Source organism: Kitasatospora sp. NPDC086009 (assembly GCF_044540385.1).
In the GTDB taxonomy this organism is placed as follows: Bacteria; Actinomycetota; Actinomycetes; order Streptomycetales; family Streptomycetaceae; genus Kitasatospora.
In genome coordinates, this window is record NZ_JBITSA010000034.1 from 1 (window position 1) to 44,039 (window position 44,039).

The following is a 44,039-nucleotide window of genomic DNA, read 5'->3' on the forward strand; positions in this document are numbered from 1 at the left end:
CCCGGTGGAGCGGATGATGCGGGACGCGAAGATCACGCAGATCTACGAGGGCACCAACCAGGTCCAGCGGATCGTGATGGCCCGCAACCTGCCGTGACCGGAGCCGGCGACCTGGGCACATGGCCTCGGAGCTCGTGCGCCCCGAGCTGGTGACCCGTGAGCTGGTGACCCCTGAGCCGGTGACCTGAGATCATGGATAAACCCTACAAAGAGCTCGTGGTCGAATCGGTTGCGTTGCACATCTGAATGACCATCAATGCCCTGGCACAGTGGCAGATGAGTCCGCGACTCCCCGTGCTCACCGGCGCGGGGAGTTGTGGTTCTCTCACAATCTCCACAACAAGCAGGGGGTTCGGTCGATGAGTGCTGACGACGACCGCGTGGTGGTCACCGGGCTCGGCGCGACGACGCCGCTCGGCGGGGACGTCGCCTCGACCTGGGCCGGGATGCTGGCCGGGCGGTCGGGCATCCGGGCGATCGAGGACGAGTGGGCGGCCGGGCTGCCGGTGCGGATAGCCGGGCGGCTGGCGGTCGAGCCGTCCGAGGTGCTGGACCGGGTGCAGGCCCGGCGGATGGACCGCTGCGAGCAGGTGGCGCTGATCGCCGCCCGGCAGGCCTGGGCCGACGCGGGCACGCCCGAGGTGGATCCGGAGCGGCTGGCCGTGGTGATCGGCACCGGTACCGGCGGCGCGCTCACCATGCTCGGGCAGGACGACGTGCTGGAGGCCTCCGGGGTCCGCAAGGTCTCCCCGCACACGGTGCCGATGCTGATGGCGAACGGCCCGGCGGCCTGGGTCAGCATCGAACTGGGCGCGCGGGCCGGCGCGCACACACCGGTGAGCGCCTGCGCGTCCGGCGCCGAGGCGATCGCGATGGGCCTGGACCTCATCCGGCTCGGCCGGGCGGACGTGGTGGTCGCGGGTGGCGCCGAGGCCTGCGTCTGCCCGCTCACGCTGGCCGGGTTCGCCCAGGCCAAGGCCCACTCCACCCGCAACGACGAGCCCGAACTGGCCTCCCGCCCGTTCGACGCGGGCCGGGACGGCTTCGTGATCGGTGAGGGGTCGGTGGTGGTCGTCCTGGAGCGGGCCGGGTTCGCCGCGGCCCGCTCGGCCCGGGCGCACGCCACGCTCGCCGGCGCGGCGGTCACCTCGGACGCGTTCCACATCACCGCGGCCGCGGCCGAGGGCCAGGTCCGGGCGATGCGCCGGGCGGTGGCCGAGGCGGGCCTGGCGCCGGCCGACATCGCGCACGTGCACGCCCACGCCACCTCGACCCCGCTGGGCGATCTGGTCGAGGCCGAGTCGGTGGCCGAGGCGATCGGGCTCCACCCGGTCGTCACGGCGACCAAGTCGATGACCGGCCACCTGTTCGGCGCGGCCGGGGCGATCGGCGCCCTCGCCGCCGTCCTCGCCCTGCGCGACGGCGTGGTCCCGGCCACCCGGAACCTCGACACCGTCGACCCGGCCGTGAAGCTGGACGTGGTCACCGGTGCCCCGCGCCGGGGCGCGCTGACCGCCGCGCTCACCAACTCCTTCGGGTTCGGGGGCCACAACGCGACGCTGGTCTTCACCCCGGCGCCGTGAGGTCCGGCGGGGGCTCCGGGAGGCCCGGCTCCGGGCAGTGGGGGGCGGGCCCGGCGAAACCCGGGAGACGGTTCGCCGGGCCCGCCCTAGGGTGGTCGCCATGTCTACGTCATCGCCGACCCTCCGACTGGAGAAGGTCACCCCCGCCACCGTCGACGCCGCGCTCGAACTGAAGGTGCGCCCGGACCAGGAGCAGCTGGTCTCGCCGGTCGCCAAGTCCCTGGCCGAGGCGTACGCGCACGGCGACACCGCCTGGCCCCGGGTGCTCTTCGACGGCGACCGCGCGGTCGGGTTCGTGATGGCGTTCTTCGACATCGCCTTCCGGCCCGACCGGCCCGGAGACCGGCTCCGCTCCGGCCTCTGGCGCCTCAACATCGCCGCCGACGAGCAGGGCCGGGGCTACGGCCGCTTCGCGGTCGAGCAGGTCTGCGCCGAGATCCGCCGCCGCGGCGGCGACCGGGTGACGGTCACCTACGTGCCCGGCGACCACGGCCCGGCCGCGTTCTACCGGCGCCTCGGGTTCCGCCCCACCGGCGAACTCAGCGGCGACCAGGAGGTGGCGGAACTCGACCTCTCCGGCGCCGAGCCCTCGGGCGCCTGAGGCCGGCGGGCGGAAGTCAGGCCCGCCGGTGCCCGCCGAGCCGGGGGGCGGGGGCCGGAGATCGGGCCGTCCGAGGTGTCCCCGTTAAGAAGTGCGGAGCAGGAAGTCGGCCCGGCCGACTTCCTGCTCCGGCGGTGCGCGGCGCCTCAGCCCAGCAGCAGGTACTTGGTGGACGGGACACCCTGGGTGTAGCTGCAGTCGGTGTTCTGGGTGCTCTGGCTGTACGTGAACCCGGACGGGACGGTGCACGCCCAGAGGCCGTTGACCGGCTTGCGGAGGTGGAAGGTGGTGGCCTGGACGCCGGGCTGGAGGCTGCAGGCGCTCGTGTAGGTGATCCGGTCGTAGGTGAACGCCGGGGTGCCCATACAGGCGGTGAGGCCGTCCACCGGCGTCCGCAGGTGGTACGCGTTGGAGGTCACGCCGGGCTGCTGGCTGCAGGCGCTGCCCCAGGTGATGGCGTCGTAGACGAACCCGGGCGAGCTCTTGCAGGCGGTCAGTCCGTCGACGGGCGTCCGCAGGTGGAACTGCGGTGCGTTCCAGCTGCCGGAGCTGCACGCCCGGTTCATGGCCACCTGGTCGTAGACGTACCCGGCCGGGACGTCGCACGCCCAGGCCCCGTCGAGTCCGGTGGTGGCCGCGGCGGCGGTGGTCGCGGTGGCGGCCCCGGTGAGCAGGAGCGCCAGGGCCGCGAAGGCGGCCAGGAGCGGGCGGATCGGGCCGGTGCGGGCGGTGCGTGCGGCGGACATGGGTCTCCCGGGGAAGCGGTCGGTGACATGGGATCGCACGGTGGCGCCGGGCGCGTGCGCGCCCGCTGCCGCCGCCGGTTCTAGCACGGACGGCCGCGCCGCCACCCCGGTACGGCGGCCCGGTCGGTCGCGGCGACCACCGCCGTCCACTCCGGCCCGTGTCGGGGCTCCGACCCGCCTCAGCCGATCAGCGCCGCCGCCTCCTGCCGCGCCTGGCGCAGCCACTGCGCGCGGACGGCGTCGGCCGAGTCCGTCACCGTGCGGAAGACGGTCCGCCGCACGTCCGTCACGCCGACGTAGGGCAGCACGCAGGCGGCCCAGATCCGCTCCAGCGGATCACCGAACTCGGCCCGCTCGCGCTCCTCAGGGGTGTCGGAGGTGTTCAGCACCAGGGCCCGCCCGGCGCGGAGCAGCCCGGCCGGCTCGCCGTCCGCCGCGCCGAGCTTGTACGCCACGCCGGGCACGAGCACCCGCTGCACCCACCCGGTCAGGACGGCCGGCGGCATGCCCCACCAGTTGGGGTGGATCAGGACGAGCGCGTCCAGGGTGGCCACCTCCGCCCGGTGCAGGGCCAGTCGCGGATCGGCCGGCTCCGCCGCGGCGTCGACCGTCTCGGTCTCCCCGGCGGCCAGCGCGGGTTCGAACCCCTCCGCGCAGAGATCGTGCGCGAGCACCTCGTGGCCGCGTCCGCGCAGTTCGTCCACCACGGCGTCGAACAGCGCGTGGTTGAAGCTGCCCGGTCGCGGGTGCGCCAGATAGACGCCGATCCGCCCCGTCTCCGTCGTCACGCTCATGTCCCGTTCCCCCCTTGTCGGTTGACCTGAGGGCGATGTTAGGGGACCGCCCGGCGGGGTGCGGGCCCGGGACCTGGCCGGACTCCCCGCGCGAGCGTGCCGCCGGGGACCGCCACCGCCACCGGGACCACCCCGGTCGCCCTGCCACCCGCCGCCGGCCCCTGTCGAGGCCGGTCCGGAGCCGCGGCACGCCCGGCGACCGGACGATTTACGGGGCCGTCGCGCGTACCGGGGGGCGGCATGCCATGATCCCTGCATGGGTTCCAACGTTTACTTCGACATCACCATCAACGACGAGCCGGCCGGGCGCATCGTCTTCAAGCTCTTCGACGACATCGTCCCGAAGACCGCCAAGAACTTCCGCGAGCTGGCCACGGGCGAGCACGGCTTCGGCTTCAAGGGCTCCTCGTTCCACCGCGTCATCCCGGGCTTCATGCTGCAGGGCGGTGACTTCACCCGCGGTGACGGCACCGGCGGCAAGAGCATCTACGGCGAGAAGTTCGCGGACGAGAACTTCACCCTCAAGCACACCAAGCCGGGCCAGCTCTCGATGGCGAACGCGGGCCGCAACACCAACGGCTCGCAGTTCTTCATCACCACCATCGTGACCGACTGGCTGGACGGCAAGCACGTCGTCTTCGGCGAGGTCGTCGAGAACCTCGACCTCGTGACGAAGATCGAGTCCTACGGTTCGCAGAGCGGCCGTACCTCGGCGAAGATCACCATCGCCGACTCGGGCATCGTGGCCTGAGGTCCGACTCCCTGACGAGCCCAGGAGCAGGAAGTCGGCCGGGCCGACTTCCTGCTCCTCGCACATCCCGGCCCGGTACGACCGGCCGCGCGACCTGAGCCCTACGTCCAACGACCGATGGCCCGGCTCCCCGCCGGCCCGCTGGAATGGACACCGTGGATCACCCCCCGGCCGTCGACGGCCTCACCGGCACCCAGGTGGACGCCTACCTGGCGCGGATCGGCCTGCCGCGCCCCGGCCGGCCCTCGCCCGCCGCCCTCGCCGAGCTGCACCGCGCGCACCTCGGCACCGTGCCCTTCGAGAACCTGGGCATCGGGCTCGGGGAGCCCGTCGTCCTCGACCCCGGCACGCTGTTCGCCAAGCTCGTCACCCGGCGCCGCGGCGGCTTCTGCTACGAACTCAACGGCCTGTTCGCCGCGCTGCTGCGGGCGCTCGGCTACCGGGTGGACCTGCTCGGCGCCCGGGCCTTCGACGGGGACCGGCCCGGCCCGCCGTTCGACCACCTCGCCCTGCGGGTCGACCTGGCCGAGCCCTGGCTGGCCGACGTCGGCTTCGGCCGGTTCAGCCACTTCCCGCTGCGCCTGGACGAGCGCGGCCCGCAGCGCGAACCCGGCGGCGAGTTCACCCTGGTCCCGCACGCCGACGACGAGCTCGACGTGCTGCTGGACGGCCGGCCGGAGTACCGGCTCGGCCTGCGCCCCCATCGGCTGGCCGACTTCGTGCCCACCTGCTGGTGGCAGACCACCTCGCCGGACTCCCACTTCACCCGCTCGTCGACCTGCTCGCGGCTCACCCGGGACGGCGGCCGGATCACCCTCGGCGGCGTCCGGCTGATCCGTACCGGCCCGGACGGCGCGCGCACCGAGGAGGACCTCGACGAGGCCGGCGCCCTGGCCGCCTACCGCGAGCACTTCGGCATCACCCTCGACCGCCTGCCGGTGCCCCCGGCGCCCGCCGCCCGACCGCGGCCGGAGGATACCTAGGCGGTGCGGCCCGGCCGGGCGGCGGCCGGCCGCCAGGCGTCCTCCCGCAGCCCCAGGCGGTGACGGCGGCGGTGGATCAGCGCGGTGACGAGAGACGTCCACGCATGGTGGCCGGCCCGTCGCAGCGCCTCACGGAGGCCGGCGGTGTCACTTCACGTCCGGTACGGCGGTGTCGTTCTTGAAGGCGTCGAAGACCTGCTTGGCTTTGGCGCTGTCCCACTTGACCGCCGACTCGCCGGTGTTGGTCCGGAAGTCCGGGTTGGCGATCGGGACGGTGATGCTCTTGCCGTCGCCGCCGTTGACGTCCTTCATGGCGAGGAAGAGCGAGCCGAGGTCGGTCAGGCCGGCGTCGTCGTCGACGATCAGGGTGCCGAGGCCGGAGTCCACCAGCGGGTAGAAGGTGAACGGGTTCAGCACGGTGGCGGGGGAGGCGGCCTGCTTGGCCAGCGCGCCGAGGAACTTCTGCTGGTTGCGCATCCGGCCGAGGTCCTGGTCGGCCATCTGGTGGCGCTGGCGCACGAAGGCGAGGGCCTGGGTGCCGGTCAGGCTCTGGCAGCCGGCCTTCAGGTCGAGGCCGGAGTCCTTGTCCTTGACGTCCTGGTCGATGCACATGTCGACACCGCCGACCGAGTCCACGATGCCCACGAAGCCGGCGAAGCCGATCTCGGCGTAGTGGTCGATGCGCAGGCCGGTGTTGAGCTCGACGGTCTGCGCGAGCAGCTTGCCGCCGCCCGACGCGAAGGCCGAATTGATCTTCGAGGTGGTCGCCTTGACCGGCTTCCCGTTGTCGCCGGTGTGCTCGGGGATCGGCACCCAGGAGTCGCGCGGGATGCTCATCAGGGTGTTCCCGCCGTCCCCGATGTGCAGGATCATCATCGAGTCGCTGCGCTTGCCGCCGGCGTGGCCGGTGTGCAGGTCCTCCTCCTGGGAGTCGGAGAGCCCGTTGCGGCTGTCGGAGCCGACGATCAGCCAGTTGGTGCCCTTCCCGGCGGCGGGGCGGCCGGGGTAGTCGGCGAGCACGTTCTCGTGGTTCAGCTTGGAGTCGGCCCAGAACCAGGTCGAGACGGCGGTGACCATGACGGCGATCAGGACGCCGAACACCGACCACTTGACGATCCGGCGCCGCGGCCAGCGCGAGGGCCGGGCAGCGGGCGGCTGGGTACCGCCCGGGGTTATCGGCCCGCCGGGCGCGCCGGGGCCGCCGGGCGCCCGGCGGCCCTGCGCGGGCACGCCGGGACGGCCGCCCGGCTGCCCGTACGACTGCGGCTGCCCGTAGCCCTGCGCGGACCCGTAGCCGGGTGCCTGGGCCGGCGGCTGCGCCTGGCCGTACTCCTGCGGCTGTCGCGGCGCCGGGGCCCCCGGGCCGCGGGGGTTCAGCCCAGCCGGCAGCGGCGGCTCGGCCGCGTTGCCACCGCCGCGCCCGTACGCGCCGCCGCCGTTGCCACCGCCGCCCGGGCGGCCCTCCTGCCACGTGTTCATGTGGGAGAGAATGCCCGACGCCGGGTGCGGTGACTCCCCCCGGGGCCCCCACCGGGGCCCTTGTAGCAGTTTTGATGCACGCGCCGGATCGTTCCGCCGCACGTTCCCGCGCGGGTGCGCGGCGGGCTCACGGCGGGCTCACGGCCGCCCTACGGAGGGTGGCGGACGGCGCCGCGCCGGCTGCCGCCGCCGCCCCCGTCCGCCCGCCGCCCGTCTCACCATCCGTCTCACCCTGTGTTCACCAGCCGGAACGATCCTTGACCGGTTCGAACAGCGCGTGTTTGCATGACTGCCATGGATCAGCGATGGACCCTCACGCGTCGGCGGCACGTCGACCTTCAGCGTGTGTCCTGTTCGCTCTGTCGTGGCTGACGCGCGCCCGTCGAACCCTCTCCTCCCCGCACACCCCTCTCCAGCGTTTCCCGCCGCCCGCGTGGCGTGCTCTCCGCTGTCGTAGCGCCGTCCCCGCTTCCTGCCCCGAGGTGAACCCATGGCCACCGTCCTGTCCGTTTCCGGCTCGCCGTCCGCGACCTCCCGCACCACCCGCCTGCTGCGCCACGTCGACGCGCAGCTCGAAGCCCGAGGTCACCGGGTCGTCCCGTTCGAGGTGCGCAGTCTGCCCGCGCACGCCCTGCTCTCGGCGGACTTCTCCCATCCCGAGATAGTCGCCGCGCTGGAGCTCTTCGCCCGGGCGGACGGCGTGGTGATCGGCACGCCGGTCTACAAGGCGGCCTACTCGGGTCTGCTGAAGACCCTGCTCGACGTGCTGCCGCAGTACGCGCTGACCGGCAAGGCCGTCCTGCCGCTGGCCACCGGCGGCTCCACCGCGCACGTGCTGGCCGTCGACTACGCGCTGCGTCCGGTGCTCAGCTCGATGGGCGCCGGCCACATCACCCAGGGCTGGTTCGTGCTCGACCGTCACATCACCGTCCGGGAGGACGGCGCGACCGTGATCGAGCGCGAGACGGACGTGCTGCTCACGCCCGTGGTGGAGGCCTTCGCGACGGCGCTGGAGCGGCTCGCCACTCCGGCCTTCGCCGGCTGACGGGGCCTGCGGCACGGTCCCGTACGGGCCGACCCCGAGAAGGGTGGCGGCGACCCCTAGGGGGAGGGGCGCCGCGCCCCGTACAACTACGGTTGGGCCGCTTCATACCGGCGGATGACGAGCGGTTCGCTCGCCGCTCCTAACGTGGATCACATCCCCGCTCGTGCGGATCAGGACCGAGGTTCCGGTGAACCGGAGGGTCCTGGACACACCGGGTGGGTGGGGCTGACTACCGGTCAAGAACTCTCTCCTGCACCATTTCGCGGGCAGGTGGGAGCGACGAGGCTGGAGTCAACGGGTGGGCCCACTTCTGAGGAGAATCCAGTGACGACGGCAGCAGCAGCCGTGTACAACCCCCAGCTTCCCGGCGGCGCCGCCGCCGTGGCCGCCTCGGCCCGTCAGGTGACCAAGGCCTACGGCACGGCCGAGACCAGGGTCACCGCACTGAACGCGGTGGACGTCGACATCCAGCGCGGCCGCTTCACCGCGATCATGGGCCCCTCGGGCTCCGGCAAGTCGACCCTGATGCACTGCCTGGCCGGCCTGGACACCGTCACCGACGGCCGGATCTGGATCGGCGACACCGAGATCACCGGCCTGAAGGACAAGCAGCTCACCAGGTTGCGCCGGGACAAGATCGGCTTCATCTTCCAGGCGTTCAACCTCCTCCCCACGCTGAACGCGCTGGAGAACATCACGCTCCCGATGGACATCGCCGGCCGCAAGCCGGACACCGCCTGGCTGGACCAGGTCGTCGAGACCGTCGGCCTGGCCGGGCGCCTCAAGCACCGCCCGGCGCAGCTCTCCGGCGGCCAGCAGCAGCGCGTCGCGGTCGCCCGGGCCCTGGCCGCCCGCCCCGAGATCATCTTCGGCGACGAGCCCACCGGCAACCTCGACTCCCGGGCCGGCGCCGAGGTGCTGACCTTCCTGCGGCGCTCGGTGGACGAACTGGGCCAGACCATCGTCATGGTCACCCACGACCCGGTGGCCGCCGGCTACGCGGACCGCGTGCTCTTCCTCGCGGACGGCGTCATCGTCGACGAGATGCACGCCCCCACCGCCGACTCCGTCCTCGAACGCATGCGCCGTTTCGACGGCAAGCGCACGAGCTGAGCGGGGACCGGGACATGCTGCTCAAGACCTCACTGAGAACCTTCCTCGCCCACAAGGGGCGGATGGTGCTCTCGCTGCTCGCGATCGTCCTCTCGGTCGCGTTCGTGTCCGGCACGCTGGTGTTCTCCAACACCGCCACCAGCACCTTCGACCGGCTCTTCGCCTCGACCGCCTCCGACATCTCCGTCCAGCCCGCCAAGGCCGGGATCGACGGCGACGACGACGCCCCCGGCGGCAAGGTGGCGACCCTCCCGGTCGACACCGTGCAGCGGATCGCCGCCACCCCGGGGGTGCGGACCGCGGTCGGGCAGGTGTTCACCCAGGACGCCGTCCTGGTCGACCCGGCCACCAACAAGGCGATCGGCCCGACCAGCGGCGCGCCCACCCTGACGGGCAACTGGACGGAGACGCCGCGCAATTCGGTGGAGATCACCTCGGGGCACACCCCGCAGGGCGCCGACCAGGCCGTGCTGGACGCGGACACCGCCAAGAAGGCCGGCCTCGGCCTCGGCGGCAAGCTGCGGGTGATCGCCGGCAGCGGCAAGCACGACTTCACCATCGCCGGCATCGCGACCTTCAAGACCACCAACCCGGGCGCGGCGCTCGCCTTCCTGGACACCGCGACCGCCCAGCAGGTGCTGCTCGGCACCACCGCGTACACCTCGGTCGAGGCCTTCGGCGACGGCACCCGCACCGACGAGCAGCTGAAGGCGGACGCCCTCGGCGCGCTCGGCGGCGGCTACCAGGTGAAGACCGCGGCGGAGCAGAAGGCGGAGAACAACAAGGACGTCGGCTCCTTCCTCGGCTTCATGAAGAACGCGATGCTCGGCTTCGCGCTGATCTCCGCCCTGGTCGGCGGCTTCCTGATCATCAACACCTTCTCCATGCTGGTCGCCCAGCGCACCCGGGAGATCGGGCTGCTGCGCGCCATCGGCGGCAGCCGCAAGCAGGTGAACCGCTCGGTGCTGATCGAGGCGCTGATCCTCGCGGTGCTCGGTTCGACCATCGGCCTCGGCGCCGGCCTGGGCCTGGCGGCCGGTCTGATCCAGCTGATGAAGGCCATCGGCATGAACCTCAGCGCCGCGGACCTCCAGATCACCGCGGACGTGCCGATCGCCGGTTACGCCCTCGGCATCGTGGTCACGCTGGTCGCGGCCTGGTTCCCGGCCCGCCGGGCCGCCCGGATCGCCCCGATGGCGGCCCTGCGCGACCACGGCACTCCGGCCGAGGGCCGCTCCAACCTCGTGCGCACGGTGATCGGCCTGGTGCTGACCGCCGGCGGCGGCGGCCTGCTCGTCCTGGCCGCCAAGGCCGACAAGGCGGCCACCGGCGGGCAGTACCTGGGCCTGGGCGTGCTGCTCACCCTGATCGGCTTCGTCGTCCTCGGTCCGCTGCTGGCCACCAGCGTGGTCCGGGTGCTCGGCGCGCTGCTGCCGGCGCTGTTCGGCCCGTCCGGCAAGCTCGCCCAGCGCAACGCGATGCGCAACCCGCGTCGGACGGGCGCCACCGCCGGCGCCCTGATGATCGGCCTCGCGCTCGTCATCGGTGCCTCGGTCTTCACCTCTTCGGTGATCAAGTCCACCAACGAGCAGATCGACACGTCGGTCGGCGCGGACTACATCATCTCCGCCGGCCGCACCGGTCTCACCCCCGAGATGGTGAAGGCGGCCGAGAACACGCCGGGCATCGAGCACATCACCCGTCAGCAGTTCGTACCGGCGCTCTTCACCACCCCGGACGGCAAGACGGCCAAGGAGGGCGTGTCCGCGGTCTCGCCGAGCTTCACCGCGGACTTCAAGCTCCCGGTCAAGTCCGGCAGCGCGGACGCGCTCGGCCAGGGCGCGATCGTGGTCGGGGAGACCTTCGCCGCGGACCACGGTCTCAAGGTCGGCGACCGGATCGGCATCGACTACGGCAAGGGCCGCGCCCAGACCCTGCCGGTCGGCGTGATCCTGACCAAGGGCAACTCGCTCTTCGACGGCAACTACTTCATCGGCCTGGACACCCTCGGCAAGGCCGTCCCGGTCGCCGACCAGGGCAATGACGCGGTCGTCTTCGGCAAGGCCCGGCACGGTTCGGACGTCGCCGGGACGCTCACCGCGCTGGAGTCCTCCTTCAAGGAGTACCCGCAGGTCACCGTGCGGGACCAGGCCGGCTACAAGGACCTCGTCCAGGAGCAGGTCAACTCCCTGCTCTACATCATCTACGGCATGCTCGGCCTCGCGATCGTGGTCGCGGTGCTCGGCGTCGTCAACACCCTGGCGCTCTCGGTGGTGGAGCGGACCCGGGAGATCGGCCTGCTGCGGGCGATCGGGCTCTCCCGGCGTCAGCTGCGCCGGATGATCCGGCTGGAGTCCGTGGTGATCGCCCTGTTCGGCGCGATCCTCGGGACCGGTCTCGGCCTGGCCTGGGGCATCACCGGTCAGCGGGTCCTCAAGGACCAGGGGCTGGAGACGCTGGCCGTCCCGACCGGCACGATCGTGGTCACGCTGGTCGCCTCGGTGGTCATCGGCCTGGTCGCGGCTCTCGTACCGGCCTTCCGGGCCGGTCGGATGAACGTCCTCGCGGCCATCGCGACGGACTGACCCCCGGATCGGGGGATCGGGGGAGGGCAGGGGCCGGGTGCGTCACAGCACCCGGCCCCTGCCGGCGTTCCCGGCGCCGCGGCCCGGCAGCACGAGACCCGGGCCTGCGGGCCTACGGGCAGACGATGTCGGACGCCTTCTCGGCCGCCACGGTGGCCGACGGGGTCGCGGCGGGCGCCGGGGCCGGGGGCGGCGGCAGCGGTGCGACGGTGGCCGCGGCCGGGCTCGCGCCCGGGGCGGCCGGGTAGTCCCCGCCCGCGTACACCTGGAGGGTGGGCCCGAGGCCGGGGACGGCGGTCGACTCGGCGCCCGGGAGCGCGGCGGCCAGCGTCCGGGCGGACTCGGTCCAGCGCGGGTCGTAGCGGACCACCGTCCGGCCGGGCGCCGTCCCCGCCGGGGCGTTCGACGGCGCGCCGGTGGTGGCGAAGCCCGCCCGCCGCAGGTCGCCGTCGACCCGGGCGCCCAGCCCGGGCACCCCGGCCGCGTTGAACACCTGGACGTGCACCTGCTCGGGGGGTACCGCGGCCGGGGCGACCGGGGTCGCCGCAGCGCTCGGCCCGGTGGTCGCGGCGCCGGGGGAGGCGGCCGCCGCGGGGGAGGCGGCCCCGCCCGGGTCGGGCTCGCCGGCCGGTGCGGAGCCCGGTGCGGAGCCCGGGGCCGGGCCCGCCGCGCCCGCCGCGGCGTTCAGCGGCCGCCCGGCCCGCATGGCGTCGAACAGGGCCTTCGCCCCCGCCTGGTCCCAGAGCACGGTCGAGCCCCAGCCGGCGACCTGGTGGTCCAGCTTCGCCAGCGGCACGGTCGCGAAGTCCGCGCGCCCCGCCGAGAGCTCCCTCAGCCTGGACGCCAGGGTGATCAGGTCGTCGGTGGTGAGGTCCTTGTCCGCCTTCACCGAGCCGAGCAGGCTGTCCGTCAGCCGGGCCAGCCGGACGGGGTTGAACAGCGTGCCGCTGTCGGTCACCTGGTGCAGCAGCTGGGCGACGAACTTCTGCTGGCGGTGCATCCGGCCGAGGTCGGCGCTGCCGTCCACGTGCCGGGCGCGGACGTACCTGAGCGCGCCGGCGCCGTCCAGGGTGCTGGTGCCGGCCGGCAGGTCGAGGCCGGAGTAGTCGTCCTTGAGCGGCTTGTTGGTGCAGACCCGCACGCCGCCGACGGCGTCCACGGCGGAGACGAACCCGGCGAAGTTCACCTGGAGGTAGTGGTCGATCCGCAGCCCGGTGTTCTGCTCCACGGTGGCGACGGTGAGCTGCGGCCCGCCCATCCCGAACGCCGCGTTGACCTTCCCCTTGCCGGCCGGGACGTCCTTGCGGGTGACCTGGTCCCGGTGGGCGGGGATGTCCACGTAGGAGTCCCGGGGGATGCTGATCACGCTGGCCCGGGAGCCGTCCCCGGCGACCTGGACGATCATCATGGTGTCGGTGCAGTGGCAGGACTCGCCCCCGGCGTGCAGCACCTCCTTGAGCGTCTTCTCCGGGATGCCCTCCCGCTCGTCGGTGCCGACCAGCAGGAAGGTGGTGGAGCCGTCGTCGGCGGGCCGGGCCGCGTCGCCGCTGAAGGCGTCCACCCGGTCGATCGAACCGAGGCCGTGCAGGACCGCCCAGCCGCCGCCGGAGGTGGTGAGGACGCCGAAGGCGATGCCGGCGGCCAGTCGGCGGGGCCAGGCACGGCGCCGTCCAGGCAGGGCGGAACGGGGGGAAACGGGCATCTCTCGGATGGTAGGGGCGGCCCGCTCCGGGGCCGGTGAGGGCGCGCCGGGGGCGGAGAGTACGGTGGGCCCGAGCGGCGAATCGTTCCTTCGGCGCCGGGGGCGTCAGGTCGCCCAGACCGGGACAAGACGGAGACCGGTCCGCACCGGTACGGTTGGCCCCGATGAACACCAAGGCTGCTGAGGAGCTGCCGGCGGTCTCCGTGATCATGCCGGTGCTCAACGAGGAACGACACCTGCGCACGGCCGTCCGGCACATCCTGGAACAGGACTACGCCGGGCCGATGGAGGTGGTGATCGCCCTCGGTCCGTCCTCCGACCGGACCGCGCAGATCGCCGCCGAACTGACCGCCGAGGACGCGCGGGTCAGGACGGTGGAGAACCCCACCGGCCGCACCCCCGCCGGGCTGAACGCCGCGATCCGCGGCTCCAGCCATCCGATAGTGGTCCGCGTCGACGGGCACGGCCTGCTGACCCCCGGCTACATCACCACGGCGGTCCGGCTGCTCGGCGAGATGGAGGCCGCCAACGTCGGCGGCATCATGCACGCCGAGGGCGAGACCGAGTGGGAGAACGCCGTCGCCGCCGCGATGACCTCCAAGATCGGGGTCGGCAACGCGGCCTTCCACACCGGCGGCCTGGCGGGCCCGGCGGACACCGTCTACCTCGGGGTGTTCCGGCGCGAGGTGCTGGAGCGGCTCGGCGGGTACAACGAGGAGTTCGTCCGCGCCCAGGACTGGGAGCTCAACTACCGCATCCGGCAGGCGGGCGGGCTGGTCTGGTTCACCCCGCAGCTGCGCGTCACCTACCGTCCCCGGCCCACCGTGCGGGCGCTGGCCAAGCAGTACAAGGACTACGGCCGCTGGCGCCGGGTCGTCACCCGCTACCACAAGGGCTCGGTCAACTTCCGCTACCTCGCCCCGCCGGCGGCCTTCCTCGGCGTGACCCTCGGGCTGGTGCTCGGCGCGGCCGTCCACCCGGCTTTCCTCGCGGTGCCCGGCGCCTATCTGCTCGGCATCGTCGGCGGTGCGCTGGTCGAGGGCCGCGGCCTCTCGGCGAAGGCCAAGGCGCTGCTCCCGGTGGCCTTCGCGACCATGCACCTCAGCTGGGGCTTCGGCTTCCTCACCTCGCCGCGTTCGCTGGCCCGCCGGGTGATCGCCAGCCGGTCCCCGGCGACCGCCGACGTGGTCGCCGAGGCCCGCTGACCCGATCCGGCCAATCCCCCCGACCCGCTCTCACCGCCCCCGCCCCGACGCTATCGTCGGGCGCCATGGGGACAGTTGAGGGCGGGTCCGTCGTCGGTGCCCGGGTCGAGGCGACCGCGGACGTGGACGGCCGGGCGGTGCTCGGCGCCGGGACGACCGTCTGGCACCTGGCCCAGGTGCGCGAGGACGCGGTGATCGGCGCCGACTGCGTCATCGGGCGCGGCGCCTACGTCGGCCCGGGCGTGCGGATCGGGGACCGGGTCAAGCTGCAGAACCACGCGCTGGTGTACGAGCCCGCGGTGGTCGAGGACGGCGTGTTCATCGGCCCGGCGGCCGTGCTCACCAACGACCTCTACCCGCGCTCCGTCGACGTCGACGGCCGGCTCAAGCGCGGCGACGACTGGCACGCCCGCGGGGTGACCCTCCGGGAGGGCTGTTCGATCGGCGGCCGCGCGGTGCTGGTCGCGGGGGTGACGGTCGGCCGCTGGGCGCTGGTCGCGGCCGGCGCCGTGGTGCACCGGGACGTCCCGGACTTCGCCCTGGTGGCTGGTGTCCCGGCCCGCCGGATCAAGTGGGTCGGCCGGGCCGGCGAGCCGCTGGAGCCGGACGGCGGGGACGGCTGGCGCTGCCCGCGCACCGGTGAGCGCTACCGTGAGACGGACGGCCTGCTCGCCCCGCGCTGAGGGTCACTTGGCGCAGACGTCGGTGTCGTCCGCCTGGACGCGCTGGAGGTCCTTGGGCGCCTCGGTCGGCGCGACGGACGGGACGGCGTTCGCGGCGGCCAGGACGTCCTTGCCGAGGACCACGGCCAGCCCGTCCCTGCTGCCGGCCTTCGGGTCCTCCCGGACCGCGTCGGCCGGCAGTCCGAGGGAGGCGGCCAGCGCGGCCGCCTCGGCAGCCTTGCCGGCCGGGTAGGACACCGAACTGCTGGGCGTGGCAGTCGCGTTGGGGGCGGTGGCGGCCTTGGCGAAGCCCTGGGCCCGGAGCTTGTCGACGGCCTGCTGGGCCTGCCCGGGCGTCCCGCTGCCGTTGTGCACCGCGACCCGGACGTCCTTGGCGTCCACCGCGGCGGCGGTGGCCGTCGGCGAGGGCGCGGCCGCCGTCGGCGCGGCGGCGGCCTCGGTGGCGCCGGCCCCGGGCGCGGCCGGGGCGGCGGCGTTCCCGGTCAGCGAGCGGTCCTGGGCGACCAGCGAGAATACCTGCCCGGCGTCCGGCTGCTTGAGCACCAGCCGGTCCTTGTCCTTCGGGTCGTCCAGCACCGGCGCGGTGGTGAAGGTGATGTTCTTGGTGTCGACCTTGCTGATGTCCAGCGCCAGGTCCTTCAGCTTGTCGACGCTGCCGATCCCGTCGTCCACGGTGAGCGCCTTGGTGGCGGCGTCGGCGAGCTTCCACAGCTTGGTCGGGCTGGTCAGGGTGTCACTGCTCTTGATCGAGCGGATCATCGAGCTGATGAACTGCTGCTGCAGCGGGATCCGGGTGAGGTCGCCGCCGAAGCCGACGGCGTGCCGGGTGCGGACGAAGGCCAGCGCCTCGTCGCCCTGGACGACGTGCCGGCCCTTGCTCATCCGCAGGTGCGAGTCCGCGTCGTTGATGTCCTTGGCCGCGCACACCTCGACCCCGCCGACGGCGGTGGAGAGCGTTTTCACGGCGTCGAAGTTGACCATCACGAAGTGGTCGACCCGGATTCCCGTCGCCTTCTCGACGGTCTTCCAGGTGCAGCCCGGATCGCGGCCCTCCTGGCCGAGGCTCTCGTTGAACATGGCCCGCGCGGAACCGGGGATCTTCTTGCCGCCGGTGTTCTCGCAGTCGGGGATCGGCACCATCAGATCGCGCGGAATGCTGATCACGGTGGCGTTGCTGCGGTCCTTGGCGACGTGGAACAGCAGGGTGGTGTCCGCGTGTCCGGTGCTGCCCTCGTCGCCGTACTCGCGTCCCAGGCCCTCGCGGCTGTCGGTGCCGATGACCAGGATGTTGAGCGCGTCGCCGGCCGCCTTGGGCCGCTCCGCCTCGCTGCCCAGCTGCACCTTGACGGCGGTGATGTTGTTGTTGAAGTGCTGGTACGCGTAGTAGGCCCCGCCGCAGCCGGCCACCAGGACCAGCGCGCCGACGCCGGCGGTCCACTTCAGCACCCGCCGGCGCGGGCGCTCGGCGGCGGCCTGGCGGCGGCGGGCGGCCCGGCCGCCGGTGCGCGCGGCGGGGGCGGCCTCGGCGGCGGTGCCGGGCGTCCGGCGGCGCTGGACCGGGATGCCCGCGGCCTGCTCGGACCGGGCCTGCTCGGACCGGTACGGCGCGCCGTGGGCCGGCGGGATCCACGGGTCGGCGGGGTCGGTCTCCTGGCTGTCCTGCTGCACGGGGTTCCCTCCCTCCGACCGGTCCTCGGGTGGCGCACGGGCTGCGCGCCGACCCGGACACACTAGACGAGTCGAGTACGGGAATTGTTCCTGGTGTGATCTCCGCCATGTTCGGGAACCGCAATTCACCAGGCACATCGTGTTCCGGTGAATTTCCCTCAAAGCCATTCCGGGTCATGATCTGTACACAAAAGGGTGACCCTGACCAGGCGGTCAATGGATCGCGCAGCCGTCCATGTCCGCGGTGCGTCCCTCGAACGAGGGCGCCGTGGTCGCGGTGGGTGACGCACCGGCGGCCCGGTCCGATCCGGCCGCCGCCGTCGCCGCCCCCGAGGGCCCCGGGCTCGCGCCCGCCATCGCCGACGGGTCGGGGGAGCCCGGCGGGCGGACGGTGATCGAGCGGTCGTCGCGCAGCGCCGTGAACAGCTGGGTGGTCAGCGGCTGTACGAACTCGTCCCGGTCCGAGTCGAAGCGGTACGGGCGGCGCGGCGCGGTCAGGAAGACCGCGTCGGCGGACGGGATGCCGCGCAGGTCCTGGGTCAGGTCGTAGAGCGCGCCGAGCGAGGAGAGGCCGCCGTCGGCCCGGACCGAGGAGGTCGCCGCGTCGAGCACCGGCCAGAGCCGGGCCGGGTTCAGCAGCACCCCCTGCGACTGGACCTTGCGGATCAGGGCGGCCAGGAACTGCTGCTGACGGCCCATCCGCTGGGTGTCGCTGCCGTCGCCGAGGGTCTCCCGGGCGCGGACGTAGCCGAGCGCCTGTTCGCCGCGCAGGGTCTGCCGCCCGGCCGGCAGGTCCAGCTTGGCGTCCTTGTCGTGGATCGCCTGCGGGACGCACACCTCGACGCCGTCCACGGCGTCCACCATCGTCTTGAAGCCGTGGAAGTCGAGGATCACGTAGTGGTCCATCCGGATGCCGCTCAGCTGTTCGACGGCCCGGATCGAGCAGGCCGGGCCGCCGGTCTCGAAGGCCGAGTTGAACTGCGCCAGCACCTGCCTGCTCCGGGTGCCGTCCGGCTTCTCGCAGACCGGCACGGTGACCATGACGTCGCGCGGGATGGAGACGGCGGTCGCGTGCTTCCGGTCCGCCGCCAGGTGCAGCAGGATCGTGGTGTCCGAGCGCTGGCCGCCGGCCTCGCCGTACGTGGCATTGGCACCGGTGCGGTCGTCACTGCCGATCAGCAGGATGTTCTCGGCGCCTTTGGCCCCCGCGGTGCGGCTGGGCCGTTCGGCCTCCAGTCGGGCCAGCAGCTGGTCGGTGGCGGAGTCGGTCCGGATGTTGCCGTCCAGCTTGCGGTAGGCGATCCAGAGCACGGTGCCGCAGGCGACCAGCAGGAGGGCGAGGACGCCGGCGGTGATCATCAGCCACCGCCTGCGCCTGCGCCTGCGCCGGGGCCTGGTCGGGGAGTCCGGGGCCGCGGGCTCCGGGTCGGGGGAGTCCCGGTCCGGGGAGCCCGCGGTCGCGCGGGCGTCCCCGGTCGGGCGGTTCTCGGTCGGGGGGTGCTCGGTGTCGTCCTCGGCCATGGCAGGGATGTCTACCCGCCGGGCCGGAGCCGGGGGTTAGCCGAGGCGCAGTGTCACCCGTTCGGACTCGGTCCGCTTCTCCCACTGCTCGGCGCTCAGGCCCTCCGAGTTGCGGCAGAGCACCACCGAGGCGCCGGCTGCCAGCGGCGCCAGCAGACCGGCCTCCAGGCCCGCCCAGTCCTGGTAGGAGAGGGTGGAGAGCACCCGGTCGCCGGCCGTGATGCCGAGCCGGGCCGCGCCCTCCCGGGCCAGCTGGACGGTCTGGTCGCCGGTCAGCTTCAGCGGCAGGCCGTCGATGCCGGTCTCCAGCGCGGGCGCGTCCGGGGTGACGGGGGAGTACGGCGCGAAGCGGTCGCCCTGGCCGGGCACCTCGGCGGCGTAGTCGAGGAAGCCGTCCGGGCGCTGGGGGAACCGGCCGCCCAGCGGACGCAGGGCGAGGGCCACCCGTTCGCCCTCGCAGGCCTGGGCGGCCTCCAGGCCGTCCGGTCCGCTGACCACCAGGTCGGCGTCGGCCGGGTCGCCGGCCGGCACCGCCGTCACACCGACCGACCAGCAGGCGAGCAGCCAGACGGCGCTCTGCCAGTGGGCGGGCAGCAGGAGGGCGGCGCGGTCACCCGGACCGGCGTTCAGCTCGTCCTGGAGCAGGTTGGCGGTCTTGGCCACCCAGTTGTCGAAGGTCCGGGCGGAGAGTTCCACCCGTTCGCCGGTGGCGTCGTCGTAGAAGGTGACCAGCGGAGCCGCGGGGTCGACTGAGGGAGTGCCACCTCGCAGGAATGCGTGCAGCAGCTCGACAGGGGTTCGGGCATCGGCAGCGAAAGGCGCAGTCATGGTGCGCCCCAGCCTACGGCCTTCGGGTGGGCGACCGGGAGGGGTGGCGGACCCTGCGCAAGGTGGCATGGCGGGTGCGGTGTTTTGCCCTGAACATCCCTTCTATGGGTATCTCTTTGCCGGCCGCCGCACTCGCCGGCTGCACCGCCGTCCTGCTCCTCCAGCCCGTTCCGGCCGCGGCCGCCGCCGATCCCGCCCAGCAGCGCCGCACCTCGGCCGGCGGCGGCTCGGTCACCTCGCTGCCGTTGGGCGCCGACCGCGCCCTGGCGCCGCGCGCCACCCGCCCGTTCGAACTGCTCGGCGTCGGCTGGAACGGCCCCGCCCGCTCGCTCGACGGCGGCTCCGTCCGGGTCCGCACCAGGGACGCCGCCACCCACGTCTGGGGCGACTGGCAGGTGCTGGAGGCGGACGGCGAGGACGGACCGGACGCCCCGGGCGGCGGAGCGACGGCGCCGCTCTGGACCGGTCCGAGCGACGGCGTGGCGGTCCAGGTCACCGCCGGCCCCCGCGGCCTGCCGGACGGCCTGCGGCTCGACCTGGTCGACCCCGGGCAGGGCGCCGCCGGGGCCGCCGGGGCCGCCGGCCGGACGCTGCCCGCCGAACCGCCGGACGGGCGCCGGGCCGCCCGGCCCGACATCGTCACCCGGGCCGGCTGGGGCGCCGACGAGTCCCTCCGGGACCCGCAGGTCGAGTACACCGGCCCGGTCCGGGTGGTCTTCGTCCACCACACCGCGACCGCCACCGAGTACGACTGTGCCGACGCGCCCCGGATGATCAGGGCGATCTACCAGTACCACGTGCGGAGCAACGGCTGGCGGGACATCGGCTACAACTTCCTGGTCGACCGCTGCGGCACCCTCTACGAGGGCCGGGCCGGCGGCGCCGAGCTCGCGGTGCACGGCGCGCACACCCTGGGCTTCAACACCGACTCGGCGGGCGTCGCGGTGCTCGGTACCTTCGTCACCGACACCCCGCCGCCGGCCGTACCGGACGGGCTCGCCCGGCTCGCCGCCTGGAAGCTCGGGCTGGCCGGCCAGGACGCCGGCGGCCGCACCCAGCTGGTCTCCGGCGCCGACGGCACCCGCTACCCCAAGGGCACCGCCGCGACCTTCGACGCCGTCTCCGGCCACCGCGACGCGGTCGCCACCGAGTGCCCCGGCGCCACCCTCTACCCGCTGCTCCCCGCCGTCCGCACCCAGGCGGCCGCGCTGCAGAGCGCCGCCCGCCCGGCGGCCCCCTGGGCCCGCTGAACCCGCGAGCCCGGGGCCTACACCGGGCCGGGGCCCCGGGGCACCAGCGCCCGCAGCTCGGCGGTCAGCGCCCGCGCGACGTCCGGCCGCAGGTCGTACCGGGCCGGAGTGTTCTGCAGCAGCGCGATCCGCCAGCCCGCGCCCGCGTTGACGGCGATCACCGTCTGCAGGGCGTTCAGGCCGGGATCGAGGTCCTCGGCGTCGTCCGGCACCAGACCGGCGACGGCGTCCAGCTCGGCCACCCCCGGGCCGAGCGCCCGGATCCGCCGCACCTTGGCGACGTACTCGGGGGTGGCGTGGTCCGCGAAGATCCGCCCCAGTTCGGCGGCGATCACCGACCGCCCCGCGTACCTCGTTCCGTCGAATCCGACCATCTCCCCGTCCTCGGCGAACGGTCCGGCGCACGCCGCGCCGTCCCGCAGGTTCCACCCGTCCAGGGTCCGGTGGTAGAGCGCCCGCACCGCGCCCTCGTCGGCGTGGGACAGCTCCGGCAGCCGCGTATCGTTCATATCCCCATGGTCGGCGAAGGCGGTGGAGCCGGACAGCGGAGGAGGCGCGGGGCGGTGTCGGACGAGGCGGCGACCGGTGCGCGGGTACGCCTCTGGCGCCCGGGCTTCCCGCTGGACGTGGCCCGCACCCTGCTGCCGCTGCGGCGCGGCCCGGCCGACCCGGCCTACCGGACCACCGGTGACGGCGCGGTCTGGCGGGCCTCCCGCACCCCGGCCGGCATCGGCACGCTGCGGGTACTGGCCAGGCCGGCCGCCGGCGAGGTCGAGGCGCGGGCCTGGGGCCCGGGGGCGGAGTGGCTGCTGGACCGGCTGCCCGTGCTGCTCGGCGCCGAGGACGACCCGGCCGCCCTGGTGCTGCCGCCCGGCCCGCTGCGGGAGGCCCAGCGGCGTGCGGCCGGCGTGCGGCTCACCCGGACCGGGCTGGTGCTGGAGTCGCTGGTGCCCGCGATCCTGGAGCAGAAGGTGACCACCGACGAGGCGTACCGGGGCTGGCGGACGCTGCTGCGCGACTTCGGCACCCCGGCGCCCGGCCCGGCCGAGGGCATGCGGGTGGCGCCGTCGGCCCGCGAGTGGGCGCTCGTCCCCAGCTGGGAGTGGCACCGCGCGGGGGTGGACCCGAAGCGCTCCGCCACCGTGGTGCGCGCCGTCCGGCTGGCCGCCCGGCTGGAGGAGGCCTCGGCGATGGACCACGCCGAGGCGTTCGCCCGGCTGACCTCCGTGCCCGGCATCGGGATCTGGACGGCCGCCGAGACCCTGCAGCGCAGCAACGGCGACCCGGACGCCGTCTCGGTCGGCGACTACCACCTCCCCAACCTGGTCGGCTGGGCCCTGGCCGGCCGACCCCGCAGCGACGACACCCAGATGCTGGCCCTGCTGGAGCCCTACCGCCCGCACCGCCACCGCCTCTGCCGCCTGCTGCTGAGCACCGGCACCCACGCCCCGCGGTACGGCCCCCGGCTGACCCCCAACGACCACCGGCGGCGGTGAACTCCGGCGCCGACCCGTTCGCCGACGGTCCGAGCGTGAATAAGCTGACCGGCCATGACGGGCTCTACCGGCTGTGGGTCGGCGACCACCGCGTGGTCTACGAAGTCCAGGGCGACGTGATGGTCGTCCTCGTGGTCAATGTCGGCAACCGCCGTGACGTGTACCGCCGGTACTGACCCCTACCGAACCTCGACGAAGGCGTCGGCGCCGCGGGCCGGGCGGTCGCGGGGCGGTTCGGCGGGGCGGCCGACCGCGACGGCGCCCATCGGGTCCCAGCCGGCCGGCAGGTCGAGGGCCGCGCGCACGGTGTCGCGGCAGAACATGGTGGACGAGACCCAGGCCGTGCCGTAGCCCTCGCCGGCCAGGGTGACCAGCAGGTTCTGCACGGCGGCGCCGATGGCGACGGTGAACATCTCGCGTTCGGCGGCGGCGCGGCGCGCGTCGGGGTAGTCGTGCGAGCCGTCCATCACCAGGCAGGGGACGACCAGGTAGGGCGCGTCGCGCAGGACGTCGCCGCGGGCGGTGCGCCGGGCGATCAGCGCGTCGTCCCAGCCGTCCAGCTCGCGCAGGTCGCGCTGCCAGGCGGCGAGCATCGCGTCCAGCAGCCGGGTGCGGACCGCGGCCGACTCCAGCAGGACGAACCGCCAGGGCGTGGTGTGGTGCGGGGCGGGCGCGGTGACGGCGGCGGCGACGGCGCGGCGGACGGCGCCCGGGTCGACCGGTTCGGGGGTGAACGCGCGGATGGTGCGGCGCAGGGTGACGGCCTGCCGGACCGCCTCGGAGGTGCCGAGCCGGAACATGTCGTCCGCGGCGGCGCGCACCAGTGGGCGGGTGCCCGCGCCGTCCTCGGCGGTGACCAGGTGGCCGAGGCCCCGGACCACGGCGACCGGGGTGCCGGTGGACTTGCCCTTGACCAGGTCGGCGGCGGCGGCGAGTTCGTCGGCGGTGGCGGTGACGGTCATCGCGAGTTCGTTGCCGTGGCTGTCGGTGCGGCCGCGGTGGTCCTCCAGGACGGGCAGTCCGGCGGCGCCGATCGCGACGTCGGTGAGGCCGTTGCGCCAGGGCCGGCCGAAGGTGTCGGTGACGACGACGGCCAGCCGCAGCCCGGTCAGCTGCTGGAGGCGGGCGCGCAGCGCGCGGGCGGAGGCGTCCGGGTCCTCGGGCAGCAGCAGCACGGTGCCGGCGGCGGTGTTGGAGGCGTCCACCCCGGCGGCGGCCATCACCAGGCCGTTGCGGTTCTCGACGATCCGGACCGGGCCGCGCCGGGCGACCACCCGGACGGTCTCGGCGTCGATCGCGGCCTCGCGGTCGGCGGCCCGCAGCACCCGGCCCTCGGCCTTGCTGACGATCTTCGAGGTGACGAGCAGGATGTCGCCGTCCTGGTACGTCCCGGCCTTGGCGATCAGCGCGGCGAGGTCGGCGCCGGCGTCGATCTCGGGCAGGCCCGGGACGGGCAGGACGTGCAGGGTCACGCCCGCACCAGCTCGGCGAGCGCCAGCGCGGCCCGGGCCATCTCGGCGGTCGCCGCGACGTCAGTCATCAGCAGCGGCACGGCCCGGCAGGTGATCCCGCCGGCCTCGACCGCGCCGACCGAGGCCTCGTCGGCGGTGTCCACCAGCCAGCCGTCCAGCAGGTCGGCGCCGTAGTCCAGGGCGACCGCCGCCGCGGTCGCCTCGACGCCGACGGCGGCCAGCACCTTGTCGGCCATGCCGCGGACCGGGGCCCCGCCGATGATCGGGGAGAGCCCGACCACCGGCGCCGCGGCGGCGGCCACCGCGGCCCGGATGCCGGGCACGGCGAGGATGGTGCCGATCGAGACCACCGGGTTGGACGGCGGGAACAGGATGACGTCGGCGGCGGCGATGGCCTCCAGCACACCGGGCGCGGGCTTGGCGGTGTCCGCGCCGACCGGGATGATCGCCTCGGCGTCGACGGCGGCGTGCAGCCGGACCCAGTACTCCTGGAAGTGGATGGCCCGGGTGCCGTCCGCGTCGGTGATCCGCACGTGGGTCTCGACCCGGTCGTCGCTCATCGGCAGCAGCCGCACGCCCGGCTGCCAGCGCACGCAGAGCGCCTCGGTGACCTGGCTGAGGGTGTACCCGGCGGTGAGCATCTGGCTGCGGACGAGGTGGGTGGCGAAGTCGCGGTCGCCGAGCCCGAACCACTCGGGCCCGACGCCGTACTCCTTCATCTCGGCCTTGATCGACCAGGTCTCGTCGGTGCGGCCCCAGCCCTGCTCCTCGTTGATGCCGCCGCCGAGGGTGTACATCACGGTGTCGAGGTCGGGGCAGACCTTCAGGCCGTAGAGGTGGATGTCGTCGCCGGTGTTGCCGATGACGGTGATCTCGTCCTGCGGGCTGAGGGCCTCCTTGAGTCCGCGCAGGAAGCGCGCCCCACCGATTCCGCCTGCCAGTGCCACGATGCGCATGCGCCCATCCTGCCATGGCCCGACTGGCCGTCAGCCCGGTCCGCGGGCCGCCGCCCGCCCGTCGTCAGCGGGCCTCGGCCTGCTCCTGCGGGTGCTGCTCGGGGACGGTGGCGCCGCCGCCGTACTGGTTCATCTCGGTCAGCCCGGGCGTGTAGAGGTGGATGGAGACGGCGGGCTCCAGCGCGCCGTTGACCACCTCGTGCAGGTACCCGGAGGAGAACACCCGCTGCCCGCCCGGGCGCAGGGTGCGGGCACCCTCGCCCGCGTGCGTGAGGGAGCGCTCGATCAGCTCGCCCCGGACGACGCTCATCACCCCGGAGGAGACGCCGTGGTCGTGGAAGCCGCTGCTCTGGCCGGGCAGCCAGCTGAGCAGCCAGACCTCGTAGCCGGGGCCGGTCTCCAGCCGGGCGTACCAGCGTGTGAGCGCGTCGTAGCGGACCAGCGGCTCCCAGCGGGCGCGGTCGGCGGCGATCTCGCGGACCAGCCGGGCGTAGCCGGCGACGGTGGTGGGGTGGCCGGGCAGGTCGGTGCGGGCCAGGTGCGGGAAGGCCAGCGGGTCGCCGGCGATGGAGACGTCGCTCAGTCCGTCGGCCCAGCCACGGGCGGGCCGGGCGGCCGCCGGGGGAGGCGTGGTGGGCGCGAGGCCACGGCGGGTGAGCTTGTTGCGGTCGCGGTTCCGCTTGCGGATGCGGTTCATGCGCACGGGAGTCGTCCTCGGAGTACGGCTGGTTCGACAGGGATCAGCCGGATCCGGGATGTCCTGGGGCGGGAATCGCGGGCGGCCTCTGTGCTTCCTGGGCGGCGCGCGGTGGGACAGCGGGCGCCTAGATACAGGAACAGAGGCGACAACAGGGGTTCACGGCACGGCGGAGCGCGGAACCGCTCCGGGGGCGAGTGAACTCTGACATGTGGGAAAGGAGACCGCATCGAGCGCTCCGGTGTCAACTCATGAGCCGGGGCAATCGGGCGGGATAGGCCATGAACTACCCGATGGGGTGATAAATCACCCTCTAGGTTTCGATGAGAAGATCGCCGGGAAGGCAGGCCGATGACCGACCTGTGACGATGACTGCGCGTCACGTGGTGGAGGGTTGCAAGGGTTCGACGGGATCCGGGCTGTTAGTCCGATGTGTCCAGATATGTACACTATTCGTAACGGCTTGGTGCCGGGGAGTGAATCCTGGCCCCAATACCAGAGCTCGGCTTGACTGGGCCAGAGTGACGCAACTGTAATTTCTCTCGTGTCGTCCGCCGCACGAGGCAACGGCAACCACGGGGACGCCAAATAGGGGCAGAGGAGGCGCGCCACATGAGCGAGCTCTTTGAGCTGTTGATCGGTGACGGCATCGAGGAGGAGGAAGAAGAACTCGGTTGGCAGGAGCGCGCGCTGTGCGCCCAGACCGACCCCGAGTCCTTCTTCCCGGAGAAGGGCGGCTCCACCCGCGAGGCCAAGAAGGTCTGCCTCGCCTGCGAGGTCCGCTCCGAGTGCCTGGAGTACGCCCTCGCCAACGACGAGCGGTTCGGCATCTGGGGCGGCCTCTCCGAGCGCGAGCGCCGTCGGCTCAAGAAGAGCGCGGTCTGACCGGGGCGGCCCCTGGCCCTGCTGACCCTCCGACAACCGCACAGCTCGACGGGCGCCTCACCGCGACGGTGGGGCGCTTCCGTGTTTCCGGGCCCTTGCGCGACCCGGTGCGCACAGCTCCTCCACGGCCCGCGGACGGCGGCGCCATCCGGAGCCGTTAGTGTGGTGCGCCATCCGGTTGCCGTTCACCGGCTGTGTCCACCGAGAACTGGGGCCCGCGCACTCGATGACCGTCTACAGCCACCAGAGCGGCTTCACCGCTGCCAGGCCGCCCGCCTATCCGCGCCACCTGGTCACCGCGGTGATCGTCTCGCACGACGGGGCCCGCTGGCTGCCACAGGCCCTCGCCGGCCTGCTCGGCCAGGACCGTCAGGTCCAGCGGGTGCTCGCCGTCGACACCGGCTCCACCGACAGCTCCCCGCAGTTGCTCGCCGACACCCTCGCCGACTGGCTCCCGGAGAGCGGCCCGATCGTCCTCGGCCGCCGGGCCGGCTTCGGCACCGCCGTCGGCGAGGCCGTCTTCAACAGCCCGCCGCTGCGCCCCGAGGACCTCCCCTACCGGCTCGACCCGTCCGGCTACGACCCGGTCACCGGCGGCTGGGACGACTTCGGCGACCCGCTCGGCCACGAGGACGACCTCGGCCGCGGCGGCCCCAGGGAGACCCAGCCGGTCGAGTGGCTCTGGCTGCTGCACGACGACTGCGAGCCGCAGACCGACGCGCTGCGCCGCCTCCTCCAGGTCGCCGACTCCACCCCCAGCGCCGCCGTCGTCGGCCCCAAGCTGCGCAGCTGGTACGACCGCCGCCAGCTGCTGGAGGTGGGAGTCACCATCGCCCGCTCCGGCCGCCGCTGGACCGGCCTCGACCGCCGCGAGCAGGACCAGGGCCAGCACGACCAGGTCCGCCCGGTGCTCGCCGTCTCCACCGCCGGCATGCTGGTCCGCCGCGACGTCTTCGAGGAGCTCGGCGGCTTCGACCGGGCGCTGCCGCTGATGCGCGACGACACCGACTTCTGCTGGCGGGTCAACGCCGCCGGCCACCGCGTCGTGGTCGCCCCCGACGCCGTGCTGCGGCACGCCGAGGCGGCCAGCCGCGAGCGCCGCGCGATCGACTGCGGCCCCTCCCACCCGCACCGGCTGGACAAGGCCGGCGCCGTCTACACCCTGCTCGCCAACTCCAAGGGCGCGCTCTTCCCGTACGTCCTGCTGCGGCTGGTGCTCGGCACCCTGCTGCGGGTGGTCACCAACCTGCTCGGCAAGGACCCGAAGCAGGCCTTCGACGAACTCGCCGGTCTCGGCCACGAACTGCTCCGGCTGCCCCGGCTGCTGGCGGCCCGCAAACGCCGGGCCCGGCTGCGGGCCGCCGACGCCCTGGACGACCGCTCGCTCTTCCCGGCGCCCGGAGCCACCGCCCGGCTCGCCGTCGAGGGCGTGATCGGCTCGCTCGGCATAGGGGGCGGCGACGACTCCGGGGCCGGCCGGCACGGCTCGGTCGAGGCCGGCCCGGGCGACGAGGACTCCGAGGACCTGGTCGTCGAGCAGTTCACGCTGATCAAGAAGCTGGCCCGTCGCCCGGCGCCGGTCCTGTTCGCCGCGCTGCTGGTCTTCGCGCTGGTCGCCTGCCGCGCCCTGTTCGGCGCCGGCGCCCTGTTCGGCGGCGCGCTGCTGCCCGCCACCGGCGGCGCCGGCGGCCTCTGGTCGATGTACGCGGACGCCTGGCACCCCGTCGGCACCGGCTCCACCGCGGCGGCGCCGCCGTACCTCGCGGTGCTGTCGGTGCTCTCCTGGGCGCTGTTCGACCACGCCGACCTCGCGGTCACCCTGCTGGTCGTCCTCGCCGTGCCGCTCGCCGCCGTCAGCGCCTACCTGGTCTCCCGGCCGCTGCTCGACTCCAAGCTGGTCCGTGCCTGGGCCAGCGCCACCTACGCCCTGCTGCCCGCGGCCACCGGCGCGCTCGCCCAGGGCCGGATCGGCACCGCCGTCCTCGCCGTCCTGCTGCCGCCGCTGGCCCGCGCGGCCGCGATCTCCGCCGGCCTCGGCATCCGCGCCGAGAGCGCCGCCAAGGGCGCCCGGCCCGGCTGGCGCCCGGTCTGGATGACGGTCCTGCTGCTCACCCTCGCCACCGCCTTCGTGCCGCTGGCGTGGGCGCTGGCCGTGCCGCTGTGCCTGGCCATGCTCGCCGCCGCCGTGGTGCGCGGCGGGGCGTTCGGCTCCGGCGGGGCCGCGCTGCGGCTGCTCGGGCTGCGCGTGCTGGTGATCCTCGGCGCGCCGGTGCTGGTGCTCGCGCCCTGGTCGCTGCAGGTGCTCTCGCACCCCCAGCTGCTGCTGCTGGAGGCCGGTCTGCCCGGTCTGCACGGCGGCGGCGCGAACGCCGTCGGCCTGCTGCTGGTCAACCCGGGCGGCGCCGGAGTGCCGCCGGTCTGGCTGTCGGCGGGCGTGGTGCTCGCCGCGCTGGCCGCGCTGCTGCGCGCCGACCGCCGCCGCGCGGTGCTCGCCGCCTGGGGCGCCGCCGGCGCCGGCCTGGTCTTCGCGGTCGCGGTGGCGGGCACCTCGGTGACCCCCGCCTCCGGCGGCCCGGCCGTGCCCGCGTGGGCCGGCCCGGCCTCGCTGCTCGCCGGCATCGCCCTGCTGGCCGCCGCCGCGATCGGCGCCGACGGCGCCAACGCCCGGGTGGCCGGCATCGCCTTCGGCTGGCGCCAGCCGGTCGCCGCCCTGGTGGTGGCCGCCGCGGTGCTCGCCCCGCTCGGCACCGGCGTCTGGTGGGCCGTCACCGGGGCCGACGGCCCGCTGCACCGGGCCCCGGCCGCCCAGGTGCCCGCGTTCATCGCCGAGGAGGCCGGTACCAGCGACCGGGCCCGCACCCTGGTCGTCACCGGCGACCCGAAGGGCGGCTCGGTCCGCTACACCCTGGTGCGCGGCGCCGGGGTGACGCTCGGCCAGGCCGAGTCCACCGTGGACCCGGCCACCGGCACCACCGAGCGCCTCGACAAGGTGGTCGGCAGCCTGCTGGCCGGCTCCGGAGCCGACCAGGCCGAGGCGCTGTCCGACTACGGCGTCGCCTACGTGCTGGTCGACCAGCCGGTGATCGGCGCCTTCAAGGACGTCCTGGACACCACCCCGGGCCTGGTCAAGGCCAACCAGGACGGCGGCACCGCGCTCTGGCAGGTCAACGGCACGCCCGCGACCCGCGCCCTGATCACCGCCCCCGGCACCACCCCCGTGGCGGTGCCGTCCGGCGAGCGCGACCTCGACACCGCCGTTCCGGCCGGTCCCGAGGGCCGGGTGCTGCGCCTCGCCGAGGCAGCCGGCCCCGAGTGGAAGGCGACCCTCGACGGCACCGCGCTGGAGGCCACCACCGTCGACGGCTGGGCGCAGGGCTTCAAGCTCCCGGCCGCCGCCGGCAAGCTGGTGGTCACTCGTGAGGGCGGCCTGCTGCACACCGGCTGGATCTGGGCCCAGCTGCTGCTCGGCCTGACCGTCCTGGTGCTGGCGCTGCCCGGCCGCCGCAACCACAAGGACGACGACCTGCCCGAGGAGGTCGTCGCCGCCGCCGCGCTGGCGGCCGCCGCCCAGGCGCAGGCGCCCGCCCCCGGCAGCCGCCGGGCCCGCCGGATGGCCGAACGCGGCGAGGGCGGCGAAGGCGGCGACGGGGACGGCGAGGGCGGCGTGTACGAGGGCCGGCCGGGCGCGATCCCGCCGCAGCCCGCGGGCGAACCGCCGGTCGAGGCGGTCCAGGCGGCCGCGGCCGTCCAGGAGGCCGAGCAGTACGCCGACCCGTACCAGACGTACCAGCAGGCCGACCCGTACAGCTACGGCTCCTACCCGGCCCAGCCGACCGCCGCGCCGTACGGCGGCGGCCAGGAGTACGGCGGCGACGGGTACCAGCAGCAGGCCTACCCGCAGGGCGGCCAGCAGGGCTACGACCCGTACCAGCAGGACCAGCAGGACCAGCAGTACGGCGGCTACGACCCCTACCAGCAGGAGGGGCAGCAGCCGTGGGTGCCGGGGCAGCCGCAGGGCGAGCCCTATTACGACCCGAACGATCCGAATGACCCCAACAACCCCAACAACCCCAACGGGCCGGGCCGGTACCCGCACCACCACGGATCGGGGAGCTGACCCGCGATGAAGAAGCCCGCCTTCCCGAAGAAGTCCAAGGGCCGGACCGGCTCCGGGGCACCGGACGAGGCCGCGTTCGCCGCGGCCGGCCCCGCGGGGTCGTCCGGAGGGACGAAGACGACCCAGTCGCTGCTGGCCGCCGCCGCGGTGCTCGCCGTGGTGTTCGGGGTCGCCCAGGTGCGCCCGCCGGCCACCGCGGCCGGCCCGGACCAGGGCGGCGCCGCGACCTCGGCGCAGGTCGAGCGGACCGCCCTGGTCTGCCCGCAGCCGCTCCAGGGCCTGACCGGCTCGACCACCCTCACCGCCTACACCCCGCCCGGCACCGGCACCGGTGGCGACGCGGCCGCCGGAGTCGGCTGGGTCGCCGACGCGGCGGCGCCCGCCACCGCGCCCTCGGCCCCCGCCGCCCCGGCGCCCTCCGCTCCGGCACCGTCCGCGCCGACGGCCGCCGCCTCCACCGCGCCGGTCGCGGCCAAGGACACCGCGCCCGGCGACGCCCGGCTGAACCTGACCAAGCCGGGCGCCCCCGTGGTCGCCCCCGCCGCCAACAGCGACAACGCCCCCGGGACCGGCGCGGTCGCCACCGGCGCCCTCGCGCCCGGCTTCACCGTGACCCAGACCACCACCGTCACCGAGCAGCGCGGCCAGGGCCTCTCCGGCCTCACCTGCACCCCGGCCGGTACCAGCTTCTGGTTCGCCGGCGCCAGCACCGCGGGCGACCGGGTCGACTACGTCAGCCTGGTCAACACCGAGGCCACCGCGGCCGTGGTCGACATCAAGCTGTACGGCGACAAGGGCCTGATCGAGAACGACGCCGCCAACGGCATCACCGTCGCCCCCGGCAGCTCGCAGTCAGTCCTGCTGCCCACCATCAGCAAGGGCCAGGTCGCCGACCTCGCGGTGCACGTCGTCGCCCGCAGCGGCCGGGTCGGCGCCGCCGTGCACGCCGCCGACGGCAGCAAGGGCGCCGACTGGGTGCCCGCCTCTGCCGCCCCGGCGCCCGTCCAGGTGCTCCCGGGCCTGCCCGCCGACACCGCCAACGCCCACCTGGTGGTCTGGGCGCCGCCGGAGGACGACGCGGACCTGAAGATCCAGCTCTCCGGCAAGAACGGCCTGTTCACCCCGGCCGGCAACGAGTCGATCCACGTCAAGGCGGGCATGGTGGCCGCCGTCGACCTCGGCAAGGTCACCCGGGACGAGGTGGCCGGCCTGCGCCTGTCACCCACGGACGACAAGCACCCCACCCCGGTGGTGGCCGGCCTGCGGATCGACCGGGTGGGCCAGAACGGCAAGTCCGACGCCGCCTGGCTGACCGGGACCGCCCCGGTCGGCGCCCGCGCCACGGTGGCCGACAACCGCGGCGGCGGCCCGACCACGCTCTTCCTCACCTCCACCGGTGAGGCCGCCAAGGTCAAGGTCACCGCCTCGGCCGGCAGCGGCGGGGGCACCCCGGTCAGCAAGGACGTCGAGCTGCCCGCCGGCGGCACGGTCGCCGTCCCGGCGCCCGAGCCCACCGGTCTGAACGGCGCCTTCGCGCTGACCGTGGAGACCGTCTCCGGCGGCCCCGTCGTCGCCGCCCGGATGCTGGCGATCCCGACCAAGGACGTCCCGATGTTCACCGTCCAGGCGCTCCGCGACGACCGCAGCAGCGTCAAGGTCCCGCGGGCCGCCCAGGACCCGGCGGTCGTGCTCCGCTGACGCCATGACGGAGGGGCGGTACCCGGCACCGGGTACCGCCCCTCCGTCGTCGGGTCATTCCTCGTCGTAGCGCGGGTCGATGGCGTCCGGCGACAGCCCCAGCAGCTCCGCCACCTGCTCGATCAGGATCTCGTGCACCAGGGCGGCGCGGTCCTCCCGCGACTTCGCCCGGATCTCCACCGGCCGGCGGTACACCACGATCTGGCTCTTGCGCCCCTGCCGGCCCGGCGACACCTGCCCCAGCGGCACCCCGCCGTCCGTGTCCGGCCCCTGCGCCTCGCGCAGCGGGACCTCCTGGACGGCGAACTCCACTTCGATCAGCTGAGGCCAACGCCGTTCGAGACGCTCCACCGACTCGCGCACGTAGTCGTCGAACAACTCGGAGCGGGTGAGCGAGATCGGCACCTGCGGAGGCGCCAGCGGGCCGCGCAGACCCCTGCCGTGCCGGTCGCGGTGGCGCGGGCGGCGCGAAGGTCCCGTCGATGACTGCGGTGCAGAGCTGTCCATATCACTGCCGAGGGTAGTCCTTGGACGGTCGGAAGTGGACCACCTCGACAGCGAACGGCCAGGGCGGCGGGTGCACGGACGGGCGCGCGGAGCGCGACACGGCACGCCCTCCGGACAGGCGGTCTTCGCTCCCCGGCGAGGAGTGCGGTACCGTCCACCCTCGTGAGCTCTGTACGTCGTTGTTCGCGGACCGCGTGCGGCCGACCGGCCGTCGCGACGCTGACGTACGTCTACGCGGACTCCACCGCCGTCCTCGGCCCGCTCGCCACCTACGCCGAGCCGCACTGCTACGACCTGTGCGCCGAGCACGCCGAGCGCCTCACCGCCCCGCGCGGCTGGGAGGTCGTCCGGCTCGCCGCCGAGGCCGGCCCGCTGCGCCGCAGCAGCGACGACCTCGAAGCGCTCGCCAACGCCGTCCGCGAGGCCGCCCGCCCGCAGACCCCCCGTCAGGGCCGAGGCCCCGACGGCGAGTCCACCGAGGCCGGCCGCCGCGGCCACCTGCGCGTGCTGCGCTCGCCCGACAACTGACGGCCCGCCCCGCCCGCACCGGGCGAGGAGCGGCCACCCGGCCCCGGTACGCTGCCCGTCTACCGCCCGCCCGACGGCGCGGTGCCCCGACGTATCGTGACCCGGGGGCGGCCGGCCGCCCCGGGAAGCACACCGATCAGACAGAGACCAGGGTGGAGCCGCAGTGCGCGACCTCAAGCAGCTCGTGAAGGCGTACGACGTTCGAGGCGTCGTCCCGGACCAGTGGGACGAGAGCCTCGCGCGGGCCTTCGGCGCCGCGTTCGTGCAGGTCACCGGAGCGTCCTCGATCGTCACCGGCCACGACATGCGGCCGTCCTCCCCGTCGCTGAGCCGGGCCTTCGCCGAGGGCGCCGCCGCCTACGGCGCCGACGTGGTCGAGATCGGCCTCTGCTCGACCGACCAGCTGTACTACGCCAGCGGCAAGCTCGACCTGCCCGGCGCGATGTTCACCGCCAGCCACAACCCGGCGCAGTACAACGGCATCAAGCTCTGCCGGGCCGGCGCCGCCCCGGTCGGCCAGGACACCGGCCTCGCCGACATCCGCGAGCTGGTCGAGTCCTGGACCGGCGAGGACGACACGGTCACCGTGCCCGTGCGGGACGTCAAGCCCGGCGCGCTGTCCGCCCAGGACACCCTGCGCGGCTACGCCGACCACCTGCTCGGCCTGGTCGACCTGACCGCGATCCGTCCGCTCAAGGTCGCCGTCGACGCCGGCAACGGGATGGGCGGCCACACCGTGCCGACCGTCTTCGACGGCCTGCCGATCGAGCTCGTCCCCATGTACTTCGAGCTGGACGGCACCTTCCCCAACCACGAGGCCAACCCGCTCGACCCGAAGAACCTCGTCGACCTGCAGGCCAAGGTCCGCGAGGTCGGCGCCGACCTCGGGCTCGCCTTCGACGGCGACGCCGACCGCTGCTTCGTGGTCGACGAGCGCGGCGAGCCGGTCTCCCCGTCCGCCATCACCGCCCTGGTCGCGGTCCGCGAGATCGCCCGGGCCAAGGCGGCCGGCGAGGACGAGCCGACCGTCATCCACAACCTGATCACCTCCTGGACCGTCCCCGAGGTGGTCCGCGAGCTCGGCGGCAAGCCGGTCCGCACCCGGGTCGGCCACTCCTTCATCAAGCAGGAGATGGCCGTCACCGACGCGGTCTTCGGCGGCGAGCACTCCGCGCACTACTACTTCCGCGACTTCTGGCGCGCCGACACCGGCATGCTGGCCGCGCTCCACGTGCTGGCCGCCCTCGGCGGGCAGGACGGCACGCTCTCCGCGCTCACCGCCGAGTACGACCGCTACGCCGCCTCCGGCGAGATCAACAGCACCGTCGCCGACCAGGCCGACCGCTCCGCCGCCGTCCGCGCCGCGTACGCCGGCCTGGAGGGCACCACCGTGGACGAGCTGGACGGCCTCACCGTCGCCGGGCCGGACTGGTGGTTCAACCTGCGCGCCTCCAACACCGAGCCGCTGCTGCGCCTCAACGTCGAGGCCAAGGACCCGGCGCGGATGGCGGAGCTGCGCGACGGCGTGCTCGCCATCGTCCGCGGCTGACACCCGCCCGACGCACGCCCCCGGCGGGCGTCCCGAGGCGTGCGCCCGACGCACGCGCCTGACGCACGCCGCCTGTGCCCCGGCCGGTAGGGTTTCCTCCTGGCCGGGGCACCGCCGTGCCACCCCCGAGATCTGGAGCCCGACACCCCATGAAGCTCGAATCCTTCCTGCTGGAGATCCTGGTCTGCCCGCAGTGCCGGGCCGCGCTCACCGAAGGCGGCAGCGAGGAGCACCCCGAGCTGCTCTGCACCGGTGAGGGCTGCGGCCTGGCCTACCCCGTCCGGGACGGCATTCCGGTCCTGCTGGTGGACGAGGCCCGCCGCCCGGCCTGATCCTTGGGGCCAAGACCCGCAGGGGGCACGGACCCGTACCCGCCCCCGCCACCCCCAGCGCCCTGCCAGCAGCCGGAGGCCCGCCGCATGCTCGACGACACCCTGCTCGACGACCCGGCCGCCCTCCAGCGCGCCGACCGCGACCGCGCGCTGCTGGCCCTGGCCGGCGCCGGCGCACGGGTCCGCACCGCCCTGCGGCTCGCCGACGCGGCCGGGCTGGACCGGCTGCGCCCCGACGGCCGACCGCGCGCCGTGCTGGTGGCAGGCCATGGCAGCGCGCTGACGGCGGGCGAGATCCTCGCCGCGCTGGCCGGCACCGCCAGCCTGATCGCGCCGCTGCCGCCCACCGACGCGGCGGCGCCGCCGCGCACCGACCGGGCCAGCGCGCCGCCGGTGTTCGCCGACGGGCTGGCCTGGCAGCTCCCGGGCTGGGCCGGACCGCTCGACCTGCTGGTGATCAGCTCCGCCGACGGCGGCGAGCAGGGCCTGGTCGCCCTCGCCGAACAGGCCTACGCGCGCGGCTGCGCCATCGTCGTCACCGCCCCCGCCGGCAGCCGGCTGGCCGAGGCCGCCCTTCAGGTCCGCGCGCTGCCGCTGCCCTACGTGCCGTCCAACCTGCCCGACGACGGCACGCCCCCGGCCGGGCCGGGGGCCGAGCCCGACCTCCCGGCCGAGGACCCGGCCGCGCTCTGGGCCCACCTCGCCCCGCTGCTGGCGCTGGCCCAGAAGCTCGGCGTCACCCAGCTGCCCTACGACGCGCCGGCCGCCACCGCGGACCTGCTGGACGAGGCCGCCGTGCGCTGCCGGCCGGACGCGGCCGCGTACACCAACCCCGCCAAGAGCCTGGCCGCCCGGCTGGCCGGTACCGTGCCGTTGCTCTGGGCCGAGGGGCCGGTGGCCGGCGCGGCCGCCGCCCGGTTCACCACCCAGCTCGCCGAGCGGGCCGGCCGCCCGGCGCCGGCCGGCCTGCTGCCGCAGGTGCTGACCGCGCACCGCGGCATGTTCGCCGGCCAGCTCGGCGCGGGGGCCGACCCCGACGACTTCTTCCGCGACCGGGTCGACGAGCCCGACCCGCTGCACCTTCAGGTGCTGGTGCTGCGGCACCTCCCGGGCACGCCGGCCACCGGCGAGGAGGACCGGGGCCCGGCCGAGGTGCCGGCCGACGACGAGCGTCCGCGCAGCTACCCGGTCACCCGGGGGCAGCGGCTGGCCGCCGCCCACGACGTCCGGCTCACCGAGTACGCCACCACCCGGCCCGACCCGCTGCACGCGCTGGCCGACCTGATCGCGCTGACCGACTTCGCCGCCGTCTACCTGGGGCTCGCGGCGCAGTCCTGAGCCCGCGGCGCGGCGCCCTCCCGGGCCGGGGCCGGGGCGCCGTCCCGACCCCGCGGCGCGGCGGCCCGGTACCGTATGCGCTCGACGGACTCGGCCGGGGCGCGACCCGGCCGAGGCAGCACCCGACAGAGCAGAGCGCGGGCCGCCCGAGCGGCCCCCGGCGGAGGGATCCACACCGGCATGAGCACCGAAGGCGGTACCAAGGCCCTGGTCGCGGCCCTGGCGGCGAACCTGGGCATCGCGGTCAGCAAGTTCGTGGCCTTCGCGTTCTCCGGCTCCTCCTCGATGCTGGCCGAGGGCGTCCACTCGCTGGCCGACTCGGGCAACCAGGTTCTGCTGCTGGTCGGCGGCAAGCGCTCGCAGCGGGCGGCCACCCAGGAGCACCCGTTCGGCTACGGGCGCGAGCGCTACATCTACGCGTTCCTGGTCTCCATCGTGCTGTTCAGCGTCGGTGGCATGTTCGCCGTCTACGAGGGCTACGAGAAGATCGCCCACCCGCACGAGCTGGACAACTGGTACTGGCCGATCGGCGTGCTGGTGCTGGCGATCGGGCTGGAGGCGTGGTCCTTCTTCACCGCCTACCGCGAAGCCGTCAAGGACAAGGGCGCGCACGGCTGGCCCGCCTACATCCGCCGGGCCAAGGCGCCGGAGCTGCCGGTCGTCCTGCTGGAGGACACCGGCGCGCTGATCGGTCTGGTGCTGGCGCTCTTCGGCGTCGGCCTGACCGTGATCACCGGGGACGGCGTCTGGGACGGTATCGGCACCCTGGCGATCGGCCTGCTGCTGATCGTGATCGCCCTCGTGCTGGCGTCGGAGACCAGGTCGCTGCTGATCGGCGAGTCCGCCCACCCGGAGGTGGTGGCCGAGATCCGCGACGCGCTGGTCGACCACGACTCCGTCACCCGCGTGATCCACATGCGGACCCTGCACCTCGGCCCGGAGGAACTGCTGGTCGCCGCCAAGATCGCGGTCAACGCGGAGGACTCCGCCGCGCAGGTGGCGCAGGCCATCGACGCCGCCGAGATCCGCGTCCGCCGGGCCGTCCCGATCGCCCGGGCGATCTACCTGGAGCCCGACGTGTACAGCGCCGAGAAGGAGGCGCAGGGCGACGACCCGTACGCCACGCCCGGTGGACCGGTGCCCGGCGCGCACTGAGCACCCGCACCCCCGGGGCGGCGGTGCGCGGGCCGAAAAACGGTCATAGCGAGCCGCCGTCCGGGCCCGCCGGTGTAGATTCGTCACCAGAGCCAGAACGTCGCTGCTGATGGCGGTCGATCGGTGGTCCGTCCCCTGGGGGCGCGTACCGGTCGAGGGAGAGAGGTCCTCCGACGGTTTGTGCTGAGCAGCAGGGAACCGGTCCCGCCGCGGATCCGGTGGCCCCGGCGTTGCCGCGCACCCGTGCGTCCCCGCCGTGCCGCGACGCACACCCAGGACCTTTGGCCTTGCCCCATCCCCATCAGCGAGGAGCAGACGCATGTCGACCGACATCACCGGTGACTTCAAGGTCGCCGACCTTTCCCTGGCGCCGTTCGGCCGCAAGGAGATCCAGCTGGCCGAGCACGAGATGCCCGGCCTGATGACGATCCGCGCCGAGTACGCCGCCTCGCAGCCGCTCGCCGGCGCCCGCATCACCGGCTCGCTGCACATGACCGTGCAGACCGCCGTGCTGATCGAGACCCTCACCGCCCTCGGTGCCGAGGTCCGCTGGTGCTCCTGCAACATCTTCTCCACCCAGGACCACGCCGCCGCCGCCATCGCGGTCGGCCCGGAGGGCACCCCCGAGAACCCGCAGGGTGTGCCGGTCTTCGCCTGGAAGGGCGAGACGCTGGACGAGTACTGGTGGTGCACCGAGCAGGCGCTGACCTGGCCGAACGGCCAGACCCCGAACATGATCCTGGACGACGGCGGCGACGCCACCCTGCTGATCCACAAGGGTGTCGAGTTCGAGAAGGCCGGCTCCGCGCCGGACCCGTCGACCGCGGACAACGACGAGTTCCGGATCATCCTGGAGCTGCTCAACCGCACCCTGGTCGAGACCCCGAACAAGTGGACCGAGGTCGCCGCCACCATCAAGGGCGTGACCGAGGAGACCACCACCGGTGTCCACCGCCTGTACGAGATGCACCGCGACGGCAAGCTGCTGTTCCCGGCGATCAACGTCAACGACTCGGTCACCAAGTCGAAGTTCGACAACAAGTACGGCTGCCGCCACTCGCTGATCGACGGCATCAACCGTGCCACCGACGTGCTGATCGGCGGCAAGGTCGCCGTCGTCGCCGGCTACGGCGACGTGGGCAAGGGCTGCGCCGAGTCGCTGCGCGGCCAGGGCGCCCGCGTCATCGTCACCGAGATCGACCCGATCTGCGCGCTCCAGGCGGCGATGGACGGCTACCAGGTCGCGACCCTGGACGACGTCGTGGAGACGGCCGACATCTTCATCACGACGACCGGCAACAAGGACATCATCATGGCCTCGCACATGGCCCGGATGAAGCACCAGGCCATCGTCGGCAACATCGGCCACTTCGACAACGAGATCGACATGGCCGGCCTGGCCCAGCTGCCGGGTGTCGTGAAGACCGAGGTCAAGCCGCAGGTCCACGAGTGGCGCAAGGAGGACGGCCGCACCATCATCGTCCTCTCCGAGGGCCGCCTGCTGAACCTGGGCAACGCGACCGGCCACCCGTCGTTCGTGATGTCCAACTCCTTCGCCAACCAGACGATCGCGCAGATCGAGCTGTTCACGAAGACCGAGCAGTACCCGATCGGCGTCTACGTGCTGCCGAAGCACCTGGACGAGAAGGTCGCCCGTCTGCACCTCGACGCGCTGGGCGTGAAGCTGACCACCCTGACCAAGGACCAGGCCGACTACATCGGCGTCCCGGTCGAGGGCCCGTACAAGGCGGACCAGTACCGCTACTGATCAGGTGACACGGCCGTGGCCGGCGCCCCTTCGCGGGGTGTCGGCCACGGCCGCGTCCGGGCCCGGTCAGCGCAGGACGTCGACCGTCCAGGCGCCCTCGTCGGCACCCACGGACCTGATCTTCGCCAGCAGCCCGGGGAGCCCGCCGATCGCCTCCAGCGCCGGGTTCGCCCCGGAGCGGGTCGACACGCAGATCCGCACGCCCTTGTCCACCTCGCACTCGCGCGGGTCGGCGCCCGGCGGAGCCACCGCGGGCTCGGCGGTCTCCGGCTGGACCATGACGTCGACCGAGAGCTTCTCGGCGGTGAGCGCCAGGCTGACCCGCCAGGGCTCGTCGATGACGGCCGAGGGCCGCAGCAACGACACCGCCGACACCTTGAACGCCGCCGGAAGCCCCGTCAGGTAGACCGGCAGCGGGAGGTCGGTCCGCCCGAAGCGGGCCCCGGCCGCGATCCGCAGCAGCGTCTCCTCCGGCCTGGCCTCCTTCGGCGCGTAGGCGTCCAGCTGCGCCCACCGGCCCGAGGCCGTCTCCCAGGACAGGGTCACCGGGTCGACCGGCAGCGGGTTGTCGGAGACCAGCCAGTGGGCCGAACGCCCGTCGACCGGGGGAGCCGGCACCGTGTGCCGGCCGACGTGCGCGGGCTCGGCGTTCCCCGGCGCGAGCGACAGCGAGAGGTTCGGCGTGGACTGCCCCTTCGTCCACACCTTGGCGGACGTGTGCTCGGCGCCCAGCGCGTCGGCGTAGCCGTAGCCGATGCCGCCCGCCGCGTTCAGCGAGTCCGGCAGCCAGCCGAACCGCGCCTCGGTGAAGAAGGGGTCGGTGCCCGTGCGCGCGGCGGACGAGACCTGGGGGGAGCTCGCGGCGACGAGCGTGCCCGGCGCCTCCGGCGTGGCGGTCCCGCCGGCCGGCCGGGTCAGCAGCGAACCGCCCAGGACCGCCGCCGCCGTCACCGCCGCCGCCGCGCCCCACGCGGCCCCGCGCCGGCGGCGCAGCCGCGACCGGCCGCGGACGACGGCCCAGGCGGTGTCGACGGCGGACGGCGGGGCGGGCTCGTCGGCCAGCGAGCTCAACCGCCCCGTGAGGTTCTGGTACTCGTTGTTCGTCATGACGTCCTCTCTGCGGTGGCGGGGCGGGCGGCGAGGGAGACGCGGAGCGCCTCCAGACCGCGCGAGGTCTGGCTCTTGACGTTGCCGGACGAGCAGCCCAGCGCCTCGGCGGCCTGGTCGATCGTCAGGTCGCAGTAGTACCGGAGCACCACGGTGGCCCGCTGCCGCGGCGGCAGCGCGGCCAGCGCCTTGCGCAGGTCGAGGGAGGCGTCGAGGTCGACGCCCACGCTCGCCGTGTCGGGCGCCGTGCCGTTGCGCGTCGTCCGCCGCCACCAGGGTGACCGCTGCTCGGCGAGGAACGTGTTGACCAGCACCTTGCGGGCGTAGCCGTCGACGTTCTCGACCCGTCCGGCCCGTGGCCAGTTCACGTAGAGCTTGGTGATGCTCTCCTGGACCAGGTCGTCCGCGCGGTGCCAGTCCCCGCACAGCAAGTAGGCGACCTTGCGCAGCCAGCCGCTCCTGGACGCCACGTACTCGGTGAACTCCGCTTCGCGTGCCGTCTTCGCCATCCCTGCCCCCCTTCCGTAGTACCGACGGCGCCGAACCGCGCCGTCCACCCCCTAATGCGGGCACCGCTGCCGAACGTTGCATGCCCGACGGCCGTGATCGTCCACGTAGGCTCTCGGGCATGCCCAATGGCCGGTACTCGCTCCACGACACCCATGACCACGTCCTGCTCGGCGAGGAGCGGTTCAGCTGCGCGCCCGGTCCGGCCGGCTGGCGGTACGTCTCCAAGACGTACGGGCCGGAGGGCCGGGTTCTCGGCACCCTCGACCTCACGCTGGACTCCCGGGCCCGGCCGCTGCGGACGGAGCTGAAGGCGGGCGGCTGGCAGGTCCGCGGCGGGGCGGTCGACGGGGTGGCCTGGGTGCGCACGGACCCGGCCGACCCGGCCGGGGGGCACGCGGTGGAGGGGCACGACCGGGCCCACGGCTTTGCCGGGCGCTCGCCGGCCTTCCTGGTCGCCACCGCCCGGCTGCTGCGGCTGCGGGAGGGGGCGAGCGCCAAGGTGCGGCTGGTCGCGTTCACCGAGCCGGTGCTGGCGCCGCGCACCTTCGACCAGGGCTGGCTGCTGGAGGCGGTGGAGACGCACGCGACGGACTCGGGGCCGCTGCTGGTCGAGCGCTACCAGGTGGCGGACCTGGAGACGGGCGAGCAGCAGGTGGTGCACCTGGCGGGGGACGTGGTGCTGGCCGCGGCGGGGGTGGAGCTGGAGGAGTTGGAGTCGCCGCCGAACGCCTGGCCGGTCGAGTTCGACGGCCGGTAGCGGGCGGTCGCCCGGGTTGTCCCGCGGGTCAGGCGGGCGGGGCGAATCCGGTGCCGGGGGCCGGCTGCGGGGCGGGGGCGGGCTGGGGCTGGGGTCGGGCCTGGGGCTGGGCTTGTACCGGGGGTGTCGTGGGCATCGCGGGTGCGGAGGCGGGTGCCGGTGCGGCCGGTGCCGTGGGCGGCTGGACGTGGGGCCGCGGCTGGTGCTGAAGTCCGTAGCCCTGGGCCCTGGTCCACTCCCGCCGCTGGCGCTCGGTCAGCACCGCGCCGAGGTACGCCGCCGGGTGCAGCCCGTACGGGACGGGGTGGCCGGTGCGCGCGGCGAGGTCGTCGGCGAGCCGGGCGGACATCCGGTGCGCCACCGCCGGGTCCAGCTCGCCGATCCGGCCGAGCAGCTGGCGGATCGCCAGCCAGAGCGGCTCCGGCACGGCGGAGAGGTCCAGGGCGACCAGCTCGCCGCCGATCGTCTGCAGCAGCTGCGGGTGCACCGGCGGCAGCGCGTTCGCCGCACCGCCGCCCCCGGGCACCCGCTCGCGGACCACCAGGGTCCCCGCGAAGACGTCGCCCAGCCGCTTGCCGTCGGCCGAGACCGCCGAACAGATCGCCGCCGGCACCCCGCTCAGCACGATGATCTCGAAGAAGCCGACCAGCCCGCGCACCAGCGAGTGCCGGAACCGCACCGGTCCGCCGTCGCTGCGCACCACCCGCAGGCCCAGCGCGGCCTTTCCGAGAGAGCGCCCCCGGGTGAGGGTCTCGACCATGACGGGCAGGCCGACCAGGAAGAACACCATCAGCCCGAGCAGGATGGCGGCGAGGGCCGCACCGTCGAGGTCGACCAGGGCGAAGCTCAGTACCAGGGACGTCACCACCAGTGCGGCGCCCTGTACGAGCAGGTCCAGCCCGGTCGCCAGCGCCCGGCTCGGAAGCTTCGCCGTGCGCAGGCCGAGGACGACCGCCTCGCCCGTCACCAGGTCGCTCAAGACACCCGTCCGTTCCCGTCGGTGGTTCATGGTCCGCGGTCCGCGGGGAGGGAAGGCCGTCGGACCGGCCCCCACGACCCCGTGATCTGCAGTCGTCAACATACGGGGCCGCGGACCCGCTCGGGAAGGGAGGTCCCGGCGGCCCGGGTGGCCGCCGCCCCTGGCATGCTGGGCCCACTTGTCCGCACCCCGCCTGCCCGCGCGCCCCGCGCCGACCATGGAGCTGCCGCATGGACCTGGACGTCTTCGTCGCCACCCACCAGGGGGAGTGGGCACGGCTGGACGCCCTCGCCAAGAACCGCCGGCTCACCGGCGAGGAGGCGGACGAGCTGGTCACCCTCTACCAGCGCGTCACCGGTCACCTGGCCAAGGTGCAGGCCGCCGCGCCCGACCCCACCCTGGAGGGCCGGCTCACCAGCCTGGTCTCGCGGGCCCGCGACGCCGTCACGGGCACCCGCACCAGCGGCTGGCGGGACGTCGCGCGCTACTACAGCGTGAGCTTCCCGGCCGCGCTCTACCGTTCGCGCCGCTGGTGGCTGCCGGTGGCCGTGCTCTCGCTGCTCGCCACCGCCGTGATCGCGTGGTGGGTCGCGACCCACCCGGAGGTCCGGAACAGTCTGGCCACGCCGGACACGCTCCGGGAGATGACCAGGCCCGGCGGCGAGTACGAGGCGTACTACTCGGACCGCCCGGCGAGCTCGTTCGCGGCCCAGGTCTGGACGAACAACGCCTGGATCGCCGTGCAGTGCCTGCTGTTCGGGATCGCGCTGGGCATTCCGGTGCTCTTCGTGCTGTGGAGCAACGTCCTCAACCTCGGCCTCGGGGTCGGGCTGATGGCCTCGGCCGGCCGGCTCGATGTCTTCCTCGGTCTGCTCATTCCGCACGGTCTGCTGGAGCTCACCGCCGTCTTCGTGGCCGGCGGGCTGGGCCTGCGCCTGGGCTGGACCATCATCGACCCCGGCCCGCGGACCCGGGGGACGGCCCTGGCGGAACAGGGCCGGTCCATCATCGGCATGGCCATCGGCCTCGCGACGGTGCTGGGGGTCTCCGGTGTCCTGGAAGCCTTCGTCACTCCCTCCGGCCTGCCCACCTGGGCCCGCATCACGATCGGCGCGCTGGCCGAGGTCGCATTCCTGTTCTACGCCCTCGTCCTGGGCCGGAAGGCCGCGGCAAACGGCGAGACCGGTGATCTGGACGCGGCCGATCGGGCGGACCTTCAGCCCGTCGCGGCCTGAGCCGATGTGATCGACATGCCGCTGACCTGCTACTCTTCTCGCATCCCGGTCAAACCATTGACGTGGCACGAGCGGGCTAGTAGGTTTCAACGGTTGGGACTGGTTGGACAACATCCGGTCCGAGGCGTTAGTGTCTACGACACCGCCGAATCAGGGCGATCGCATTTCACGAAGTGCGCGCCCTTTGACGAGGTAAACCCCGGAACTGAGCACACCGAAAGCTTTGATAAACTTCGGAGCGAAGTCGAAGGAAATCCCCCCAGCGGGAATTCAGAGAAACAAGCGCCGGTAAGAACGGCCGCGAGGATCTGATAAGCTGGGAACACGAAAGAACGAAGCGCCCGGAGGGCCCGCTGGAAGGCGGTCCGAAGGAAGTGTCCGTTCCTTGAGAACTCAACAGCGTGCCAAAAGTCAAC

General features: G+C 74.1%; 40 protein-coding genes. 25 read left to right on the top strand and 15 right to left on the bottom strand.

Translation table 11 applies throughout. From position 1 onward, the window contains the following. The 3 genes from ACIF6L_RS37500 to ACIF6L_RS37510 all read left to right on the top strand — a co-directional run. Nucleotides 1-97: acyl-CoA dehydrogenase family protein (locus tag ACIF6L_RS37500; RefSeq protein ID WP_157849844.1), on the top strand; the 97-nt coding region annotated here is incomplete at its 5' end. Between the two features lie 262 nt (nucleotides 98-359). Further along, nucleotides 360-1,583 carry a beta-ketoacyl-[acyl-carrier-protein] synthase family protein gene (locus ACIF6L_RS37505; protein WP_396491813.1) on the top strand — a complete coding sequence of 408 codons (1,224 nt, stop codon included), beginning with the start codon at nucleotides 360-362 and terminating at the stop codon, nucleotides 1,581-1,583. A gap of 100 nt (nucleotides 1,584-1,683) precedes the next feature. Next, on the top strand, nucleotides 1,684-2,184 hold the full coding sequence (locus ACIF6L_RS37510) for a GNAT family N-acetyltransferase (RefSeq protein ID WP_396491812.1): 501 nt from the start codon (nucleotides 1,684-1,686) through the stop codon (nucleotides 2,182-2,184). A 146-nt stretch (nucleotides 2,185-2,330) separates the two neighbouring features. Here the strand turns inward: ACIF6L_RS37510 and ACIF6L_RS37515 are convergent, their stop codons facing one another. Together ACIF6L_RS37515 and ACIF6L_RS37520 are read right to left on the bottom strand one after the other, a co-directional pair. After that, nucleotides 2,331-2,930 carry a hypothetical protein gene (locus tag ACIF6L_RS37515; RefSeq protein WP_396491811.1) on the bottom strand — a complete coding sequence of 200 codons (600 nt, stop codon included), beginning with the start codon at nucleotides 2,928-2,930 and terminating at the stop codon, nucleotides 2,331-2,333. A gap of 179 nt (nucleotides 2,931-3,109) precedes the next feature. After that, nucleotides 3,110-3,724 (bottom strand): NAD(P)H-dependent oxidoreductase, encoded by a 615-nt coding sequence (locus tag ACIF6L_RS37520; RefSeq protein ID WP_396491810.1) that lies wholly within the window; start codon nucleotides 3,722-3,724, stop codon nucleotides 3,110-3,112. A 256-nt stretch (nucleotides 3,725-3,980) separates the two neighbouring features. Here ACIF6L_RS37520 and ACIF6L_RS37525 point away from each other — a divergent pair, with 256 nt between their 5' ends. Then, entirely contained in the window at nucleotides 3,981-4,475 is a 495-nt protein-coding gene (locus tag ACIF6L_RS37525; protein ID WP_329487941.1) for a peptidylprolyl isomerase, read from the top strand. A gap of 146 nt (nucleotides 4,476-4,621) precedes the next feature. Next, nucleotides 4,622-5,458, top strand: a complete 837-nt coding sequence (locus ACIF6L_RS37530; protein ID WP_396491809.1) for an arylamine N-acetyltransferase — start codon at nucleotides 4,622-4,624, stop codon at nucleotides 5,456-5,458. A 147-nt stretch (nucleotides 5,459-5,605) separates the two neighbouring features. Here the strand turns inward: ACIF6L_RS37530 and ACIF6L_RS37535 are convergent, their stop codons facing one another. Further along, nucleotides 5,606-6,937 carry an LCP family protein gene (locus ACIF6L_RS37535; protein WP_396491808.1) on the bottom strand — a complete coding sequence of 444 codons (1,332 nt, stop codon included), beginning with the start codon at nucleotides 6,935-6,937 and terminating at the stop codon, nucleotides 5,606-5,608. Nucleotides 6,938-7,231: 294 nt separating this feature from the next. On the opposite strand from ACIF6L_RS37535, the gene ACIF6L_RS37540 reads away from it, so the two are divergent. The 4 genes from ACIF6L_RS37540 to ACIF6L_RS37555 all read left to right on the top strand — a co-directional run bounded on the left by ACIF6L_RS37540 (nucleotide 7,232) and on the right by ACIF6L_RS37555 (nucleotide 11,680). Continuing rightward, a complete protein-coding gene (locus tag ACIF6L_RS37540; protein ID WP_359810240.1) occupies nucleotides 7,232-7,309 on the top strand; it encodes a putative leader peptide in 78 nt (25 codons plus the stop codon). Between the two features lie 118 nt (nucleotides 7,310-7,427). Beyond that, a complete protein-coding gene (gene ssuE, locus ACIF6L_RS37545; protein ID WP_329487938.1) occupies nucleotides 7,428-7,982 on the top strand; it encodes an NADPH-dependent FMN reductase in 555 nt (184 codons plus the stop codon). 324 nt (nucleotides 7,983-8,306) lie between these two features. Then, nucleotides 8,307-9,095 (top strand): ABC transporter ATP-binding protein, encoded by a 789-nt coding sequence (locus ACIF6L_RS37550; protein ID WP_396491807.1) that lies wholly within the window; start codon nucleotides 8,307-8,309, stop codon nucleotides 9,093-9,095. A 14-nt stretch (nucleotides 9,096-9,109) separates the two neighbouring features. Further along, a complete protein-coding gene (locus ACIF6L_RS37555) occupies nucleotides 9,110-11,680 on the top strand; it encodes an ABC transporter permease (protein ID WP_396491806.1) in 2,571 nt (856 codons plus the stop codon). Between the two features lie 112 nt (nucleotides 11,681-11,792). On the opposite strand, the gene ACIF6L_RS37560 is transcribed toward ACIF6L_RS37555, so the two are convergent. Further along, nucleotides 11,793-13,382 carry an LCP family protein gene (locus tag ACIF6L_RS37560; protein WP_396491805.1) on the bottom strand — a complete coding sequence of 530 codons (1,590 nt, stop codon included), beginning with the start codon at nucleotides 13,380-13,382 and terminating at the stop codon, nucleotides 11,793-11,795. 164 nt (nucleotides 13,383-13,546) lie between these two features. Between ACIF6L_RS37560 and ACIF6L_RS37565 the strand changes: the two genes are divergently transcribed. Together ACIF6L_RS37565 and ACIF6L_RS37570 are read left to right on the top strand one after the other, a co-directional pair. Continuing rightward, a complete protein-coding gene (locus ACIF6L_RS37565; RefSeq protein WP_329487935.1) occupies nucleotides 13,547-14,587 on the top strand; it encodes a glycosyltransferase in 1,041 nt (346 codons plus the stop codon). 65 nt (nucleotides 14,588-14,652) lie between these two features. Then, complete coding sequence (locus tag ACIF6L_RS37570; RefSeq protein ID WP_329487934.1) at nucleotides 14,653-15,270, top strand: acyltransferase; 618 nt, start codon at nucleotides 14,653-14,655, stop codon at nucleotides 15,268-15,270. Nucleotides 15,271-15,273: 3 nt separating this feature from the next. Here ACIF6L_RS37570 and ACIF6L_RS37575 read toward each other — a convergent pair whose 3' ends face one another. From ACIF6L_RS37575 to ACIF6L_RS37585, 3 genes are all read right to left on the bottom strand, one after another. Then, the gene (locus ACIF6L_RS37575; RefSeq protein ID WP_396491804.1) at nucleotides 15,274-16,938 is read right to left on the bottom strand and encodes an LCP family protein; all 1,665 of its coding nucleotides are present in this window, start codon (nucleotides 16,936-16,938) and stop codon (nucleotides 15,274-15,276) included. Nucleotides 16,939-17,151: 213 nt separating this feature from the next. Beyond that, complete coding sequence (locus ACIF6L_RS37580) at nucleotides 17,152-18,459, bottom strand: LCP family protein (RefSeq protein WP_396491803.1); 1,308 nt, start codon at nucleotides 18,457-18,459, stop codon at nucleotides 17,152-17,154. Between the two features lie 36 nt (nucleotides 18,460-18,495). After that, nucleotides 18,496-19,287, bottom strand: a complete 792-nt coding sequence (locus tag ACIF6L_RS37585; RefSeq protein WP_352289068.1) for a TIGR03089 family protein — start codon at nucleotides 19,285-19,287, stop codon at nucleotides 18,496-18,498. A gap of 104 nt (nucleotides 19,288-19,391) precedes the next feature. Between ACIF6L_RS37585 and ACIF6L_RS37590 the strand changes: the two genes are divergently transcribed. Continuing rightward, nucleotides 19,392-20,537, top strand: coding sequence for a peptidoglycan recognition protein (locus tag ACIF6L_RS37590; RefSeq protein ID WP_396491802.1), 1,146 nt, complete (start codon nucleotides 19,392-19,394; stop codon nucleotides 20,535-20,537). 17 nt (nucleotides 20,538-20,554) lie between these two features. Here the strand turns inward: ACIF6L_RS37590 and ACIF6L_RS37595 are convergent, their stop codons facing one another. After that, complete coding sequence (locus ACIF6L_RS37595) at nucleotides 20,555-21,046, bottom strand: SgcJ/EcaC family oxidoreductase (RefSeq protein ID WP_329487929.1); 492 nt, start codon at nucleotides 21,044-21,046, stop codon at nucleotides 20,555-20,557. A gap of 6 nt (nucleotides 21,047-21,052) precedes the next feature. On the opposite strand from ACIF6L_RS37595, the gene ACIF6L_RS37600 reads away from it, so the two are divergent. Together ACIF6L_RS37600 and ACIF6L_RS37605 are read left to right on the top strand one after the other, a co-directional pair. Then, nucleotides 21,053-22,033 (top strand): DNA-3-methyladenine glycosylase family protein, encoded by a 981-nt coding sequence (locus ACIF6L_RS37600; RefSeq protein WP_396491801.1) that lies wholly within the window; start codon nucleotides 21,053-21,055, stop codon nucleotides 22,031-22,033. A gap of 35 nt (nucleotides 22,034-22,068) precedes the next feature. Further along, nucleotides 22,069-22,209, top strand: a complete 141-nt coding sequence (locus ACIF6L_RS37605; RefSeq protein ID WP_396491800.1) for a type II toxin-antitoxin system RelE/ParE family toxin — start codon at nucleotides 22,069-22,071, stop codon at nucleotides 22,207-22,209. A gap of 3 nt (nucleotides 22,210-22,212) precedes the next feature. Here the strand turns inward: ACIF6L_RS37605 and ACIF6L_RS37610 are convergent, their stop codons facing one another. From ACIF6L_RS37610 to ACIF6L_RS37620, 3 genes are all read right to left on the bottom strand, one after another. Further along, on the bottom strand, nucleotides 22,213-23,505 hold the full coding sequence (locus ACIF6L_RS37610) for a coenzyme F420-0:L-glutamate ligase (RefSeq protein WP_352289050.1): 1,293 nt from the start codon (nucleotides 23,503-23,505) through the stop codon (nucleotides 22,213-22,215). Beyond that, the gene (gene cofD, locus ACIF6L_RS37615) at nucleotides 23,502-24,461 is read right to left on the bottom strand and encodes a 2-phospho-L-lactate transferase (RefSeq protein WP_396491799.1); all 960 of its coding nucleotides are present in this window, start codon (nucleotides 24,459-24,461) and stop codon (nucleotides 23,502-23,504) included. The genes ACIF6L_RS37610 and cofD overlap by 4 nt, the downstream gene beginning before the upstream one ends. Nucleotides 24,462-24,525: 64 nt before the next feature. Continuing rightward, nucleotides 24,526-25,164 carry a cysteine dioxygenase family protein gene (locus ACIF6L_RS37620; protein WP_352289044.1) on the bottom strand — a complete coding sequence of 213 codons (639 nt, stop codon included), beginning with the start codon at nucleotides 25,162-25,164 and terminating at the stop codon, nucleotides 24,526-24,528. Nucleotides 25,165-25,770: 606 nt separating this feature from the next. On the opposite strand from ACIF6L_RS37620, the gene ACIF6L_RS37625 reads away from it, so the two are divergent. From ACIF6L_RS37625 to ACIF6L_RS37635, 3 genes are all read left to right on the top strand, one after another. Next, nucleotides 25,771-26,043, top strand: a complete 273-nt coding sequence (locus ACIF6L_RS37625; protein WP_148644569.1) for a WhiB family transcriptional regulator — start codon at nucleotides 25,771-25,773, stop codon at nucleotides 26,041-26,043. Nucleotides 26,044-26,269: 226 nt separating this feature from the next. Then, a complete protein-coding gene (locus ACIF6L_RS37630; RefSeq protein WP_396491798.1) occupies nucleotides 26,270-30,160 on the top strand; it encodes a glycosyltransferase in 3,891 nt (1,296 codons plus the stop codon). A gap of 6 nt (nucleotides 30,161-30,166) precedes the next feature. Next, on the top strand, nucleotides 30,167-31,858 hold the full coding sequence (locus ACIF6L_RS37635; RefSeq protein WP_396491797.1) for a DUF5719 family protein: 1,692 nt from the start codon (nucleotides 30,167-30,169) through the stop codon (nucleotides 31,856-31,858). Nucleotides 31,859-31,912: 54 nt separating this feature from the next. Here ACIF6L_RS37635 and ACIF6L_RS37640 read toward each other — a convergent pair whose 3' ends face one another. After that, nucleotides 31,913-32,365: a metallopeptidase family protein gene (locus ACIF6L_RS37640; RefSeq protein ID WP_329487921.1), complete on the bottom strand. Its 453-nt coding sequence runs from the start codon at nucleotides 32,363-32,365 to the stop codon at nucleotides 31,913-31,915. Between the two features lie 162 nt (nucleotides 32,366-32,527). Here ACIF6L_RS37640 and ACIF6L_RS37645 point away from each other — a divergent pair, with 162 nt between their 5' ends. The 6 genes from ACIF6L_RS37645 (at nucleotide 32,528) to ahcY (ending at nucleotide 39,035) form a co-directional block, all read left to right on the top strand. After that, nucleotides 32,528-32,893 (top strand): DUF3499 domain-containing protein, encoded by a 366-nt coding sequence (locus ACIF6L_RS37645; protein WP_329487920.1) that lies wholly within the window; start codon nucleotides 32,528-32,530, stop codon nucleotides 32,891-32,893. A gap of 163 nt (nucleotides 32,894-33,056) precedes the next feature. Further along, nucleotides 33,057-34,442 carry a phosphomannomutase/phosphoglucomutase gene (locus ACIF6L_RS37650; RefSeq protein ID WP_352289032.1) on the top strand — a complete coding sequence of 462 codons (1,386 nt, stop codon included), beginning with the start codon at nucleotides 33,057-33,059 and terminating at the stop codon, nucleotides 34,440-34,442. A gap of 149 nt (nucleotides 34,443-34,591) precedes the next feature. After that, nucleotides 34,592-34,774: a Trm112 family protein gene (locus tag ACIF6L_RS37655; RefSeq protein WP_329487918.1), complete on the top strand. Its 183-nt coding sequence runs from the start codon at nucleotides 34,592-34,594 to the stop codon at nucleotides 34,772-34,774. Between the two features lie 87 nt (nucleotides 34,775-34,861). Then, nucleotides 34,862-36,112: an SIS domain-containing protein gene (locus tag ACIF6L_RS37660; RefSeq protein ID WP_396491796.1), complete on the top strand. Its 1,251-nt coding sequence runs from the start codon at nucleotides 34,862-34,864 to the stop codon at nucleotides 36,110-36,112. 180 nt (nucleotides 36,113-36,292) lie between these two features. After that, entirely contained in the window at nucleotides 36,293-37,267 is a 975-nt protein-coding gene (locus ACIF6L_RS37665) for a cation diffusion facilitator family transporter (protein ID WP_352289029.1), read from the top strand. Nucleotides 37,268-37,586: 319 nt separating this feature from the next. Beyond that, a complete protein-coding gene (ahcY, locus tag ACIF6L_RS37670) occupies nucleotides 37,587-39,035 on the top strand; it encodes an adenosylhomocysteinase (protein ID WP_329487915.1) in 1,449 nt (482 codons plus the stop codon). 66 nt (nucleotides 39,036-39,101) lie between these two features. On the opposite strand, the gene ACIF6L_RS37675 is transcribed toward ahcY, so the two are convergent. Together ACIF6L_RS37675 and ACIF6L_RS37680 are read right to left on the bottom strand one after the other, a co-directional pair. After that, on the bottom strand, nucleotides 39,102-40,142 hold the full coding sequence (locus tag ACIF6L_RS37675; protein ID WP_396491795.1) for a hypothetical protein: 1,041 nt from the start codon (nucleotides 40,140-40,142) through the stop codon (nucleotides 39,102-39,104). Beyond that, nucleotides 40,139-40,651 (bottom strand): SigE family RNA polymerase sigma factor, encoded by a 513-nt coding sequence (locus tag ACIF6L_RS37680; protein WP_329487913.1) that lies wholly within the window; start codon nucleotides 40,649-40,651, stop codon nucleotides 40,139-40,141. Before ACIF6L_RS37680 ends, ACIF6L_RS37675 begins: the two co-directional genes overlap by 4 nt. Nucleotides 40,652-40,770: 119 nt before the next feature. Between ACIF6L_RS37680 and ACIF6L_RS37685 the strand changes: the two genes are divergently transcribed. Continuing rightward, on the top strand, nucleotides 40,771-41,409 hold the full coding sequence (locus tag ACIF6L_RS37685) for a hypothetical protein (protein WP_396491794.1): 639 nt from the start codon (nucleotides 40,771-40,773) through the stop codon (nucleotides 41,407-41,409). 28 nt (nucleotides 41,410-41,437) lie between these two features. Here ACIF6L_RS37685 and ACIF6L_RS37690 read toward each other — a convergent pair whose 3' ends face one another. Then, complete coding sequence (locus tag ACIF6L_RS37690; protein ID WP_396491793.1) at nucleotides 41,438-42,388, bottom strand: RDD family protein; 951 nt, start codon at nucleotides 42,386-42,388, stop codon at nucleotides 41,438-41,440. A 230-nt stretch (nucleotides 42,389-42,618) separates the two neighbouring features. Here ACIF6L_RS37690 and ACIF6L_RS37695 point away from each other — a divergent pair, with 230 nt between their 5' ends. Beyond that, nucleotides 42,619-43,623, top strand: coding sequence for a stage II sporulation protein M (locus ACIF6L_RS37695; protein WP_359810236.1), 1,005 nt, complete (start codon nucleotides 42,619-42,621; stop codon nucleotides 43,621-43,623). Nucleotides 43,624-44,039 lie beyond the last annotated feature (416 nt).

Bases quoted from the DNA above. Each gene is read 5' to 3' on its own strand.
- ACIF6L_RS37580 (WP_396491803.1), bottom strand. From the start codon at position 18,459: ATGGCCGAGGACGACACCGAGCACCCCCCGACCGAGAACCGCCCGACC.
- ACIF6L_RS37515 (WP_396491811.1), bottom strand. From the start codon at position 2,930: ATGTCCGCCGCACGCACCGCCCGCACCGGCCCGATCCGCCCGCTCCTG.
- ACIF6L_RS37505 (WP_396491813.1), top strand. From the start codon at position 360: ATGAGTGCTGACGACGACCGCGTGGTGGTCACCGGGCTCGGCGCGACG.
- ACIF6L_RS37630 (WP_396491798.1), top strand. From the start codon at position 26,270: ATGACCGTCTACAGCCACCAGAGCGGCTTCACCGCTGCCAGGCCGCCC.
- ACIF6L_RS37695 (WP_359810236.1), top strand. From the start codon at position 42,619: ATGGACCTGGACGTCTTCGTCGCCACCCACCAGGGGGAGTGGGCACGG.
- ACIF6L_RS37665 (WP_352289029.1), top strand. From the start codon at position 36,293: ATGAGCACCGAAGGCGGTACCAAGGCCCTGGTCGCGGCCCTGGCGGCG.
- ACIF6L_RS37525 (WP_329487941.1), top strand. From the start codon at position 3,981: ATGGGTTCCAACGTTTACTTCGACATCACCATCAACGACGAGCCGGCC.
- ACIF6L_RS37640 (WP_329487921.1), bottom strand. From the start codon at position 32,365: ATGGACAGCTCTGCACCGCAGTCATCGACGGGACCTTCGCGCCGCCCG.
- ACIF6L_RS37555 (WP_396491806.1), top strand. From the start codon at position 9,110: ATGCTGCTCAAGACCTCACTGAGAACCTTCCTCGCCCACAAGGGGCGG.
- ACIF6L_RS37540 (WP_359810240.1), top strand. From the start codon at position 7,232: ATGGATCAGCGATGGACCCTCACGCGTCGGCGGCACGTCGACCTTCAG.
- ACIF6L_RS37530 (WP_396491809.1), top strand. From the start codon at position 4,622: ATGGACACCGTGGATCACCCCCCGGCCGTCGACGGCCTCACCGGCACC.
- ACIF6L_RS37520 (WP_396491810.1), bottom strand. From the start codon at position 3,724: ATGAGCGTGACGACGGAGACGGGGCGGATCGGCGTCTATCTGGCGCAC.
- cofD (WP_396491799.1), bottom strand. From the start codon at position 24,461: ATGCGCATCGTGGCACTGGCAGGCGGAATCGGTGGGGCGCGCTTCCTG.
- ACIF6L_RS37535 (WP_396491808.1), bottom strand. From the start codon at position 6,937: ATGAACACGTGGCAGGAGGGCCGCCCGGGCGGCGGTGGCAACGGCGGC.
- ACIF6L_RS37655 (WP_329487918.1), top strand. From the start codon at position 34,592: ATGAAGCTCGAATCCTTCCTGCTGGAGATCCTGGTCTGCCCGCAGTGC.
- ACIF6L_RS37585 (WP_352289068.1), bottom strand. From the start codon at position 19,287: ATGACTGCGCCTTTCGCTGCCGATGCCCGAACCCCTGTCGAGCTGCTG.
- ACIF6L_RS37560 (WP_396491805.1), bottom strand. From the start codon at position 13,382: ATGCCCGTTTCCCCCCGTTCCGCCCTGCCTGGACGGCGCCGTGCCTGG.
- ACIF6L_RS37565 (WP_329487935.1), top strand. From the start codon at position 13,547: ATGAACACCAAGGCTGCTGAGGAGCTGCCGGCGGTCTCCGTGATCATG.
- ACIF6L_RS37675 (WP_396491795.1), bottom strand. From the start codon at position 40,142: ATGACGAACAACGAGTACCAGAACCTCACGGGGCGGTTGAGCTCGCTG.
- ACIF6L_RS37660 (WP_396491796.1), top strand. From the start codon at position 34,862: ATGCTCGACGACACCCTGCTCGACGACCCGGCCGCCCTCCAGCGCGCC.
- ACIF6L_RS37685 (WP_396491794.1), top strand. From the start codon at position 40,771: ATGCCCAATGGCCGGTACTCGCTCCACGACACCCATGACCACGTCCTG.
- ACIF6L_RS37590 (WP_396491802.1), top strand. From the start codon at position 19,392: ATGGGTATCTCTTTGCCGGCCGCCGCACTCGCCGGCTGCACCGCCGTC.
- ssuE (WP_329487938.1), top strand. From the start codon at position 7,428: ATGGCCACCGTCCTGTCCGTTTCCGGCTCGCCGTCCGCGACCTCCCGC.
- ACIF6L_RS37625 (WP_148644569.1), top strand. From the start codon at position 25,771: ATGAGCGAGCTCTTTGAGCTGTTGATCGGTGACGGCATCGAGGAGGAG.
- ACIF6L_RS37635 (WP_396491797.1), top strand. From the start codon at position 30,167: ATGAAGAAGCCCGCCTTCCCGAAGAAGTCCAAGGGCCGGACCGGCTCC.
- ACIF6L_RS37570 (WP_329487934.1), top strand. From the start codon at position 14,653: ATGGGGACAGTTGAGGGCGGGTCCGTCGTCGGTGCCCGGGTCGAGGCG.
- ACIF6L_RS37595 (WP_329487929.1), bottom strand. From the start codon at position 21,046: ATGAACGATACGCGGCTGCCGGAGCTGTCCCACGCCGACGAGGGCGCG.
- ACIF6L_RS37600 (WP_396491801.1), top strand. From the start codon at position 21,053: ATGGTCGGCGAAGGCGGTGGAGCCGGACAGCGGAGGAGGCGCGGGGCG.
- ahcY (WP_329487915.1), top strand. From the start codon at position 37,587: ATGTCGACCGACATCACCGGTGACTTCAAGGTCGCCGACCTTTCCCTG.
- ACIF6L_RS37510 (WP_396491812.1), top strand. From the start codon at position 1,684: ATGTCTACGTCATCGCCGACCCTCCGACTGGAGAAGGTCACCCCCGCC.
- ACIF6L_RS37680 (WP_329487913.1), bottom strand. From the start codon at position 40,651: ATGGCGAAGACGGCACGCGAAGCGGAGTTCACCGAGTACGTGGCGTCC.